This window comes from Streptococcus sp. S784/96/1, from assembly GCF_902729355.1.
Classification (GTDB): domain Bacteria; phylum Bacillota; class Bacilli; order Lactobacillales; family Streptococcaceae; genus Streptococcus; species Streptococcus caledonicus.
This window is the reverse complement of the sequence record NZ_CACVCC010000005.1, coordinates 57,672-107,659: the sequence shown is the minus strand read 5'-3', so window position 1 is coordinate 107,659 and position 49,988 is coordinate 57,672. Positions and strand designations below refer to the sequence as shown.

Here is a 49,988-nt window from a genome sequence, read left to right as displayed (position 1 = left end):
GGAGATGGAATAACGTTCTTTCAATTGTTCAACGACTTGATAAAGGTGGACTCTTCTCACTTTCTGAGGAGAGTCCTTAAGGTTTTTAAAATGTCATTCTCCATACGAAGAAAGGCATTCTGTTCCTCTATTGTCATTTCATCAAGATTGGTTGATTTTGGACGACCAGTTGATTTAGCACCTCTTAAATCTTGGTGGAGCAATTGTGGATTTTCGCGATATTTTCTAGTCCATGTGAGGACTTGATTGGTTGATTTCAAGCCATACTTTTTTACAATTGAGTCCATACCACCACTTTTCCCACTAAGATAGTCCTCGACTACTTGTATTTTGAATTCAGGTGGATACTTTGTAAATTTACTTCCTTTTTTAGCCATGAGAAAAGAACCTCCTTATAAGAACAGTATAGTACTTTTTATACTGTCCATTATAAGGGGTTCTTTTCAATGTCTGCTTTTCATCTTTGTATGTGATAGATTTCATCTAATCCCTCAAATAGATGCTAATGTCAATCTTGGTCCATTTGCCTTTTTGGGTTTTCTCTTGGATTTTGCCGATAAGGAGTTTTCCGGCATCCATAAGGCGGGCAAAGATGACGTTATCTTTTTTAGGGACATAGCCAATTTTCTGCCCTGCTTGGGTTTGAATCATAATGGCTTCCGCATCATAGGGATTATTGGGTTCTCTGAGAAAGACTAATTCCACTCCATTTTTCAAATCTGGCTCAATCATTTCAAAATTTTCAACATGCATAACACCTGCGACATAGGTATCAAAGAGAAAGATATCTCGTTCAAATGGCAGAGCAAAATCCACTTCACTACTTTTTTGGTGAAAAAGGCTGACCAGATCATTTCCTTTGTCTATCTTCTGTAAGTCCATCTAGCGTAACAACTCCTTGATTCTCTTGTCGTAGGTTTCTTTTGCTTTAATAAAATCAGCCTTAGCATTCCTTAACATTTCTTGACGCTCCGCTACCCATTTCTCATCCTGTAATAAGTCTTTATAGATATATGGATACTGCGACTTCATATTTTCAATCTGCTCTTCTAGTTGCTGAATTTGTACTCTCAACTGCTCAATCCGCTTTTTCAAGAGCGTATGGCTACCGAGAATATCACCATCTCCTCTATCCACTAGCAAATTATAAATCATCTGAACCGTCTCTAAATCAGCCGCCTCGTAGGCTGCCACAGCTGCATGAAAAAGTTTTAACTCCTCATCTGAAATGTCAGGATGCAAATCTGGGTGAAGGCACTTAATAATTTGACGATAGTATTGCTTTAAATCTTTGGTCTCGTCCTCTGTCAAAGCAGTGTATTGACTGCGCTCAATCGCCTTTGCAATCTCCTCAAACTGGAGTTTCAAACGCTCCATGTACTCTTTTAATTCCTCATCCAAAAGACGTTCAATCTCATCTAAATCAACCGTCTCTTGACGATTTTTCAAGGCCTGAAGTAATTCACATTTCCGCTTTGCCCGCAGATAATCACACTGCGCCTGAAAAGCCTCATACTCAAACCGACCAATCTTGAGCATAAAATCCATCTCAATATTTTTACAAACATGGAGCAATAGGTCGTCTCGCTCAGACAGCAAGGCAGCTAGTTGCACTTTTAACTCAGCTAACTCCTCCTCCAAGCTCCCCTGACTCGCCAAACGTATGATAGATTCCGACATAAATTACCTCGTGGGATGTTTATTTTAGATAGATAACGTCACAACAACTTTTTGAATGCTTATTTAACTATCCCATTTTCCTCGAAAATAAAGGAATGACGTTATCAAATCTTGTGTCAGTTTCACGGTAGGGGTCAAAAAATTGGTCATCAAAGCCAAATAATTGACTGATGTATTGTGTAGAAGCTTTCTGAGATCTTGTCAAATCAGGTAAGGTCAATAATTTATGCGATAAAATCACTTCCAAAATACTTCTGATTTTGCTTGGATGTTTTATCGGAATATCCGTATCTAAGGGCTCAACAATTTTATAACCTTTTTTAGAAATCTGTCTATAAAAATAAGCATTCTGCTGTGGTGTCAACAAACTTAATGTGTAAGCACGATATTCCAAAGCCTGAATGGAGACATGATACTTCTGCTTCAAAAGGACATACTGATCTGGATTACTCACTCGCTTACCTACCAAATCATGAAAATCTCGTAAAAACTCTTCTTCTGGCAACAAGAAATAGGAAGCAAACTGATTTGCCTCTCTTTCTTTTTCCTCTAAATCAGCTACTGAAAGCTCTTCAAAATCAATTTGTTGATGCAGTAACAAGTGACCCAACTCATGCGCCAAATCAAAGTTACGACGGACAGATGATTTTCCAACTCCGAGTATGATAAAGGGACGTCCATTCTTTGACCACGCACTATAAGCATCTGCTTGCCCATTGATCAATCGTTCTGAAATGTAGATTCCCGACTTTTCCAAATGATAGAGAAGATTACTATTGTCCGAAGCAATCGTTAGCGCCTTCCGAGCCATCATCGCTATCTCTTGAATTGCCAAACCATCTTGAAAAAGTTGATTGGTTTCCTCACACAAGTCATAAATAATCTGATGTGGAATCTGAACAAACTGCTCCAAATAATCAATCATCTGATTTAATTTCTCAAGGTAAATCGTCTGAATGCGGATGGTCTTTTTCGTCTCCAAATCCGCATTCCGAAAAGCAATCCGACTCAAATCAAATTGAGACGGCTGCTCTGCTTTATCAAAATAATCAATCGCTACATGGAAAAGTTGACCCAGAGCCATCAAATGCTTCATTTTAGGTGTTGTCTGCTGGTTCTCAAACTGCCAAATCGCCTGCTCACTCACCTGCAATTTCTCAGCCAACTCTGAGCGCGTCAACCCATGCAACAACCGCAACTCTTCCAAAATATGACCATTAAACATGGAAATTCCCTTTCTAAAGCAACTATCCTTGTTTTTGAATAGCTACACGTGGTAGAATACCAAATTCTTCAATATCGTTAATATCAGACAAGTCTGTAAATTTATGGTATTTGTCATCAGTGAAATCAATTGAACTTGAACTGATATATTCGGATAAATCTTGCAACTCCAATAATTTCCCATAACGTGCGTCTGGCATCACTACTTGAATCTTTGTCATTTGGTAACTTTTATCTACTTGATGTGTTATAATCAAAAAATTATCAAAAGTTGATTCGGTGTGAGTTAAGGCTTCAAATTGCTCATCTTGAATAAGCTCTAACTGAATCTTATCTAATTTGAGCTCACTAGAATGATTATCAATCTTAATTTGCTCCGCAATAAAGCGATTATTGATTTCAGCAAGATCAAATAAGTAACCGTCCTTTTCCTTTGCTACTTTTGGAAAATTTTGTTTCAAGCGAGCCTCGCCCTTGATAATGAGTAATACCTTACCCAAGCCTGTATTCTCACTCTCAAACTCGATATATTCCCAAGATTGACCTGCATGCTGAACGGTATCATTTGTTATAAATGGTAAGTTTGCTTTAGAAACAGCATCATCAATATAATTAGGCTTTGTCCATGCAAAACCTGCAGAGACTATCATCTCCTCCTTTGCCTTCAGCCGTACATCCAAATATGCCTTATACCCCTTCAAAATAGCATCTACAATTTGTTGTCCCTGCGATTCATCAAACACTGGATATCCCATATAGTACCTCGACTCCTTTTTCTTCTATTTTACCCATTTTTATAAAATTTCGCTACAAAAAACAATATTTTTTTAAAGTTACTAACTATTATGTTAATAAACCAGTTTTTTTTGATATGATAGTGTTATAACAAAGGAGAACACCATGTCGAAAAAAATTATCAACGTCGTTGCTGCTGCTATTTTGAAGGATGGGAAATACTTCTGTGCTCAGCGTCCAGAAGGAAAATCACTGGCTGGTTTTTGGGAATTTCCGGGTGGGAAATTAGAGGACGGAGAATCTCCTCAAGAAGCACTTATCCGTGAAATCAAAGAGGAATTCAATGCTGATATTGAAGCGTTGAACTACGTCAACGAAGCCTCTTATGACTATGACTTCGGAACTGTTGTTATGAAGACTTTTGAGGCAAAACTCTTATCTGAACAGTTAACTTTATTAGAGCACCAAGACTCCAAATGGTTAGAACCTAGCCTGCTCCACACTCTTGATTGGGCACCTGTTGATCGTCCTGCTGTTGACTTATTAAGCAAAAAATGAGATTCAAAAGAACCTCATTTTTTTGTAATATAGTCATATAAATCCTGTTTTACAGCAGTCTCCAATTTTAGCTGCATCCTTACAACCTTTTTATTTGATTCCGATTCAACATCATTTTGAGCAGTTCCTTCAATATATTTCACTTCTCCCATGAAATAGTGTTCTGATCCTTCATCCTTACTTTTATTAATAAAAAGGTAAAGTTTCATACCAGTACTTGCCGAATTGATAATCTCTTTAACTTGTTTGGAGTTCAGATCAGTATCCTTTCGAGTCATCCAGTTAAATATTTTTTCATTCGTAAAGAAGTCTTTATAGGGAATTTCTCCATTTTTTTCCTTGTGATAACCTACAAATATTGGACACTTATTGTATTTCAATTTATAACCATAGACGGTAGAACTCTCATCTTTTTCCCAGTTGAATAATTTACACATATCTTTTCTGGTATATTTTTCACCAATTTTGAGATTACCAGTTGTTCCCCGAGACTTATAAATTCCTACTTTAATAGCATCAATACATAGATCATAAAAAAGTTTTCTTTCAATAAGTTTAGAAAATAATCTATTTAAGGAATAAACATCATTTTCATCATCAATCAAAGGCATGTTTCCATATTTATTTCTATCGTTTTCTACAAAAAACGATAACTTTAATATCCTTTCCATAGTACTCAGTGTATGACAATCATTATTCATACCTTCTTTACCTAGTAGTTCCTTAAAATCCGACTTAGTTATTGTGCCATAATTAACTAGATACTCCAACAACAATACTTCTTGAGGTCGCTTACTTCCTAATAATTCTGTCGTCAGGAAATTTAAATACCCTCTTTCTTCTCTGGTTAAATCAATCACTGAATCAGAGAATTTATTTAGAACATCTGCATAATTCTTAAAAGAACTATTTTTAAAGAACGTCAGCGGATCAATGCCATTATAAGTCACAAAATCTTTCAAAAACGGTTGACGACCTAATTTATTCTGCAAATCCAAATAACTATCTCTCAGAATTTTCATGCTGGATAGACTGGTGTTCGTAATAGACTCAAAAATCTGTTTGCGGGCAACCTCTTCAAAATTGATCGTCGTCAAACCACTGATCAAATTCGCTTCACGGACTTCGCGACGGTAATTATCCTTGTTCATGGACTGATCACCAAACAGAGCCACTGGAATCAGATAGTTATTGCGATAATTCCCAATAAAATCAATAATGGTCACATAGTCTTTTGAATCATGCTTACGCAGACCACGGCCTAGTTGTTGAACGAAGATAATGCTGGACTCCGTATTCCGAAGCATGACCACCTGATTAACACTAGGAATGTCAATCCCTTCATTGAAAATATCAACCGTGAGTAGGTAATCTAGTTCACCCTTTTCAAGCTCTTGCACTGCCTTTTCACGGACTGTTTGACTATCATCACCTGTCAAGGCCTGTGTACGAAAACCTTTTTGATTTAAGAGAATAGACAATTCTCTTGCTTCATTCTTACTGGAACAGAACATCAAGCCACGCACAGACTCACCACTATGCCCATAGTAATTGATTTTTTCGAGAATATGGTTGACGCGTTCTTTGGAAACAAGATTTGAGAAATCTTCCTTCTCACTAATGAGCTCACCGTCGACCAAAATATCGGTCACTCCAAAATAGTGGAAAGGACAGAGCAAATCCGCATCCATAGCATCTTGCAGACGAATTTCATAGGCGATATTGTAATCAAATAACTCATAAATATTTTGCCCATCCGTCCGCTCAGGTGTCGCCGTCATTCCTAGAAGAAAGTCTGGAGTAAAGTAATTCATCACCTTCTTATAAGATTCTGCACCAGCCTTATGAACTTCGTCAATCAAAATGTAATTGAAAAAAACAGGCGCAAAGCGTTGCAAGTGCTCATCACGTGATAGGGTCTGAATGGTCGCAAAAATGTACTTCTTATTAGAAATATCGATACCTGACTTATAAAGACAAGCTTCGTCATCAGAAAAACCAAGCACACGTTGGAAACTTTCCAAAGACTTTCTCAAAATCTGCTCACGGTGCACAATAAAAAGCACACGCTCCGGATTGACCTGCCAAACATCAAAAGCTGACAAATAGGTTTTCCCAGTACCTGTCGCAGAGATCACAAGAGCTTTCTGAGCGCCATTATCACGCACTTGCTGTAAACCAGCCAACGCTTCTTTTTGCATTTTATTTGGCTCAATCTTGCCGACTTGGTAGTCTGCTTTTAGCTCTTCCTCAAAGGTCGTTACCTGAATAACAGACTTCCGTTTTCGTTTATAGGATTCAATAATCTCAGCTGTCAATGGTCTAGATAATTCCCAGACTCGGTCAAATTCTTGCTTAGTCTGATAAAGTAAGTCCCCATTATCCGTCGAATTGAGCTTGATATTCCACTCATAATTTTGTTTCAAGGCTGTCGCTGTTAAATTGGATGAGCCAGCAATCAGAACTTGTTTGTTTTCCTGCTCAAACAAATAATATTTGGAATGCAGCTGCAAGGATTCCTGAGAAATCCTTGCTTCCACATTTGGCAATTTCAATAAATCATACATAGCCAAAGGGTCATTGAAATCTAGGTATGGTGAAATCAAGATTTTCCCCTGAACACCACGTGCCGCCAAATCAGCCAACTGCGCCTTGATCATAGAAATCCCAGACTGGGTCACAAAAGCCACCGAGAAATAAAAGGCCGTACTCTTGAGCAATTCCTCCTGCAAATCCGTCAGAACAAAACGCTTCTCCTCAGCATTATTAATCAAAATCTTGGGCGCATAAGTGACATCCCGAAACCGTACCCGATCAATAAACCCAAACTGCATCGACTCTAACAACTGAGCCTCAAAAGCTGATCCCATAAAAAATAGTCCTATCTAGTTGATAGAACTATTATCTAATATATTGGTAGGGATGTAAAGAGCTGGTTTAGGACTATATACTGAAAATTGCTTTTATTTTTTTGAAGAAATAATTTTATTAATAAAGAAGTCTTCTTCGTGAAACTTTATATCTTTAAAAAACGGCCTTTTTTCTCCCTTAGACAAGTTTGAATTAATCATTTTTAAAATTTGTCTCTCTTCCCATTTATCAGCTCTATAGTAGTAATCTCGGATTTCTAATAGTTCTCCTCTTGTTAAACTACCATCCAATCCTTCAAGGATTGCCCTCCCAATATAATCTCCTGAATTCCTTTTTAAATTTCTAAAACTATTTAATAATATTTGTTTATTGTCAAACGGAGGTGTTGAGTAGAGTCTAGTCAAATAAACTTGAATATATTCAGGTGCATCTAAATTAGTCATCCAATATTCAAAATCATTGCATATCTTTTGAATTACTTCCTTTGAAATTCCTTCACATTTAAGTACAGTATCAACAAAATAGGGAATAAACTGGGGATACTTTTGCAGTATATTAGGTAATTCCCCAAGTCTCTCATACTCTTCGCGTGCGACAATTGTGCGAATAATGCTAGTCATCATTTTTTCATCAACAAGTACAGACTGAGTAGCTTTATTCAACATGTTTTCAAGATCATTCTCCTTTAATTTCTTGATTTCTTTATTTGAAAGTCTCCTAAATTTAGTGGGTATGAGACCAGAATAACCTTTTATTATTTTAGAAACTTTATCTTTTTCTTGAATACTCTTAGTTTCATTATCTTGTTCAAGATCCTGTCGGTGAGAATTACTTTCAATTTCTTCAATCGTAGATAGTTCTATCTTAAATTCTGAAATATCCCGCACTCTAGTTTTTTGAGTATTAAGGAATATTCCCTCTTTGCTTAAGCGAGCAGTTAAAAGTGCTAAATTATTGTGCGCCTCAATCGCATCTTTTGCAAAAATTCTATAATCATCTACAAATCTACAAAACTCTATCTTTTTTGATATTAAATAATTATCAACTTCAATGAGAGCAGACTCAGCTAAAATCCTAGAAGCATTTGAACCTACTGGCAATCCATATGAATCTCTGTTAGCCCAATACAGCAGAAGTTCATTTATTATATATATAATATCTTCATCAATTTTAGGATTCGATCTTAAAACTGACTCTACTCTATGGATATTTAACCTATCATAAAAATTTGCAATATCGCACTCTACTACGACTTTATATTCTTCTTTCCTACTCTTTTTAAGAATAGCATTTCTAAACGTAGAATAATTATATTTTTTATCAAATAATATACCAGACTTATTGCCATTAACAAATCTATAAGAGAATACTTTATTGAGAGATTTTTTTATTCTCATATTTTCTATTTGCTGAGCAATACTTAATACCAGGGTAAGATATACGATTTCATCATATATGTCTACAATAGCACATTTTCGATAATCTGAAAGGTTTTTCTTAGGTACCAAAACATGACCTAGTTTGTGAACCTTTAATTTTGAAAAGTTATTTTTTTCTTGGCTCCCACTGTTTCCTAAACTTTCAATTCCTAAAGCAGCCTGAATAGAACTACATACCAAGCTCACCATCTCATTTTTTATATCTTGATTTTTTAAAAAATCAATTTCAAAAGCATGGTTAAATATCTCAACATCCGTTGTGCCTTCATACAAAACATTTGCTATTGCTCGTCTACACGATTCTTTCAATTTTTCCTTACTAATTCCCATTTCACACCTTAGTTTTTATCTGTTCATCCCTAAATGCTTTATTATGCTCATAGTCTACTGAAAAAAAGAAAACATAATTTCCTTTTATTTAAGTAAAAAAACAATATCTAGATTCATTATACAAAAAAACGCTAGCATTTACTAACGTTTTCATAACCATTATTACCTTACTTCACCAACTTCTCCATCTCTTTGATACGCTCTACGGTCGCATCATATTTAGCTTGGTAGTCGGTTTGTTTGGCTTTTTCTTTTTCGACGACTTCTGGTTTGGCGTTGGCGACGAAGCGTTCGTTGCTGAGTTTTTTGCCGACCATGTCGAGTTCTTTCTGCCATTTAGCGAGTTCTTTGTTGAGGCGCTCGAGCTCTTCTTCCACGTTGAGCAAGTCGGCGAGTGGGAGGAAGATTTCAGCGCCTGTGATAACGGCTGACATGGCAAGTTCTGGGTTAGTGATACGTGATGAGATTTCAAGCGTTTCTGGGTTTGTGAAACGTTTGATGTAGTTGACATTGCTGTTGAAGAAGCTTTCCAAGTCGCTGTCGCTTGTTTTCACAAGGATGGTGATTGGTTTGCTTGGAGCAACGTTCACTTCTGCACGCGCATTTCGCACGGTACGAATCAGGTCTTTCAAGCTTTCCACGCCTTTGTGGGCAGCTTCATTTTCAAAGGCAGCATCAACTGTTGGGTAGTCCGCTATCACGATAGAGCCTTCAGCATATTGGCCAAAGATTTCTTCCGTCACGAACGGCATGATTGGGTGAAGAAGACGAAGGATTTTATCCAATGTGTAGAGGAGGACAGAGCGCGTGATAACCTTCTCGTCTTCGTTGTCGCTGTAAAGGACTTCCTTAGTCAATTCCACGTACCAGTTGGCGAACTCTTCCCAGATGAAGTTGTAGAGGATGTGACCTGCCACACCAAACTCAAACTTGTCAAAGTTCTCCGTCACCTTGCCGATGGTCTCATTGAGGTTGTGGAGAATCCATTTATCCGTCACGTTTCCAGCTTCACCAGCAGCAACTTTATCAACATTGGCTGTCGCATCAGCTAGCGTCAAGCCTTCATTATTCATGAGAATGTAGCGCGAAATGTTCCAGATTTTGTTAATGAAGTTCCATGAGGCATCCATTTTTTCGTATGAGAAACGGACATCCTGTCCTGGGGCAGAGCCGTTAGATAAGAACCAACGTAAGCTATCTGTACCATATTTCTCAATAACATCCATTGGGTCAATACCATTACCTAAGGACTTGGACATCTTGCGCCCTTCTTCGTCACGGATAAGTCCGTGGATAAGAGCATTCTTAAACGGGCTCTTACCAGTAAATTCAATTCCTTGGAAAATCATACGAGACACCCAGAATGGAATAATATCGTAGCCCGTTACCAAGGTTGAAGTTGGGTAATATCTCTTGAAATCTTCTGCTTCTGTATCAGGCCAACCCATTGTTGAGAATGGCCAAAGAGCAGAGCTGAACCATGTGTCAAGGACGTCTTCGTCCTGTTTCCAACCGTCACCTTCTGGAGCTTCCTCACCGACGTACATCTCACCTGCTTCATTGTACCAGGCAGGGATTTGGTGACCCCACCAAAGCTGACGAGAAATTACCCAGTCGTGAACATTTTCCATCCATTGAAGGAAAGTATCGTTGAAACGTGGTGGGTAGAATTCCACCTTGTCGTCTGTGTCTTGGTTGGCAATGGCATTTTTCGCCAATTGATCCATTTTAACGAACCACTGAGTTGATAAGCGAGGCTCAACCACCACACCTGTACGTTCTGAGTGACCAACCGAGTGAACACGTTTTTCGATTTCGACAAGGGCACCCAATTCTTCCAACTTCGCTACAACAGCTTTACGCGCTGCAAAACGGTCCATGCCTGCAAATTCGCCAGCCAGTTCGTTCATAGTACCGTCAGCGTTCATGACATTGACTTGTGGCAAGTTATGGCGCTGACCAACCTCAAAGTCGTTCGGGTCATGGGCAGGTGTGATTTTCACCACCCCTGTTCCGAATTCTGGATCGGCATGCTCGTCGGCAACGATTGGGATAAGCTTATTCACGATTGGAAGAACCACGTTTTTACCAATCAAATCCTTGTAACGAGGATCTTCTGGGTTTACGGCAACGGCAACGTCTCCAAACATGGTTTCTGGTCGCGTTGTTGCCACTTGAAGGGCGCGCGAGCCATCTTCCAACAGATAATTCATGTGGTAGAAGGCACCCTCAACGTCCTTGTGGATAACTTCGATGTCTGAAAGGGCTGTACGGGCTGCTGGGTCCCAGTTGATGATGAACTCACCGCGGTAGATCCAGTCTTTTTTGTAGAGGTCCACAAAGACCTTGCGCACGGCTTTTGACAGGCCTTCATCAAGGGTGAAACGCTCGCGTGAGTAATCGACAGAAAGCCCCATCTTGCCCCACTGCTCCTTGATAGTGGTCGCATACTCGTCCTTCCATTCCCAAACTTTGTCTAGGAATTTTTCACGACCGAGATCGTAGCGCGTGATGCCCTGCTCACGAAGGCGCTCCTCAACCTTAGCTTGCGTCGCGATACCCGCGTGGTCCATACCAGGCAACCAGAGCGTATCAAAGCCCTGCATGCGTTTTTGGCGGATAATGATATCTTGAAGAGTCGTGTCCCAAGCGTGGCCAAGGTGCAACTTACCAGTAACATTTGGCGGTGGAATCACGATAGAATAAGGCTTGGCCTTCTTGTCGCCTGACGGCTTGAAAACATCTTGGTCTAACCAAGTTTGATAACGCCCAGCCTCAACCTCGGCTGGATTGTATTTTGGTGATAGTTCTTTTGACATATGATGTCCTTCCTAATTTTCTTGTATTTCTTTTATGTTTTGTAAAATAAGCTGCGCTGTTTCCTGAGGAGAAAGCTCGGTATTATTAACTTTAACATACCGTCTCAGGCTTTCTGGTGATTTTTCTGGATTAAAGTTAGCAAAAGTCGCTGTCTCTAAAATATCTTTTTCAGACCACTCTATATGGCGCTTTATAGGTTTATGATAGAGACGATTTTCTGTTTTATTACGTCTTAAACGTTCTTGCAAATCCGTTTCTAACTCGACAAATAAAACTTCTCTATCCCACTGCTGAAAAATCGATTGGATTTCTTCTAAAAAAGCAATATCATCAGGATCATTGAAATCAATAACCACTGTAAAAATCATCTGTTGATTTGTTTTGGCAAAGGTTTTGAAAAACTCCACTCGAATCGTATTGATTAGTTCTCTAGCCTCAGTTGACATCGGTATAAATTTTGTAACAAAATCAATGGATTCATGATTATGGAAAAGGACTAAATCAGATTGTTTTTCAAGTTCTTGCCCAATTGTCATTTTTCCAGACGCTTGAGCTCCGATTAAGATTATATTCATATCACTTTCCTCTACCTCTCCCCTTCCCACTCGGCATAGAACTGATCGAGGTAATCTAGCATGAACTGGTGTCGTTGTTCTGCCAGTTTTTTTCCCGTCTCGGTATTCATCAGATCTTTGAGTTTGAGGAGTTTTTCATAGAAGTGCATGATGGCGGTGTCTTCACCCTTGCGGTAATCTTCTAGGGTTAGGTTCTCACGCGCTTGTTTATTGGGGTCGTGGATGAGTCTGCCTTTATTGCCTGAGTAGGCCATGGTTCTGGCAATACCGATAGCTCCGATGGCATCTAGCCTATCTGCGTCTTGAACCACTTGCCCTTCTAGCGACAGCACTGCCTGATTGTGCCCACCCTTGTAAGAAATACCTTGGATAATGGCTAAAATTTCTGCTTTCAGCTCACTTGGGAGCGACTGACTATCTAGGAAAGCGGTCAGTTTAGCTAAACCTTCTGCTTCGCTGGCATTTAATTTCTCATCTGCCACATCGTGGAGGAGCGCAGCCATTTCACAGATAAAAGGATCAGCACCATCTTCTTTGGCAATGGTCAAGGTGGTCTTGGTCACACGGACAATGTGCCACCAGTCATGACCACTCGCTTCACCATCAGAAAGATTTTTGACAAACTGACGAGTATTTTCTAAGATGAGTTTTTTATCCATGACTTGCCTCCCATTCTGACTTCAAAAGTCCAAAACGAAGATCTGCGCAGCGATTTCCCAAAGCATCACGGCGATCACGGATGGTCGCTTCAAGGGTAAAGCCTAGTTTCTCAGCAATTTTCCGACTTCCGCCATTGTAATCAAAGCAGGAAATTTCTACCTTGTGCAGATCAAGGAGGGTGAACGCTAACTCCACGAGAGCTTCCACCGCTTCGGTCATCAGACCTTGGCGCCAATAATCAGGGTGGAGGAGGTAGCCAATCTCGAGGACATCATCAGCATGACGGTGGTTAAAGTCCACAGAGCCAATCACACGGTCCTCACCTTTCAGGGTAATGCCGTAGCCAGATGGGAGGTTGTGGTCCGCCTCACGCTGAGGTAAGGTGGTTTCGAGATAGGTAATTTCATCCTCCAAGCTCGTGACGGGTGGAAATCCTGCCGGATAGGACACTTCTGCCAATTTAGCATAGGCAAAAATGTCTTCAACATCCGCTACTGTGCGCTGACGTAAAACCAAGCGGTCAGTCTCGACAACTGGCAGACGCTTGCCATCATAAGGTTCTAGAATTTTCAACACGAACTACCTCCTTGCCTTGTTTCATAAAATGACCTAATTTATCGCTCCGCGTGTCATCTAAATAACGATAGACACGCTCCTTACCATCTCCCATATACTCAATAGGATGAAAAGCTCTGCTATTGAACCGCCCCTTAGCATCCAAAAGGCTGTCATCCACCCAACGTTTGACAATCCGTGCGGTAATATTGACATAATTTTCGTGGGTCTGGATATTAGTCACGGCACACTCGATTGAAATCGGGCATTGGGTCAATAACGGAGCATCTATCTCGTTTGCAATCGTATAATCAAGTTTGGTCAAAGATAACTTATCTCTGGAGCTGTGAAAACCTGCCTGTTCAATCTGCAACATAAGATTTTCTGTCGGAACATTCACGGTAAATTGACCATATTTTTTGATTTGTTTAGTCGCATTGTTTCCTTTAAACAGCCCAATCACCATCATATCACTGAGGCTATAAGAGGAACTGGAGGTCGTGATATTGTAACCATGATCCTCATCCTTGTAGCCCAGAATAAAAACGGGATAGCCAAGATAACATTTTGTTGTTTCAAATACCTGCTTCATAACCACTTCTCCATATAAAAATCCCCATCTAGCTAACGCTAGACAGGGACGAAGTTCATTTCTGATTTCCGCGGTACCACCCAGATTCGGACTATTCCAGTCCGCAACTCATACTATTTCAGTAATCACATCAGTAACCAGTCTTGACATTTGTGCGGATTTCTCAGCAATACCGCTTTCTGTAACAAATGGGCTTCAAAACACCTCTGAGCATTCCTATTTTAACAGAAACTAATTATTTATTCAACTGATTTATGCCTTGAATGTGATACCAATTTCTTTTAATTTTTTTAGGGTCGCAGGACCAATGCCTTTAAGTTCCAACAATTCTTTTTCAGTCCAAGAAGCAAAATCCTTTGCTGTACAAATACCTTCCGCATAGAATGTCTCCACACGCGCAACTGCCAATCCTGTCAATTCATTTGTCAAGTCTTCTAAGCTTGCTTCAGATTTCTTTGTCACTTTTTCGACAACCGCCTTACCTTCCTCAACCTTTTCTTTTACTATTTCAACCACTTCATTAATTTTTTCTGTTGCGACAGCTGTCACATCTGAGGCTTGATGAGCTACTGTTTGTGCAGTCTCTGCTACGGTATTCCCCACCAATTTACCAGCTTTTCTCAAGGCTGCGAATTGTTTTTTCAATTGTTTTTTACGATTTACTTTTTTCTTTGCCATAATATCTTTCCTTTCCCTTTAATAATGTCTCTCTCCAAATAAGCCCTCAGGCAACTCATGAAATCCTTTACCTTCTTTATAATTAGCAAATTTCCCTTGAATAAAACGATAAGCATCAAGCTTGCTCTCATACCGAATATAAGCGTCTGCTGCACGACCATCCTTATCTTCTTCTAATACACGACGACTCTCTGTCATTGCCATTTCGTTAATCATAATCTGAGTGTTTATCCACTCTTCAAAATCTTTTAAGAACTCTTGTTCGTATGACATCTCTCTCTCCAAAATAAAAGAGTTGACCTTGGTCAACTCGCTATCTGCCACCACCGAGAATCGAACTCGGAACGGAGCATTACCATTGCTCTATTATACCATTTAACTATAGCGGCAACTATTTTATTATATGATATTCAATAACCTCTGTCAACCGCTTTTTCTAAAAAATCCCCCTCCTGATTACTTCACAAAAGGGGGATTGAGATAAAGAGATAGATTAGTTTAACTCAAAGGAAACTAGATAAAGAAAAATTAATCATCTTCGTCATTCTCATTAAATGATAGCAAATCATTGATATGATGAATATTAGTTGACCCAAACTCTACCAAATCAATGTCCTCTCCAAGAAGAACACCGTTTAAAAAACCAATAATCATTGGCATATTCATACCTGCATAGAGGTCGAATCCTTTGCCTTCCATGACCATACGTGAAGCCACGTTACATGGTGTTCCACCCATAAGATCAGCTAGGACAACAAACTCTTTGAGCTCTGCCATTTTTTCCTCAAGTTTAAGACGAAAGTCATCTGGACCTTCCTCAGGCAATAAGCCTACTGTATGGATAATATCTTGAGGTCCCATAATCATTTCCGTGCTTTTTTTCAGTTCCTCACAGAAAAGACCATGACTAATTAAAATTAACTGCTTTGCCATATTACCCTTTCATTCCCATAACAAACCAACCAAACGCAGAGCAAGCAACAGCAAGAACAATGATAACCAAGATTGCTTTTGTAGAAGTCATCCCTTTACGACCAAGCAACCAATAGATAAATCCTGTAAAAAGTGCTGGAACAAGACGTGGGAAAATCATATTAAGTAAGTTTTGAACATCTATGCCGGCTCCAACAGGTAGATTAAGCGATACTTCAAAGTTAATCATACTTGCAATTAAGGCTCCCACCATAAAGACTCCCATCACTGATGCCGCATCAACAATTGCGGTTAACTGATCACGCATTGTTGTTACAAGTTTGGTACCTTGTTTATATGCAATTTCAAGTTGTTTCCAGCGGAAGATATTGATAGCTATACCGGCAACTAATACCCAGAGTAAAATTCCTAGGGGACTTCCTTCTTTGGCCATACCCGCTGCTAAAGACCCCATAATCGTTGGAACCAATGAGGCAAAAAGTGAATCACCAATCGGAGCAAATGGGCCCATAAGACCAATTTTCACACCATTAACCGCTTCTTTTGAAGCGACTCCTTCTGATTCCTCTAACGCTAAGTCGATACCTGAAATGATTGTGTGGAAGAAATTAGATGTGTTAAAGAATTGTGTATGATTTTTCATCATTTCTTTTAATTCAGGTGTTCCGTCTCCATAAATTTTACGCAATTGCGGCAAGATATGATAGAGATAGCTTGAACCTTGCATCCGTTCATAATTCCAGCCCCATTGGAAGGTAAAAAGACTACGTTTATTGATTTGATTAAAATCATCTTTTGTTAATTTGTAATTAGATTTCGTCATCTTCAATTTCCCCACTTTCTGAAACTGTTTGTACTACTACCTCTGGTTTATTTTGACTATTTTTATAATGAAGTGTTGCAAGACCAGCACCAATAATAGCAATTCCCATCATTGGAAGTCCTTTAAATGGCGCACCATTAAAAACTACATCTTTGAAAAGTTTAGCATCTACACCGATAATACCTGTCAAGGTCCCTGCAACAGTTTGCAAATTATTATAGATAACAGTAAGCATTGCGGTAATCCCAAAGCCCATTGCCAAATAATGAAGATTGCGTTTGATTGGAAGATAATGAAGAAGGATAGCAAACCCAAGACCTGGAAGCATACGTCCCGCCAAGGTCAAACCATTAGCAACCCATTGATATTCTTTGATGAAATCAACAATAGTTTCAACAGCACCTCCTCCAAAAGCAAGTGCTAAAAATACTGGTAAGGCACGAGAAAGCGCCCATGGAACCGCACCTAGAAGATAGTTACGTTCAATAGCTTTATAATCAAAATTGTCAATATTTTTATCAATACGATGCGCAAAATAAGTTGTTGAGAAACGTCCTGCAATATCTGTATAAACCATAAGGGCTGCTACAGGTACTGCAATTGAAGTTATTGCAAGCTCGGGATTCAAACCTTGCGATACTGAGAAGGCAGTTGCAAGAACCGCACCAGAAGTTGCATCAATACGAGAAGCACCACCAAATGTCCCTACACCAAGTACCATCAATTGTAGACTAGCACCAATCAAAAGACCTGTTGTCATATCTCCCATAATCAAACCAGATATAAATCCAGCGAAAACAGGAGAACCTGCTGAAGTACAAATGGTTAACTCATCTAAAATCTGATAAGCAGAGTAGAGAGTTAGTAATAGAATTTGCCACCATTGAATCATGATGTATTCCTCCTAATATAATTTTATGTTTTATTTCTAAAATTAGCGAACCTTATCCAACAATGGCATAAAGTCTTGGGGTGAGTCGCCTGGTACCATCTGAGAAATGAGTTTAACACCTTTTGAGTGAATAGTATCAAAATCTGCGATATCTTGATTAACAACATTGATAGAACGTGTTACAGCACGTGTTTCATCACTTTGTGACATATTCCCTACATTCAATTCTGGGAATTGAACACCAGCTTCTAACAAGCCTAAAAAACGATCCGGTTTACGAGCTACAATCAAGAGACGTTGTGAATCATATTTGCCATCTAAGATATTAGCTGCTGCTTTTTCAACTGTTAAGATTGATAATTTTACTCCAGGAGGAGTTGCTAATTTCAAAGCTGTTTTTTCTAAATCACTATTCACAACATCGTTATCCACTACCATAATACGACTGATATTCAATTTCGTTGTCCAAAGATTTGCGACTTGGCCGTGAATAAGACGACCATCAATACGCGTTGCAATAATTGCCATAATAAAATCCTCTCACTATTTAATATTTTTTATTTTAGGTCTATCTGTAAAGGTAATTCTTTCTTTGTACCGTCCTTCTGTCTCAAAAACAACAATGCTATTTTCTCCTTTCTTTAAATATCCTTTAGGAAGGTAGAGAGTGAGGATTGGCCCCTTTTCCCAAAATCTTCCTATATTCATATTATTTACAAAGACGACTCCCTTACCAAATCCTGTCATGTCAAGATAGGTATCTGCCAGCTCATCTATCTTCAGCTGATAGTGATAAAAAGAAGGTTGTCCGCTCTTCCATTCTTTAGAAAAATCAAGATTTGAAACAGAATCAAGCGGTAAACTATAGTGCTTCCAATTACCGATAAAATGTAAATCCACTATCGCTCCACGCCCTAAACCTTTACGTTGTGTTGCTGCCTCAAGTTTGTGACCATAATTGACACGTCCCATATTCTCTACTAGAATTTTAAGATTCGTGTACTTCTGAGTCATCTCTAAGGCAATGTCCTCACCAATTTCATCCTGATATTGGGTAGCAACATGATAATCATTTTCATAAACCTGAATGCGATCCCTTGCATCAATAACACGGAGACGTTCAGCATCATCTTTATCTCGCTCAAGTTCTGTTTGGTACAAAACATATCCTGTGTTTTGCCCTAATTCTTCCATTGACAAAGGATAAGGATTGATTTTTAAAACGCTTACATTTTTAAGATTACCAAAAAGCCCTGTCTTTTGACTCAATGTCACCGAAGGATAGGTTTTTATTTTTTTGGTCAAAGGCATAGCAGTTATCAATTCAGGAAAACGTGTTTTCAAACGTTTTTGAATTTCAAAAAACTTTTGAGTAGGATTTCCAGCTTCATCCAAAACAGCATCATAATCATAGGAAGTTACTTGAGGTAAATCTTTCTGACCTCTAGCTGAGCAACCATTCATAAAGCCAAAATTGGTTCCACCGTGAAACATATAGAGGTTAATTGACCCAAGCTCAATACATTCCATCACCGACTCAGCTAATTCTTCAGGTTCTCTCGTAACGACTTCTTCTCCCCAACGATTAAACCAACCATCCCAAAACTCCATACACATGAGTGGGTAGGTGCGATTGTGCTCATCAAAGAAATCCTGCATTTGTTTGAAATTGCTAGCAGCTTTTGAACCAAAATTGCCTGTGACTAAGACGTCATCTTCAATCAAACTTCCAGCTCGTAAAGTGGCACGCCACGGCCCATCCGAAGTAAAGAAAGGCCCTTCTAAACCATGCTTTTCCATTAACGATTTGATGGCTCTCAAGTAATCCTTTTCTTCCCCGTATGACCCATACTCATTTTCAATCTGGAACATCAGGATATTTCCACCATGACTAAGCTGATGTTTTGCCAAAATAGGTAACAACTTAGCATAGTAACAATCAACATAATGGACAAATTTTGGATCACTTGTCCGAACCCTGACATTTTCAGTCAATAACCAAGCTGGTAAGCCCCCCCATTCCCATTCGGCACAAATATACGGCGAGGGTCTAACAATAGCGTAGAGCCCAAGTTTCTGAGCAATCGTTAGAAATCTCTCAATATCTAAACTTTCTGCTACAGTAAAGGAATCTTTAGTCGGTTGATGCAAATTCCAAGGAACATAGGTTTCAACAGTATTAAAGCCTAATGCTTTCAAATTATACAAAGAATGGTACCAATCATCTGGATGAATTCTAAAATAATGAATCGCTCCAGATAATATTTTGAAAGGTTTTTGATTGAGAAAAAAATTCTTATCGTTACTAATCTCAAATTTCAGTAGAATCACCTCTTTTGGAATCGTTTTCTTATTTAACAATATATTAACATAAACAACTGGTTATATCAAGTGTTTTTTACTATTTTTTATTTTTCTATTTTTTAATAGCATCCGTTTTTTAATTACATTTTGAAGAAAATTTTAGTATAATATCAACACTAGAATGATAAGATGTTACAATGAAACGATAGAAAGGAAAAAGTATGAAAATCCCTAAATATCAACGTATTCAAAATGATTTAAAAAACCAAATTGTTACTGGTAAGTTCGAAAACGGCGATAAGTTCTATACTGAAAGTGAGCTTGTACAACTATATGATGTTAGTTCTATTACCGTTATTAGAGCTCTAAATGAGTTGGTAAAAGATGGCTATCTAATTCGCAAGCAAGGAAAAGGAACCTTCGTCTCTCGTTCACGTAAAGGGAAACTCGTCGAATTTTCAGATGTCGAACTTTTTCCACTAAAAAATGACCACGTTAAAGTTCTCTCTGTTGAAAAAGGAAACGATCCAAAATACTTGAAAGAATTAAAACTTACTAACAATGACTTTTACTATCGCGTTGCTCGTCTAAGAAGTGCAGGTGAGAAGCCTTATATCTATCAGTTATCCTATATTCCGGAACGTTTTATCTTAACTCCAGATGCTAAAAAGGACTACTATCAATCGATTCATCAACGATTCAAACTGGATTTTGATATTCACATGTCTTCTGAACCCTATACAGAAGCACATGAAGTTACTTTTTCTACACCAGAAGAAGTCCGTGAACTCCTTAATCTAGAGAAACAAGAACCTACCATTTTTCAAGTTCGTAGAACTGAGCAAACTAATTCAGACATCATCCTTGAATATGCTGAAAACTACAAGCATTGGAATTTTTATAAATTTGAAATAACTGCCAATCGTTAAATTGGTATATCATATATACTGTAATGAAGAGGTTGGGTCAAAAATATCTCAACCTTCTTTTTTGATAGTAATAACAGATTGACACAGTGGTTGATTGGAGGTCTGTAACAGGACACTTCTTTCATTTTCAAGTGTCCACCTAAAATAGTCCAGTGGACTATTTTAGTACCACCCAATCGTTAGCGGCCATCCTATACGAATGTGATGAACTTCGTTGTCCCACTCTCTTTTTTGTCTTTCTTTTAACGTCTACATACAGCTATAGGTCCTGAATGTCAAATAATGTCATCAGTATGACAGACGTTCTGTCCAAGCTGTTGCCGTCTCAAAAATAACTTGGTTCAAACTGTCGATATTAGCACGTCCTTCTGTACGAAGCCATTCACGAGCAGCAACCTCTCCGCCTTCAATATAAGCCTTAACAGAACCAGCCCAAGTTGCACGTCCGCAAAGAACACCATTAAATGTTGAACCTGCTTCCTTAGCCAAACGTAATGTTTCTTGGAAAAGCTGTGCAGATACTCCAGCACTTAGGAAAATAAACGGTAAATGAGTTGCTTGACTTTGTTCCAAGAAAAGAGTCTTTGCTTCTTCGCGTGTATAAACTATTTCACCAGTTCCGAATCCTTCGACATAGTTCATGTTAACTGGCACTTCTACTTTTAACACATCAATATTAAAGCGTGGATTTGAGAAAATTTCCATGGCACCAATAACTTTATCTGGTTTAACTTTTGCATATTCTACGCTATTTGCATCCGCGATAGTTTCATCATAGGCTAAAATTTCCAGATAAAATGGAAGGTCTTCTGCCACACATTCGGAACCGATACGTTCAATATAGGCCTGCTTTTGTTGGTTTAATTCCTCTGTACTATCCACATCATAGTAAAGTAAGAATTTAACAGCATCTGCTCCCTGTTCCTTAATACGTTTAGCCGACCAAACATCTAGACAGTCTGGCAAACGTTTTGTACTGGTCGTATCATATCCCGTTTTTTCATAAGCAAGTAGCAAGCCAGCATCTTCGTGTAAGTTTTTAATAGCTGGTAAGCCATATTCTGGATCAAGTAACATTGATGATGCGAATGGAGTTAATTCTTCTGCTACCAATGATTTGAGTTCTTCCATCTGAGTAACTGTTGGTTCCTCAGTTTGATGTTGTGCCATGAGACGTTTTAAGGCTCCGCGTTGGTCAAAAGCTAGCGCTGAGATAACCCCTTCCTTGGTTGACAACTTTTCCATACAAGCTTTTTTATTCTCTGTTAGTGTCCACATAATAGATAATGTCCTTTCTTTGTATTAGACTTAAGATTGATAATCATGGATGATAACACCCTTAACCACACGGTTTACAGTACCAGAAGCAGATGGGGTATCTGGAGTATTATTTACTTTGATTGAGGCTAAAAGTGAAATAGTTTGGGCAACTAAAATCATTCCAAGAGCAAGATAACCTTCTGGAAGAATAATATCTGATAACAATTCAAAAGTATCTCCTGAAAATTTTAATTCCCCTTTTTGGGCCACAGCCAATGTTTTAAGAGCAATCTGATCATCATAGACTTCCTCTAACAAATCAATATCATACTGACGTGTGTAAGAATCATTGTGAACAAAATCAAGGACGATTGTCTTTTCATTCACAAAAGATTTTGGTCCATGGCGAAAGCCCATTGATGAATCAAATATCGTAGCAATTTTTCCTGCTGTTAATTCTAGAATTTTCAATTGTGCCTCACGTGTCAGCGCGGCCATTGAACCAGAACCTAGATAAACCACACGGTTAAATTCTAAATTAATAAGTTTCTGTAATTCTTCTTCACGGCTAATAATATCTTGCCCTATTTGATAAAGATAAGACACGTATTTTTCTTTATTTTCTAGAGACTCAGCATCATCAAAAATAAGGAGTGATGTTAGAAGCATGCAGGTGAAACTACCTGTCATAGCAAATCCAGCGTCATTAGAGCGACTAGGCATTAGTAAAAGAAGATTTTTTTCATCGCCTGCCGCACGTTTAGCTAAAAGTCCTTCTGCTGCACAAGTAATAGTTAGATGATAAGCATTAGGTACAATTTGATTAGTAAGAGCTACTGCTGCCACACTTTCTGGACTATTTCCTGATCGAGCAAAAGATACCAACAGTACCGTCTCATCTGCAAAAAGATGATCGTAGGGAGCTGAAACAAGCTCAGTTGTTCCAATACTTTCAAAAATAAATCGGCTACGGTCCGCAGTCCGTTTAAGATAAGGTAAAATTGTATCACCTACGTATTGTGATGTTCCTGCTCCAGTAAAGATAACTTTAACGGGTTTTTCCTTACTTGAGCCTACTACCTTATCAAGAAAAGATGCAATATCAGTAACTTTATCTTTAAAAAGTTTTAAAGCCTCTTGCCAGATTTCGGGTTGCTGTTTGATTTCTCTGGTTGTAATCTCTGCACCCAAATCAAGCAACTCTTCTTTTGTTTTAAAAAACATAACTTCCTCCTCTATTAAGTTATTTTGTTTGCGCTTTCATTTTTTTGTAAAAATCAAATAGACTAAGTCTTGCTGACTAGAGTTATTTCATTTTTTAGGCTGAAATAGTCCACTGGACTTCCTCGCTATTTAGTTGACAAACTCGGGTTAAAACTGTCCACTGGACAGTTTTAATCCCTAAAATGGCTGACTTTATATCTGAACTGGTCGGCACGTGCAATACTAAAGGTGAATTCTATGATTTTATTTTTAGCATTATAGGTTTTACGGACAAGGTGCAGTACAGGGGCACCCTTTTTGATTTCTAGTAATTTGGCTTCATGATTTAAAGCAATGCTGGCAAAAAATTCTTCTTCGGCAACGCGGATACGCTCACCATAATCTTCCTCTACGATTTGATAAAGTGGCTTTTGGGAAAGAATTTCCTTATTTAATCCGACAAATTGAATTACTGGTAAATAGCTACGTTCTAACATCATGGGTATATCGTCTGCCAACCGTAAGCGCTCGAGTTCATAAACTTCAGCTCCGAGTTCAATCTTTAATTCCCGGGCAATATGTTCTGTTGCTTTCACAATTGAAAAAGATAAAGTTTTAGTAACTGGTTGCTTCCCCAGTTTTTTCATTTCATCTGTGAAGCTATAAACATTTCCTAGGTCCACAGCAGGTTCTTTTATCTCTGAGACGTAGGTCCCTTTCCCCTGCATCTTATAAACTAATCCACGTTTTTCAAGTTCTTGTAAAGCTTGACGAACGGTTATACGACTAACTTGATACGTTTCAGTCAGCTCACGTTCAGACAATAATTTGTCGTTCGGTGACATTGAATTTCGAATGTCTAACTCTAATGTATCGACCAATTGTAGATACAAGGGTTTCTCTTTCTTTAATGAAAACATAAGTGCTCCTTCAACTTGTTATAACCACATATAAATTATAATATATTAACTATATATGGTCAAGCCTTTTGATAAACTATTTTAATAACTAATAAGTTTAGTTTAAGTTCTAAACTTCTAAAATATGGACATAAATACACTCCTCTCTTTATAAACTCTATGTTCTTTTTCACCTAGTTATTCTTCATATATCAAAGCCAGCCACTTTAAGGATGTATCAAGCCTTATTTTTTAACTAAATAAAAAAATCTAGCTATGAACTAGATTCCTTATTATCAAGCTCTTGAAAAGATACTACCGGTCTAACTTCCTTATCATGATTCCCACACAGTTTTTCCATCCAAATCATGTTATACCATCGTTTAAATTTATACCCTGATTGATGGAAAGTTCCTACAAGTTGATAACCTTGCTTTTCATGGAAGACTTGACTAGTATTGGTTAGGTACTCATCCTCAACATCAGTCTGCGCAATACAGGCATTAAGATTAAGAATACCCATCTCTTTTAAATAGTTTTCTAAGGTCCTATAAAGTTTAGACCCCACTCCTTTGCCACGCGCAGCTTTGTCCAAATAAATCGTAACCTCTGCAGACCAGGCATAGGCGGCGCGAGGATGAAAGGCTGACGCATAGGCGTAACCGAGAATCCGCCCTCCTTCTTCAGCCACTAGATAGGGATAAAAAGCTTGTATTGACTGCATGCGCTCTTGAAAATCAATCAGAGATGGAACTTCATATTCAAAGGTAACCGCTGTATCTGTAACATAATAGGCATAAATATCAAGAAGCTTATGCACATCGGTAGATTCTGCCGTTCGAATAACTAGAGACATCCTAAACTGCTCCCAAAAATATATTCTGAATCAATCCTACTGAGAGATAAATCACTAGCAAAATAGCAATAAGCCAGATCACCCAAGTTTTAGTATCTGCTTTCTGTAAACTCAATTGAAATAACGTATTCACAACTAAAGGAATTAGACTATAATAAGCAGAAATCGTCACTGGCCAGTAAAGATTGTTTATCAATGTCTCTGATAAATCAGCAGACGTTTTCATATAATAAATTCCCATCAATAGGCCGATACTGACAATGAAAAGAGAGCAAAATAATTTTCGATAAGGCATCTTTTGAGGAGCTGTAAACCAGACCCCAATACTATAAAGCGTAAACCAACAGATTAACATAAATGGGTGCATTGGAAGCATATGATGTCTCCTTATAAGTTAGGATAACTCTATTATAAATACTATCACTCTATAAATCAATATTTAATCAAAACTCTTTGTAAAACTAATACTAAACCAAAATTAAAATTAGAATTTTAGAATCTCTAATATTATTGACTAACTTACGAACTTAGCGAGGATAAAACATTCCTTTCCTCATGGTACTATTCTTAGCAAGAAGAAATGCTTGCTAAGAACGGATTTTTTGGAGAGCTACAGAAATTGAGAATCAATTTCGTAATAGTTCCCCCGAAAGGATAACTATGTTGGACGCTGCCAGTCATCGACAAGTATAGGCAATCATCTACTACGATAGAGAGCCCCAAATCTAGCAAGGAAAACCCGACGAAGATTTTAAGGGGGCAAAAAGTCTAAAAATAGTAAATGTCTTAGAATAACATCATCAAAAAGATTGATTCTAGGCCATTTTATCTTGTCCAATTTTCAATAGCAAAGCTAAAATTTGAGTTTTTGCCTACTACCTCCGAAGGTCTCCCAAACCTTTTTAGTATCCGCACATTTAAAAAAGTAATTTTTGAATTTGGTTTAGTCTAAATTCATCTAAGTTAGAGAGTACATATTCAAGACAAACTATCAATCCAATAATATAGTAATTTGAATTAAGAATATGACATAGATGAATCATTTTGATCCGAGCTAATATTATTAGTTATTCTATTCTGTGTCCTAATCTAGTTTCAATTTACTATAAAAGAGTTAGAAACTGTCATTTAAAACATTGGTTCTAACTCTTTATCACAAATAATTATTTTCCCTAATCTGTCAATTCACCTATTCAACCGTTACTGATTTAGCAAGATTACGTGGTTTATCGACATCAAGTCCACGTTGAAGAGTCGCATAATAAGCTACCAATTGAGTTGGCACTACCATAGCAATCGATGATAAATATGGATGAACTGTTCTTACCTTAATATCATCCTCTTCACGTGCCGTCGCCTCATCAACAACTGTTAAGACACTAGCGCCACGTGCTGCCACTTCTTGGATATTGCCACGTGTATGAGCAGCAAGAGTTTTATTATTTGAGATAAGCGCAATGACTGGCACGCCATCTTCAATCAACGAAATTGTTCCGTGCTTCAATTCTCCAGCAGCAAATCCTTCGCATTGGATATAGGAAATTTCTTTCAATTTCAGTGATGCTTCCATAGCAACATAATAATCTATTCCACGTCCAATATAGAAGGCATTGCGTGATGTTGCCAAAAGGTCTGCCACTTTAGCTTCAATCATGTCTTTTTCAGAAAGGCTAGCTTCAATAGACTGCGCAACAATTGAAAGTTCATGAACCAAATCAAAGTCAGCTGCTTTGCTGTTTCCATTAGCATCACCGACCGCTTTTGCCAAAACGGCAAGAGTCGCAATCTGAGCAGTGTAGGCTTTTGTTGAAGCTACCGCAATTTCGGGACCTGCATGAAGCAGCATAGTGTAATTGGCTTCACGAGAGAGAGTTGAACCTGGAACATTTGTCACCGTTAAGCTAGGAATACCCATTTTATTAGCACGGACAAGTACCTGACGGCTATCTGCGGTCTCTCCTGATTGACTAATGAAGATGAATAGAGGTTTTTGGCTCAGTAATGGCTGATTGTAGCCCCACTCTGAGGCAATGCCGAGTTCAACAGGAGTGTCTGTCAATTGCTCAAGAAAATCTTTTGAGGCAAAACCAGCATGGTAAGAAGTTCCTGCCGCAATGATATAAATACGATCAGCATCTTGAACAGCCTTGATAATATCAGCATCAACAGTTATTTTACCCGCATCATCTGTGTAAGCTGAAATCAATTTGCGCATCACCGTTGGCTGCTCATCAATTTCTTTCAACATGTAGTAAGGGTAAGTCCCTTTACCAATATCAGAAAGATCAAGTTCAGCTGTGTAGCTACCACGTTCAATCGCATTTCCAGCATAATCTTGTACTTGAACACTATCAGCTTTTACAATAACCAATTCTTTATCATGAATTTCCATGTATTCTGATGTTTCACGAATCATAGCCATAGCGTCTGAGCAGACCATATTATAGCCGTCACCTAGACCAATAAGGAGTGGTGATTTATTTTTAGCCACATAGATAGTGTCAGCATCTTTTGCATCCATGAGCGCAAAAGCATAGGACCCTTCAATAATAGATAGGGCTTTACGGAAAGCCTCAAGAACTGACAAACCATCTTCTTCGGCGAATTTGCCAATGAGGTGAACTGTGATTTCAGTATCTGTTTGCCCTTTAAGATTGTGACCTGCTAGATAATCCGATTTAATCTCGGCAAAGTTTTCAATGACCCCATTGTGAACAAGGGTAAAACGAGCTGTTTCAGATTGATGCGGGTGAGCATTGATTTCACTTGGCTTCCCGTGAGTCGCCCAACGGGTATGTCCAATACCAGCAGTCCCTGCAATATCAATGCCTAATTTAGTGCGTAGGTCAGCAATACGACCAACTGATTTCACTAAATTAGTCTTTTGCCCATTGACCACATAAATTCCTGCTGAATCATAGCCACGGTATTCTAACTTTTCAAGTCCTTGCATCAAGATGTCTGTAGCATTTTTATTTCCTACAACACCAACAATTCCACACATATTATGTTCCTCTTTATAAAATTGGTATAGTCTAATTCATATCTTAAAAATACGACTATTACAGTATAAGTTAATAGATATATTTTGTCAAATATAAAATTGGTATAGTTTAATATAAAATAAAGAATTTAATACTTCTCTCTTCACTTGATTTTATGCTACTTAATAATCTTATGGCCATTAGAAATCAAATTCACTAGTGGATTCCCCATTAGAGAGTGCTTACAAGGGACTTTCATCTCAGACATACGGTATGTCTACGTACCAAAAAAAGGCTAGAAACGTCTGTCATTTCCAACCTTTTTTGTAAATAGCTATTAGTAACTTAGTGAGCAACAATTTCTTGTGCGATTTCATGACCAGTCATACCTGCCGGATAATAAGTTGGCCAATTTTCAAGCTCGTTCAACAAGTCTTCTTGACTGCTTCCGCCAAAGTAAATGTGGAAGTGACCTGCTTCAGTTGGAGAAATACTATGGTCACTGAATTGGACATACTTGAAGTTACCAGCATTAGCATCGTCAGTTTCAAAGAGGAAACGAACTCCACGATTTCCTTTTTTGTAGTTCAAAATCTTGTAACCAACATATTTGTACGTGAAGGTTTGACTCTTACCGTTTTGAGTAAACGTCATAGTCTTTTTATCACCATCAATAGTTATAGCTTCAACATCAGTCTTATAACCAATAGTATAGTAGTCCTTATACTCTTGGGCTGTCATCTCTCCTTGAGATTTTTTAGCTTTATAATCCCAAATTTCATCAAAAGTATCATCTACCAAGTATGGGTAAACAGACTGCCATTCTCCCGACCAGTCTGTCAAAAGACGATCCTTGATAGCAGAGTCCTCAAAATAACCAGCATAAACTGTTTTCTCAGGAGCTTTTTCTGGTTGGATGGCTTTACCTTCTTTTTCTGTAGTCAATTGTAAAGCTTCTAAATTGGCTTCCATAACGGAGAAGTAATCTTCACCAGCGTCCATTTGCTTTTTAGTTAAACTTTCCAACGGATTTAAAACAGCTGTTTTTACGCCAGCTTCTTTTGCTAGTGTTTCAGAAACGACCGCAGACGCATTTTCTTCAAAGTAAATATAATTAATACCTTGGTCTTTAACATAAGATGTTAATTCAGCTAAACGTTGCGCTGTTGGTTCACTTTCAGCAGAGACACCTGTAATCGAAATTTGGTTTAAACCATAATCTAGCGCTAAATAATTAAATGCTGCGTGCTGTGTAACAAATGATTTTTGTTTAGCTGTTGATAAAACATCGCTATATTTCGCATCAAGTGCTTTTAATTTTTCAATATAAGCGTCAGCATTTTTTTCAAAAACTTTAGCCTTATCAGGATAAGCTTCACTCAAATCTTTACTGATATTCTCAACCAAACGAAGTGCCCGGTATGGAGACACCCAAACATGAGGATCAAATTCGTGATGATGACCTTCTTCACCATGCGCATGGTCATGATCGTGATCATCACCACCTGCCATAAGAAGCATGTCTCCTGTCATCTTAATCACTTTAACTTGCTCAGTATCAATAGCCTTAGTCAAGTTAGGAGCCCAAGTCTCCATGTTGTCATCAGCATAGACAAAAACATCCGCCTCTTGGATAGTAGTCAGATTTTTAGTTGAAGGTTCAAAGCCATGAACTTCAGTTCCAGCTTTAATCAACAACTCAACATCTCCTTCATCACCTAGTACCGCTTTGGTAAATTCATACACAGGATAAAACGTAGCTACAGCCTGAATTTTATCTGATGATTTCTCAGATTTGCCTTGCATGGTAAAAAAAGCTGTTACTCCGACTATAATTGCAGCTAGTCCAAGTAACAAACCCATTTTCTTAGTGTTCATATGTTCTCCTTTTCTTAACTAGTTTAATGTTTACTGGTTAAGTATATCAGATTATATTTTTTTTGCAAGACTTTTTTCTTAAATTTTTCAAATCTCCTTTCCAAAAAAAATTGGTATGATTTTAGAGTCTTGATTTCCTTTCGCTATCTCATTTCTAAGCTTAGACAGAATCCAAATAAACATCAAACTTCAAAAATCATACGTTGTTGAAAATAAATAAAAAGCATAGAATCATCATTTAGGTAACGTCATTCTGTGCCTTTTACTGTATTCTGGAGTTTCTCTAGTCTTACAGTACTATTATAATCAAGTATTACCTAGGGATAACTCGACTAAACAAAAACGTGCTAGACAAAAATTTAAACCCTATTTTCCTTTCCAAGCGAAATCTCCCCTGACAATGTTGTTTGCTATGTCGAGTATCCTGAAAAACTTTTCAGATTTAAAATAAGGTAAGTATTGATTTGAATTGAATCTCGGAAAGAGCTTTTGCTTGATTTTATTCAAACAGTCCGGTGGATTAGGTCAAGGCTAAAGGATAAAATTAAACTTATCAATCAAAAAATGAGAAAAGATAAGAGAAAAATAGCGTTAAAAGATTTTTCTTTATTCTAAAAGACTGAGTGAATCAATTTCAAATATCATCAGCTATTTTATTAATTTTACGAAGCCGATGATTGACACCACTTTTGGTAAGAGGACTTTTAAGGCTGTCTGCCAATTCTTGGATGGAATAATCAGGATTGTTAACACGAAGCATTGCTATTTCTTGAAGTTCAACTGGTAAATTCTCAAGTCCGATTGTTCCCATAATTTTGACAATGTTATTAATCGTTTTAACACTGGCATTAACAGTTCTAGCAATATTAGCTGCTTCAGCATTACTAGCTCGATTAATGTCATTACGAGCCTCTCGCATCACCTTAACTTGTTCGAAAACTTGTTTTGCTGTCATTGCACCGATAACAATGAGAAAATCCATAATGTCTTCTGCCTTTTGTAAATAAGTCACTGCTCCGCTTTTACGCTCAATTACCTTGGCATCTAACATAAATTTTTGCATGAGGGATGCAAGATCCTCTGCGTGATCAAGATAAACAGAGGCAATTTCTAGCTGGTATTTCCCAGATTCTGGATTTCTAATAGTTCCTGTCGCTAAAAACGCCCCGCGTAAATAGCTTCGTCCAGCTTCATCATTGTCTAAAATGGAATGCTCAATCCCTGTTTCAAAGCCAAAAATGGAATCTGCAACCTGTAAATCAGACAACATGTCATTAACATTATCCGCAACCACAACCGTATAGACACGATTTTTTCTGAGATTGGCTTTTTGATGATGTCTAATTTCAGGGGTTGCTTGATAAAGCTTTTCTAAAAGACTATAAAGATGACGGGCCATTTTAGCATTCTCTGTAGTAATAGAAAGTGTTAAACCCTGTCCAGTTAACCCTAGACTTCCAGACATTTTAATCAGAGCAGACAATTCGTATTTATCTAAGAGATTTTGGCTAAGGAGTTCTTCTTTTGTTTTTGTGGTAAAACTCATTCTTTCACCCCTCTTAATAAGGTGAGGAGTTCCTCCACTACTAAGTTACCATCGTGGAAAGCTCCGCCATTTTCCAAACGTAAAAAATTTGAAGAAATCACGCGCTTCGAGAATTCTGAAAGTCCTTTAAAGTCGTGCTCAACCTGAACCAAATACTCGTCAAAATGATTGCGGTTCATGTAACTTTGAGGGACAGGCTCAATATTGACAAGAACCGTATCAATAACATCTGTCCCTAGGTGGCGATTCAAAACAGCCACATGATCCGCATCTGTAAAATGCTCTGTCTCACCATACTGGGTCATGATGTTGCAGACATAGACAACTTGAGCCTTTGTCGCAAGAAGCGCTTCACGAATTTCTCGAATAACTAAATTTGGCAAAATAGAAGTAAAGAGCGACCCAGGTCCAAGGACAATCATATCACTTTCCATAATCGTCTCAACCACCTTGCGACTAGCCGTTGGCTCCTCATCATTGTAAGTATTGGTGACAAAAACATGGTCAATCATTCCTTGATAATCTGCAATATGACTTTCACCAACGACTTCGTGCCCATCTTGAAAAACAGCATGGAGCGTCAATGCTTGCTCACTAGAGGGGTAGATTTTTCCTGTGGTGTGGAAAAATTTGGTCAAGATTTGCATAGCATTGTAGGTTGAACCTTGCATTTCTGAAATACCGGCAATGATTAGATTACCCAACGGATGTCCTGATAAGGGACCGTCTGAATCTTTAAACCGATATTGGAAAATCTGCTCGTAGAACTTTGGCATATCAGACATAGCAACTAAAACATTTCTCAAATCTCCTGGGGGAGTCAGCTGCATTGCTGTGCGTAATTCTCCCGAAGAACCACCATCATCAGCCACCGTTACAATCGCTCTTAGATCCACCTCTTCACGGCGGAGACTATTCAAGATGACAGGAATCCCTGTTCCACCCCCAATAACAGTTATAATTGGCTTTCTCATGAGCGGTTCACCGTTTCCTTACGGCGGTCTTTATCACGGTGACTTTCATTAACACTCCACTCCTCTTCTAAATCTTGAGCTAGGCGGTGGGCAAAGGCTGTGCTTCGATGTTGACCTCCGGTACAACCCACTGCAATTGTGAGGACTGATTTTCCTTCTTTTTGGTACCCAGGTAAAATGGAGGTCATTAAACTAAACCATTTATCGTAGAAATCATTACTCTCATCGAAGCTCATTACGTAGTCATAGACTTCCTTATCTAGCCCTGTCTTTTCACGGAGTTCTAGAACATAGTGAGGATTTGGTAAAAAACGAACATCAAAAACTAAGTCTGCATCAAGTGGTAAACCGTATTTAAATCCAAATGATACCACTTCAATTCTAAAACCAGCTTGATTGTCCTGAGATGAGAACTGTTCTGATATCGTTTGACGCAGTTGACGAGGCGTTAAGTCACTGGTATCAACTACATTTTGGCTCATACTCTTGAGAGGAGACAAGAGTTCACGCTCTAACTTGATACCATCTAACACACGTCCATCTGCAGCCAAGGGATGACTACGACGTGTTTCCTTGTAACGCGAAACTAACTCACCGTCTGTGGCATCTAAAAATAAAATCTTGAAATCCAAGTCATCTGCATTTTCCAAATTATCCAAAATACCACTAATTTCTGAAAAGAAAGAACGACTGCGCATATCAATCACCAGCGCAACCTTATCATTATCCTCGGTGTGCGTCACCAACTCTAAAAATTTAGGTAAAAGAGTAGGCGGCATATTGTCAATTGTAAAATACCCTAAATCTTCAAATGATTGAATAGCAACAGTCTTTCCTGCGCCACTCATACCAGTTACAATTACAAGGTTAATTTTTTTTGTCATTGTAAATTCTCCTAAGCGTTAACATCACAAGAAAAATGGCATCGCAAAACTCTTACAGAAAACGCTATTAACTTTCTATTTTAATAATGACTTAATCTTTCTAAAGCCACGAAATGCTCATCTGATAAGTCGCTAAAGCTTCTTTAGAATCCATATGAGGTAATAACTCATAAGACAAGGTTAAAACATCTTGACCTAGTTCAAATCGATGAGTTTTTGTCACCATTTTTTGTGTTCCCATAGGTGTTGGAATAGAGCAAAGTGCTAAATCATCTGCCACAAAACGCATGAGGGACTGTGGTTTTGAAAAACGTGTCATGAGAAGCTCATCTGACTTAAATTTTAAAATAACTTTTTCAGTTTCTTCGTTTTGGTAAACCAAATAATGATAGTCACCCTTGAGAGTCAACTCCCCCTCATATTCTTCATGAATGAGCTCCATCTCATTTCCCATCTGTATTTTATTTTTTATCATAATTTTCATCATTAAATGACACAAGTCCTTTCTTATTGTGTGTGTTTTAGAAACGTTATGCCATGTTCACCTGTTGTAATTTGTCATGAACAATCCTTCCCATACTGTAACAATGTTATTTTTCAAGATGTTCAATAATGAGGACTACGCCACATGCAATATCTTGACTAAAGTTTCTGTACAAGAAATCAATAGTTTAATGCAATCAACTACCACGCTTCTCTTATTTTTAATTTCAGACTTAATGGGCATTTAAGAGAAATACTTTTACCCGCCTCTGTCCTCATATTTTACCAATTTCTGACAAAAAGCACAATTTTTGCTACAATAATTTTGTATTAACTCAAGGGAGCCCAAGCATGGATAAGATTTTTAGAGACCCTGTTCATAACGACATTCACATCACTAATCCAATCATTTATGATTTAACAAATACTGCTGAGTTTCAGCGCCTCCGTCGGATCAAACAAGTACCTACGACTAGTTTTACTTTTCACGGAGCAGAGCATAGTCGCTTCTCTCATTGTTTGGGGGTTTATGATATCGCGAGACGGGTAACAGAATATTTTGAGGTTCATTATTCAGGTGTTTGGAACCAAGACGAGTCTCTTTTGACAATGGCTGCTGCACTTTTACACGACATCGGCCACGGAGCTTATTCTCATACATTTGAAATGCTTTTTAAAACAGATCACGAAGCTCTGGGACAGGAATTGATTACCAGTCCCCAGACAGAAATCAATACGATTTTGCGCCGTGTATCTCCTGACTTTCCAGATAAAGTAGCTAGTGTCATCAATCATACCTACCCTAACAAACAAGTCGTGCAACTGATTTCCAGCCAGATTGACTGTGATCGTATGGATTATTTGCTTAGAGATTCTTATTATACGGGGACTAATTATGGACAGTTTGATTTAACTAGAATTTTAACCAGTATGAGACCTAATACGGATGGAATTGTTTTTGATATTACTGGGATGCATGCTGTTGAAGACTATCTTGTCAGTCGTTATCAAATGTACATGCAGGTCTATTTCCATCCTGCCAGCCGTGCCATTGAAGTCCTTTTACAAAATCTGTTAAAACGGGCGCGTCGTCTTTATCACCAAGATTCTAGTTTTTTTACAAAAACTTCACCTTTACTTGTTCCTTTTTTTGAGGAAACCGCCACACTTTCTGATTACCTTCTTCTCGATGACGGCGTGCTCAATACTTACTTCCAAGCTTGGATGACCAGCGAGGATAAAATTTTAAATGACCTTGCCAGCCGATTCATTAGGCGCCAATTATTTGCTTCGGTGACTTTTGACAAAGCTAGCGCAGAGCAACTTGATTTACTGAGGGAATTAGTCACAGCTGTTGGTTTTGATGCCGAGTACTATACTGCAGAGCACCACAATTTCGATTTACCTTACGATATTTACCGCCCAGAAAGTAAAAAACCTCGAACACAAATTGAAATTCTCCAAAAAAATGGGAAACTTGCCGAGCTTTCTAGCCTATCACCACTTGTTTCCGCACTTTCTGGGTCAACATTTGGTGACCAACGTTTCTATTTTCCAAAAGATATGATGATAAAAGACGACCTTTTTGTTGCTGACAAGGAAGTTTTTCTCTCCTGTATTTCAGACGGACATTTTTCAAGTTTAAAAATTTCAGATTAATTTTAAGGTACCTTAAGAAGGCAAGGAGAGTTACGGTTTCAAAGCTTTGCCCCCTGTGCTATCTAATTTTTAAACTAAAGTTTTGACTGTCTCTTCCCGTTTTTCTATCATCGCAAACGACTTAATGAATTCCTAAACTGTGTTCAATTGGATATCGAAAATAAGGATTGGATTGCTCCCAGTCCTTTTACAAATGACAAATACCCACATTTTTAGTAGAATAATAAATTGATAAAACATGTGAAATAGAAGTAGGAAAAGGAAAACTTATGACCATAAAATTAGTTGCTGTTGATATTGATGGAACATTGATTACTGATGACCGTAAAATCACTTCAGAAGTGTTTGAAGCTATTCAAGATGCTAAAGAGCAGGGTGTAAAAGTCGTTATCACAACAGGACGCCCTATTGCTGGTGTTCAAGACTTGCTAACTGAACTTAATCTCAAAGATGAAGGTGACTATGTCATCACTTTTAACGGTGCCCTCGTCCAAGATACTGCCACAAGACAAGATATCGTGAAAGATGCATTAGTTTACGAAGATTATCTAGAAATTGAATTTCTCAGTCGTCAACTAGGGGTTCATATGCATGCTATTACCAAAGAAGGCATCTACACTGCTAACCGTAACATTGGGAAATACACCATTCATGAAGCGACACTTGTTGGAATGCCTGTCTTTTACCGTACTCCCGAGGAAATGACTGATAAAGAAATTGTCAAAATCATGATGATTGATGAGCCTAGCATTCTTGATGAAGCTATTGCTAATATTCCACCAGCTTTTTACGACAAGTATACCATTGTCAAATCTAAACCGTTTTATCTTGAAATTATCAATAAAACTGCCAGCAAGGGCTCTGCTATTGTTCACCTCGCCGAAAAATTGGGAATTTCGATGAAAGAAACAATGGCCATAGGCGACGAGGAGAACGATCGTGCTATGCTTGAAGTTGTTGGTACACCTGTCGTCATGGAAAACGGAGTAGACAGCATCAAATCTCTTGCTAGACACATCACCAAATCAAATAATGAAAGCGGAGTAGCTTACGCTATTCGTGAGTGGGTGCTCAAATAATGTTGACATATCAAATTGGGATTTCTACGCAAGAACATGATGACTTTGTCAAATCAAATCATCAAGTAAATTTATTGCAAAGTTCAAACTGGGCAAAAATCAAAGATAACTGGAGCAATGAACGTATTGGTTTTTATCAAGACGGAAAACTAGTCGCCTCAGCAAGCATCCTCATCAAGCCATTACCACTAGGATTCACAATGCTCTACATTCCTCGTGGTCCTATCATGGATTACACCGATAAAGAACTTGTCAGTTTTGTTTTAAAATCACTGAAATCTTTTGGCAAAAAAAGGCGGGCACTCTTTATCAAGTTTGACCCTAATATCCATCTCCAAGCCTTTCAAGATATTGAGAATCGTAACGATAATAGTGATAGTTTAGCTATTATACAGCATCTGCAAAATCTAGGGGTTGAATGGGTAGGACGAACTCAAGATATTGGTGAGACCATCCAGCCACGCTTTCAGGCTAACGTTTACGCTAAAGATTTCTCTCTAGATAGTCTTCCAAAACGAACAAAACAAGAAATTAGAACTGCATGTAATAAAGGCCTCGAAGTCGTATTTGGTGGTAGCGAATTGCTCCCTACATTTGCCGAACTAATGAAGATGACTGAGAACCGTAAAAAAATTCATTTGCGTAACCTTCCCTACTATCAAAAATTAGTCAATACTTACCCAGATGATTCTTTCGTTACCTTGGTTCAGATTGATGTCTTCAAAAAAATAGACCTTCTAAAAAAACAACTCAAGAAAGCCCAAGCAGAATTTGAAAAATTCAGCGAAAAAACCTCTCCAGGAAAACTCAAAGAAAACCAAGAAAGTCAAAAACGACTAGAAAAAGAACTTGATTTCTTCCAGACTTTCTATGATAAGGGGCAAGAAACCATTCCATTAGCAGCGACGCTTTCAATCAATTTCAGCAACACCTCTGAAAATCTATATGCTGGTATGGATGATACCTTTAAACAATTCAATGCTCCCGTTCTCACTTGGTACGAAACCATGAACCATGCCTTTGAATTGGGGATGGCTAGTCAAAATATGGGGGGAATTGAAAATCAACTTGAGGGTGGCCTCTATCATTTTAAATCAAAGTTCAATCCTACTATTGAAGAATTTATTGGAGAATTTAACCTCCCTGTTAATGCTCTTTTATATCGTTTATCAAATCTTGCCTACAAGCTTCGAAAACAATTACGTCGCAAAGCATAGTAAAAAATAAGCCTTCACTTATTAGTGAGGCTTATTTTGCTATATCACATCAAGTCAATTCTAGCCAGACAACGACACGCCAGATAAAACTACGGTCATATATCAGGTTTGGTATGCTAAAAAGAATCGCCAGACCGTTTTATCAAGAAATTCTTTTTTTACTCAAGCTTCTTTGTCTGAGAACTGACTCATATAAAGGTCATGGTAAAAACCTTTATCAGCAAGTAAACTATCATGATTTCCTTGTTCGATGATTTGGCCATCTTTAAGGACTAAAATTTTATCTGCCTCTTGAATGGTTGATAGGCGATGGGCAATAACAAAACTTGTTCGTCCTTGCATCAAACGTTTCATAGCTTTTTGAATGAGTAATTCTAAGCGCGTATCAACTGATGATGTTGCCTCATCCAAAATTAAGATTTTCGGGTCAGCTAAAAGCGCACGCGCAATGGTCAGCAATTGTTTTTGCCCGAGGGAAATATTAGAAGATTCTTGGTTCATTTCCATATTGTAGCCACCTGGTAAGGTACGAATAAAATGATCCACATTAGCTGCTTTAGCCGCTTCAATAATTTCCTCGTCAGTTGCTTCAAGATTTCCAAAACGAAGATTTTCTTTAATCGTTCCTTCGTAGAGCCAAGCATCTTGGAGAACCATACCAAATTGTTTACGGTATTCTTGACGTGATAGGTTACGAATATCGTGTCCATCCACAGTAATGGACCCATCTGTCACATCATAGAAACGCATTAAAAGATTGATAAGAGTAGTTTTGCCCGCCCCAGTCGGTCCTACAATGGCCACCATCTCACCTGGATTAACTTCTAGATTAAAATCACGAATGAGGGGTTTACTGTCAACATACTGGAAATTAACGTTTTTAAAGCTAACTTGCCCTGTCAGATCCTGATTGAATCGTTCAGAGACATTTGACAACTCATCAACTTCATCTAGTACTTCAAAAATACGTTCTAAAGAAGATTTTGCTGATTGGAGAATACCAGCTAATTGAGTTAAGGTCTGGATAGGTTGTCCAAGTTGGAAGGTATATTGAACAAAAGCTTGGATGTTACCAATAGCCATTTTTCCTGCCATAACTTGAAGTCCACCAAGAACCGCTACAATAAGATAAGCCATATCTGAGATAGCATGAAGGACAGGCATCATAATTCCAGACATGAAACTAGCTTTGAAACCAACATCCTGTAATTCATCAGTGATTCTAGCAAATTCCTCTGCGGATACCTTTTCGCGACCGTAAAGTTTTAAAACGTTAAAGCCAGTCAGATTTTCTTGAACAAAGCCATTCATATCACCTAAAACTTTAGCCTGACGTTTAAAATACGGCTGTGATTTTTTTAGAATAGCTTGCGCTGTTACGTAAGTCAAGGGAATACTGAGAATAACCACGATAGCTAACTGAGCATTTAGATAAAGCACCATTACCACAACAAGCGTAAGGGAAATCATGGCATTGACAATCTGCAAGAAAGACTGTTGCAAAGCATTCGATACCGTCTCAACATCTGATGTGAATCGCCCTAGCATATCTCCAAATTGGTGCTTATCAAAATAAGAAACAGGAATACGATTGATTTTTTCACTCAGGTCATTACGAAGATCGCGGATGCTGTTTTGCACTGTACGAGTAATGTAATAGTTCGAACCATAGGCACCAATTTCATAGAAGAAGGCACGAATGGCGTAGATAACCAAAACCCAGAAAATATAGGTTGTGTTAATGGCCGCACCTTCCACACCTGATGCCATGTCTAGCAGATTTTGTGTCAATTCTGTGATAACGAGACCTAAGACAAAAGGCTCTAACACATTCATCACCGCAGCTGTGATTTTAAGGAAAATAGCTAAGAAGAGGGAGCCCTTATATACCTTCAAATAGTGCCAGAGGCGTAAGAAGACTGATTGATTTTTTGTTTTCATTTTTCTAAACCTCCTCCGTCAATGCTTGATTATTAAGCTGTGAATTGGCAATTTCACGGTAGATATCATTGGTTTTCATAAGCTCATCATGGGTTCCACGACCAACAATTTCACCTTCATCAAGGACGATAATCTGATCAGCATCCATAATGGTTCCAACCCGTTGTGCCACGATAAGCACTGTTGCATTTTCCGTTACTTCTTTCAAACGGCGACGCAGCTCTGAATCGGTTTTATAATCTAGAGCTGAGAATGAATCATCAAAGATATAAATATCTGGCTTTTTAACCACTGCACGTGCAATAGACAAGCGCTGCTTTTGTCCTCCAGATAGGTTACTACCACCCTCAGCCAAATGTGTCCCATAGCCTTCTTCTCGGCTCTCGATAAATTCTTTAGCTTGAGAGACACTCGTCGCCTCATCAAGCTCAGAAACCGTGGCATCTTGCTTACCATATTTTAAGTTTTCTTCAATGGTTCCAGTAAATAACAGAGCTTTTTGAGGAATGAAACCTACCTTCTGACGAAGAGCTTTAAGGTTATACTCCTTAACATTAACGCCATCTACTAAAATTTTTCCAAGGGTAACATCATAGAATCGAGGAATGAGATTCACCAAACTTGATTTTCCAGAACCAGTTGAACCAATAAAGGCAATGGTTTCACCTGGTTTTGTTTTGAAGGAAATGTTGTGAAGAACAGGACTTTCTGTCTCCCCTGGATAAGCAAAGGTCACATTGTCAAACTCCAAATAACCTTTTGTAGCTGTTTCAGTAACACCATTTGGATTTTCTGAAATTGAAATCGGCATATCCATCACTTCTTGAATACGACTTGCTGACACCGCCATACGAGGATACATGGTAAAGAGATTGGCAAACATCAAGAATGAAAAGAGAGCATGGAAAGCATACTCAATAAAAGCAACCAAGTCACCAATTTGGAGCTCTGCCTTCGCCAAAGGAGCTAAGGCAAACCAAACAATAGCCACAATCATAGCAATGATGATCTGAACAAAGAGGGGCTCAGTCAAACCGGTCAGAGTGAAAAGCTTTTTAGAAATATTCGCATACTCTTCATTTTGACCTGCAAAACGCTCTTCTTGGAAGTCTTCTCGTGAAAAAGCACGAATCACACGCAAACCCATCAAGTTTTCACGAACGTACTGGTTAATCTTATCTAACGTTTGTTGCTGTTGCTTAGAAAGAGGACGGGTTTTAATAGCGACATAGGTCACAACTGCTACTAAAAATGGTAAGAAAATAGCTACTGTCCAAGCTAGGCTAGGACTAGTCAGCAAAATCATGACAACTGAGAAAATCATCATCATGGGAGTTACAACACCCATTCGTAGTGACATCTCAGCAAACTGCATTAAGACGTAGGCATCACTAGTCATACGCGTTACTAAAGACGACACACCAATTTTTTCATATTCACTATGAGAATAACTCTGCAATTTCGCATACATATCCGTACGCAATTCCTTAATCATCGTCGTAGTGAGTTTTCCAGCCGCATAAGCTAAAATCACACGACCAACAATACCAAGTACAATAATCACAAACATGACGATTGCCCAATAAGTCAAACGATCAGGATCATTTTTAGTAATCCCCTCATCAATCATACGAGCAAGAATGGTTGGCATTCCTAAGTTTACCACAACAAAGAGAAATCCACCTAATAAATCAAGAGCAAGCCATTTGTGCTTTGATTTTAAATAAGACCAAATTAACTGCATTCTTATATTACCTGTCAAACATTGAACCGATAAGTGCAAAATCATAAACTGATTTTAACTACTAAGTCCCCTATCAGTTACTCACTTACACTTCCAAAGTTCATATTTTATTCCTTTCCTTAAATTAATCCCCTAAAAAATCGTTTATTGCTAATACCAATCTAAAATCAAAAAATTACTTTTTTGTTTCTTTTTAATAAAATGTGGACGATCCACATTAGTATAAGTGCTAATAACCAATCACTAAATAAAATCTAAATGTCTATATGAGAAAATCTAAAATTCTAATTTTGATTTTCTAATAAGTACCCGTTGTGCTAGTTATTTTCTTTTTTAGCACTTTTCCCTATGTGGTGCGGGGGCGCTTCAAAGGTCTAGGAGACCTTTGAAGGTGGGAAATGAAGCTGGCGAAGTCAGCATCAAAACCTCCTACGGAGTTCCATTCCTTTTTGGCAAGCCTAAGTCTCCTTCGCTCTCTGGTTTCTAAGCTTAGGCTATTTCTAACGTAAAATGTGCCAGTTTGGGTAATGACTAGCCTCAAGATTCGGAGCGAGAATCTTGAGTATCAAAGGCGAAGCGTTACTCTCTGTCAAGTCTGAGAGGGTTACCCAAGCACTACCTACCGAATCATTAACATCTCCACCATCAATGGTTTCAGTAATTGCAATAGCAGAGCTATTATCAAGTTCTACATCATAAACCGCAAAAATATGGTGGGTCACATTTTCTTCTCCCTCAGGCTGTACAAAGGTGTCAAAAATCCGATTATTCACAGCAGATAACACCTGAAAACCAGTCTCTTCTAACATCTCACGTTTTAGAGTATCCAGTAAACTCTCTCCACTATCTTGGCTTCCTCCTGGTAAATCATATCGCCCCGTATAGGGACCTCGATTTTTACGCACACAGAGTAACTTTCCCTCACGAATACAAATGCCATAAACACCAAAATGTTTTAAATGTACCATTTATTTTTCTCCTACAAACTTTTTAACATCCAAATATCCATTGCCGTGTGTCCTGCTTCATTTGGGAGAGGCTTTTCTAAGCGTTCAAATCCAAAATGTTCATAGACTGCAACAGCTGATGATAATTCATTGGCGGTTTCGAGATATAGTTTCTGGTAGCCTTCTTTTTTCGCTTCTGCAAAGATTATTTTGAGAAGTTGACTAGAGATGCCCTTTCCTCTTTGATTTGAAGAGACGTATAATTTTTGAAGCTCTGCGATGTTCTCAGAAATCGGAGCAAAACCTCCTGAACCAACGATTTCTCCAGATTCTTCTGCCACAAAATAAGCTGAACGGTCAAGATGAGCATAGTAGGCACTAAGATTATCCAGCTGTGGATCACAATAAGCCGTTCCAGGTTTATCAAGACCAAATTCTTCAAGAGAGGTACGGATAAGAGTTGCTACCTCGGCATTATCCTTCAATTCAATAGACCGTAATAGCATAATCTATCCCTCCAAGTCGCTTAAATACTCATACCGCTCATATTTTTCAAGCAGTTGATCATTCTTCTCATCCAGTTCCTTTTGCAAATCACTAAGCCTTGTAAAATCACTGCCACAGGTCTGCATCTCCTCTGATATCTCAGCGATACGATTTTCTAAATGCTCAATCTCTGTTTCAATGCCAGCCCACTCCTGCTTCTCAAAGTAGGACATCCTCTTCTTCTCATCTTTTGGTTTCTCTTCTTTTACCGCTTCTTTCTTTTGAGAAATGGCAGAGCTATCATGTTCAAAAGCCTTCTCGTCAAGATAATCTGTGTAATTTCCAAAAAATTCTCTAATAGAACCATCTTCAAAGACCAAAATCTTATTGGCCACCTTATCTAAGAAATAACGGTCATGGCTAACGGTGATAACAGGACCTGCAAAACCAGCCAAAAAACCTTCTAAAACTGTTAAGGTAGCAATGTCAAGGTCATTTGTCGGCTCATCCAAAAGAAGAACATTTGGTTTTTCAATCAAGATTTTCAGCAAATAAAGACGTTTTTTCTCACCACCAGACAGCTTAGCAATCTGTGTCCCATGCGTTGATCGTGGGAACAAAAACTGCTCTAACAATTCCGAAACGCTAGTTGTACCAACCGTAGTCTTAACTTCATCTGCAACTTCTTGCAGATAAGAAATAACACGTTTACTCTCATCCATATCCTTGAGATTCTGAGAAAAATAGCCAACGCGAATCGTTTCACCGATGTCTAATTTTCCAGAGGTTGGCTGCAAATCACCGTTAATCAAATTAAGAAGCGTCGATTTCCCAACCCCATTATCACCAACAATCCCAATACGGTCACGGTTTTGGATGATGAGGTTAAAGTCAGTTAAAATCGGTTTATTCGGATATGAGAAACTCACATTTTCAAAGTTAACCACTTTTTTCCCAATACGACTCGTTTCAAAAGTAATTTCCAAATCTTCAGCAGTCGTTCCTTGATGCACTTCTTTTTTCAAGTCATGAAAACGATTGATGCGAGCCTGTTGTTTAGTCGCACGCGCCTGTGGTTGACGTCTCATCCACTCTAATTCTTGTTTATAGAGTTGCTTTTTCTTGTGAATAGAAGCCGCATCTCGTTCATCTTGCTCTGCCCTCAGACGGACATAGTCTTGGTAATTGCCCTGATATTCCGTCAAATGACTATCAGCCAATTCAAAGATTCGCGTCGCCACATTATCCAAGAAATAACGGTCATGGGTGATAAAGAGAACAGTCTTCTTACTATTTTTCAAAAAATTAGTCAACCAAGCAATGGTGTCAATATCTAGATGGTTAGTCGGTTCGTCCAATAATAATAAATCCGCATTACCTAGAAGCACCTGCGCTAATTGCACACGGCGTCGCAATCCACCAGAAAGGTCCCCTACTTTAGCGGTCAAGTCGGTGAGCCCTAATTTTGACAGAACAGTCTTAACTTCACTTTCAATCGTCCAAGCATCTAGGCTATCCATTTCTGCCATAACCTTTTCTATACGCGCTTGATTTTCCTCCGAATAAGCCAACATCAACTGTTCATATTCACGAATCAGCGCCATTTCACGCAGATCCGATGATAAAACCGTCTCTAGAACCGTTTTGCTATCATCAAAGTCAGGTTCTTGGGTCAAATAAGAAATTTTATAATCATTTGCCTTGATAAAAGGTGACACATCACCATCATAGCCAATACGGTCTGAAATCACATCTAACAAAGTAGTCTTTCCAGTTCCATTGACGCCAATAATCCCAACACGATCTAAGTCATGAAGGATGAAAGAAATCTCTTTAAAAACGGTTTTAGCACCGACAGATTTCGTTAATTTTTCTACAATAAAATCAGACATATTGCCATTCCTATCTTTTTAATGTCATTTTATTACGCTCTATCAAAAACTCAGATAGAACCAAGCTCAACAAGCATTCTAATACCGTTAGATGTTAATTGCGACGAGTATTAGCCGGGATGACTTCTTCTCCTCGTTGATAAAAGGAGCTCACGCCCCTTTTGTTAATCCTTTAATAAATGAAAAAATATCATCTTTTTCATTAGCTAAATCTCCACAAACAATTGCTTTTTCCACAGCGTTCAAAAATCGCCCCATTTCTGGACCAGGCTTTAACCCTAATTCTTTAATAAGTATTCCACCATTGACGACGATTTCATGTTTATCATGGATAACCAATTCCTTATCCAAGTGCTCAATCAATTCAAAATCAACAGGCATTCCTTGTGCCTGACGAAGTTCCTCAGTAAGTAAAATAGCTTCTCTCCCAAAAGCATAGATTTCTTCCTTAGTCAATTCCTTTTCAAGACGATAGTTAAAAATAGTCACAATTCTCTCGACATCTTTTTGGAAATTGACAGAAGTTTTCCATGTTTTTAAAAAAGCTTTGGGGTTCTTAATTTTTAAGGCCAATAGCAGAGCTGCCCAGGCCTGTTCTGAATTAGTAAATCGAAAGTCTTCAGCAATAGAGTCTAAAAAGCTCTGCCATTTTTCAATAGTACCTACTAAATCAGGAAGGTAGTTATAAGCCTCTGTAGCTTGTAGAGCTTTAATTCCTTTCCTCCAAAAGGGAGCCATCAATAGCTTATCAAACTCAATAAAGGAACGTTCCACTGAAATTTTTTCTAACAAGGGAGCATGATCCTTCATTGCTTCAAATGTCACTTCTTCAATATCAAAATCAAGAGTCGCTGCAAAACGTAACCCTCGCATAATCCGCAAGGCATCCTCATTAAAACGCTCTTCCGCCTGACCAACAGCTCTTAACAACTTGTTATCAAGGTCTGTTAAACCATCAAAAAGGTCAATGACTTCACCTGTTTCATCCAAAGCAAACGCATTGACTGTAAAATCACGACGTTTTAGGTCTTCCTCTAAAGACCGAACAAAAGAAACACTTGAAGGACGGCGGTAATCAACATAGACATCTTCAGTACGAAAAGTTGTTATTTCATACTCACCACCATTTTCAAGTACTAAAACGGTTCCATGTTCAATTCCAATATCAACTGTACGCTCAAAAATCCGCTTCGTTTCTTCAGGATACGATGAGGTAGCTATATCAACATCATGAATGTCACGACCTAGTAAGACATCACGTACACTCCCACCCACAAAATAGGCTTCAAATCCCGCTTCTTTAATTTTAGTTAATAAGGGTAAAGCCTTCTGAAAGTCAGAAGGCATTGTTTCTAATTTCATGACAATAAGTTTTCCAATCCGTAAACCAATTCTTTGCGCTTAACAACTTCTTTAATCCCTAGATTAACACCACTCATGAAAGAACTACGATCATAAGAATCATGGCGAAGCGTCAATCCTTCACCTTGTGCTCCAAAAATAACTTCTTGGTGAGCAACAAGTCCTGGCAATCTCACACTGTGAATGCGGAAACCATTAAACTCAGCTCCTCTAGCACCTGTAATTAACTCTTCTTCATCTTCTGCCCCTTGCTTCTTAAAAGCACGAGCCTCACGAATGAGTTCAGCCGTTTTTATAGCTGTTCCAGAAGGTGCATCTTTTTTCTTATCATGATGAAGTTCAATGATTTCAAGGTCTGGAAAATATTTGCTGGCCTTAGTCGCAAATTCCATGAGAAGAATAGCTCCTATCGCAAAATTAGGCGCAATTAACCCACCTAGCTGTTTTTCAGAAGATAAGGCTTTGAGCTCTGCAATTTGATCAGCGGTAAAACCAGTAGTCCCAACAACAGGAGCAAAGCCATTTTCAAGGGCAAAACGAGTGTTCCCATAAGCTACCTTTGGCATGGTAAAATCAACCCAAACGTCTGCTTCAAAGCCAACTAAAGCTTCTTTCGCAGTGAAAACAGGAACCCCATCAATTTCTTTCTCTGTCGCAAAAGGATCAAGAAGGCCTGCTAGTTCAAGCTGGTCATCACTTTTCACCATATCAACAGCTGTTGACCCCATTTTACCCTTAAAACCAGCAATAACAACCTTAATTGTCATAAGAAACTCCTTTTCGTAAAAATTTGTTTACTCTTCTATTACTTTAGTCAAAGCGCAAAGTAACACCTAGAGCAATCGCTCCCTCTCCCAAATGCGTTCCAATCACAGAACCAAATGTGGCAACAGAAAGATTGGTTAATCCATCCAACGTTAGTTGTTCATACAACGCTTCTGCCTTTTCAGCAGCATTACCATGAATAATGATAACGTCGTAATTTCCATCTTCTGATAGTTTCGATAGGATATCAATCAAACGCTTAACTGCCTTCTTTTCTGTCCTAACCTTTTCGTAAACAACGATTTTCCCTGTTTCATCAAAATAGAGAATAGGTTTAATAGACAGAAGGTTACCGAGAATCGCTGAGCTGTTTGATAAACGCCCGCCCTTGACCAAATGATTCAAATCATCCACCATGATATAAGCAGACGTCTTCTCGATTTGTTGGTGCAAACGGTCCATAATGGTTTCAAAACTCAATCCAGCTTCCGCCCAATTAAGCGCGTTCATCACCATCATTCCCAGTGGTGCAGAAGTAATCTGGGTATCTGGAAAAGCAATTGTCAAACCTGAGTGTTCTTCCATAAGGTACTGAATATTAGCCCAAAAACCAGAAATTCCACTAGATAGAAACAATCCTATAACGTGTGTGTAATTTTCACCAGCAAGTTTAAATAATAATTCGTCTAATTGAGCAACTGAAGGTTGACTGGTCATTGGTAAACTGTCAGCAACCGCCATTTTTTCATAGAACTCTGAAGCAGTTAGGTTGACACCTTCTACAAATGATTCCCCGTCAATAGTGACAGGAATATCTAAAACAAAAAGATTATCAGGTCTTTTAAACGCATCAGAAAAAAAGACTGACGAATCTGTAACTACAGCTAATTTCATTTTAAAACTCCAAATTGATACCCGGTCTATCCAATGCGATTTCTGTGACTTCATAAGTCAAACGTTTAAGCATATCCAATAGTGGGGCTGCTAAATATTGTACCTCTTCTTGAGAAAGTTCACTCGGCTCTTGTACAATACGGTTTTGAATACGATTTCCTTGTGAAATGATACCTGAAATAACAAATTCTTCTTTAACAATCATATAGTGTAAACGAGCAATTAAAACTGTTTCGTTAATTTCTGTGTCACGTTTTACCAATTGAAAATTGACTTCAGCTTTTGTTTTTGGAGTACCATTTTCTTTTTCCCACTCCAAATTGCGGGCATCGTAGTGAAATTGATTGACAAATTCTTTTTCGCGAATGATTTCCATTGTTGACTCCTTGACATTATTACTTCTATTATACCATGAATACTTTGAAAATTAAAGCTTAGAATTTTTTCTGGGGTGTTTATCCACAATTTCTGGATGTGCTTCAAGTAATGCTTTGCCTTTTTCAGTCAAAGCATAGCCTCTTACTTCAAATAAGCTAGATAATTCATCTTCTGTGTATTGCTCTGCCATTTTTTCATCTAAATCGCTACGCTTAAATTTAGAGAGTCCCGCTACTCCTTTAGCTTTTAAAAACTCTTTGAGATCACCGGCAGGTAAATGGCCTAGAGATTCAAAAGCAGTCTCAATGCGGACATACCCGGCTTCGGTAAGCATATCCAATTCCTTATCAGCATCAATCCCATAGGTCGTGTAGAAATATTTATGGCGAAATGAAGTCGTTAAAAATGTTCCAAAGGAAATTCTCCATAAGAGAATGATATGCCCTGGTAAGAATCCTTCGACAGTTCTCTCCATTTGGCGCTTAGCAATCGGCTTTTTATACAATTCTTCTTCGTATTGAGGTGCTATATAAGGCATCTCAGCGTGCTCTTTATAAATGTCTTTAAATAATTTTTCCATAAGGAAAATTATAACAAAAAGTTGACAAGTTTTCTCTTGAGAGAGATTAAAAACTTCTTACTCTAATTATTCAGATTGGATCCATTGAGCCGCTCAAAGATACTTAGTAAAAACTCGGTTGACCTCTAAGTATTCTCTTGACTTAGTCCTGCTCTAAGATGTTAAAATGATAGCGTATTCAAGAAAGGAGAAATTCTCATGAAAACTCTTAATGTCAAAGAGGGACCTCAAAATGTTTCTAATATTGTCCTAGGCTGTATGCGCATGCCTGCTTTATCTGTCGAAGATGCTGCAAAAATGATTACAACTGCTGTGGAAAACGGTGTCAACTTTTTCGACCATGCCACTTGCTACGGTGATGATGGGGAAGCAGAGCGTCGTTTTGGCGATGCCTTCCAACTAACTGGTATCAAACGCGAAGATATTATTTTGCAATCTAAGGTTGGTTTACAGTTTGACCGTAATGAATTTGACTGGACTAAGGAAAATATTTTATCAAACGTTGACCGCATTTTAGAACGCTTGCAAACAGATTACCTAGATGGCCTTCTCTTGCACCGTCCTGACTTGATTTTTGAGCCAGAACAAGTCGCTGAAGCTTTTGATGAGCTTTATACTTCTGGAAAAGTTCGTCATTTTGGTGTCAGCAATGTCCCAACGCTTCAAATGGAACTCTTGAAAAAACATGTGAAACAACCACTTGTTTTTAATCAATTACAACTATCCATTGAACAATCTCAACTCATTGATCAATCACTCTATGTTAATAACAAAACAACTGACATGTCCATTGATCGTGATAATGGCACATTAGATTACTGTCGTCTCAACGACATTACCATTCAAGCTTGGTCGCCACTACAAATTGGTATGTTCGGTGGTACCTTTATTGATAACCCTGACTTCCCAGAGCTCAATGATAAATTACAAGAACTCGGTGATAAATACGGTGTTACGAAAGCCGCAATTGCTCTTGCTTGGATTTTACGCCACCCTGCTAAAATGCAGGTTATCGTAGGAACAATGAATCCTCAACATTTAATTGAAGCCTGCGCAGCAAGTGATATCGAACTTACTCACAACGAATGGTACCAACTCTACCTTGCATCCGGAAAATTCTTGCCATAAAATACTTAAACGCCTGACCGACGGTCAAGCGTTTTTTTGATATAATGCATCGTAGTATCGTCTAAAATCCAGCATCCTATTTATTCTTAATAATCCGTTCAAAGCGCTTCTGGTACTGTTCATCGTAATCATTTTTATCCGCATGTTTAGCTGAAGCCGTTTTGGGAATCCCGAGTTTCACAAGACGCTCATCAAATTCTTCCAGCTCCTGATAAGTATCAACAAATCTATTAACGTCATCATTTACATTTGGCTGAGACAAAACCACCCTCTTTCCGTCCAACCAAATGGCATAGTAAAAATTACCATAACGATTATTAGTAGATAATTGCCAATGCGAATCACCGTACC

Annotated in this window: 47 protein-coding genes and 1 tRNA gene (1 of these 48 only partly in view); 6 read left to right on the top strand and 42 right to left on the bottom strand. The window is 38.3% G+C overall.

All coding sequences use genetic code 11. From position 1 onward, the window contains the following. Positions 1-56: 56 nt before the first annotated feature. The 5 genes from GZ996_RS02995 to GZ996_RS02975 all read right to left on the bottom strand — a co-directional run bounded on the left by GZ996_RS02995 (position 57) and on the right by GZ996_RS02975 (position 3,659). Complete coding sequence (locus GZ996_RS02995; RefSeq protein WP_162011302.1) at positions 57-377, bottom strand: transposase; 321 nt, start codon at positions 375-377, stop codon at positions 57-59. Between the two features lie 106 nt (positions 378-483). Continuing rightward, entirely contained in the window at positions 484-882 is a 399-nt protein-coding gene (locus GZ996_RS02990; protein ID WP_162011301.1) for an HIRAN domain-containing protein, read from the bottom strand. Next, a complete protein-coding gene (locus GZ996_RS02985; RefSeq protein WP_162011300.1) occupies positions 883-1,680 on the bottom strand; it encodes a hypothetical protein in 798 nt (265 codons plus the stop codon). It abuts the gene before it with no gap. 67 nt (positions 1,681-1,747) lie between these two features. After that, positions 1,748-2,905, bottom strand: coding sequence for a spr1629 family repressor/antitoxin (locus GZ996_RS02980; RefSeq protein ID WP_162011299.1), 1,158 nt, complete (start codon positions 2,903-2,905; stop codon positions 1,748-1,750). 22 nt (positions 2,906-2,927) lie between these two features. Next, positions 2,928-3,659: a spr1630 family ClpXP-sensitive toxin gene (locus tag GZ996_RS02975; protein WP_018377627.1), complete on the bottom strand. Its 732-nt coding sequence runs from the start codon at positions 3,657-3,659 to the stop codon at positions 2,928-2,930. A gap of 145 nt (positions 3,660-3,804) precedes the next feature. On the opposite strand from GZ996_RS02975, the gene GZ996_RS02970 reads away from it, so the two are divergent. Continuing rightward, entirely contained in the window at positions 3,805-4,197 is a 393-nt protein-coding gene (locus tag GZ996_RS02970; RefSeq protein ID WP_018377626.1) for a (deoxy)nucleoside triphosphate pyrophosphohydrolase, read from the top strand. A gap of 14 nt (positions 4,198-4,211) precedes the next feature. Here GZ996_RS02970 and GZ996_RS02965 read toward each other — a convergent pair whose 3' ends face one another. The 15 genes from GZ996_RS02965 to GZ996_RS02895 all read right to left on the bottom strand — a co-directional run bounded on the left by GZ996_RS02965 (position 4,212) and on the right by GZ996_RS02895 (position 19,696). Continuing rightward, positions 4,212-7,067, bottom strand: a complete 2,856-nt coding sequence (locus tag GZ996_RS02965) for a DUF3427 domain-containing protein (RefSeq protein ID WP_162011298.1) — start codon at positions 7,065-7,067, stop codon at positions 4,212-4,214. A 93-nt stretch (positions 7,068-7,160) separates the two neighbouring features. Next, the gene (locus GZ996_RS02960; RefSeq protein WP_162011297.1) at positions 7,161-8,837 is read right to left on the bottom strand and encodes an RNA-directed DNA polymerase; all 1,677 of its coding nucleotides are present in this window, start codon (positions 8,835-8,837) and stop codon (positions 7,161-7,163) included. A 167-nt stretch (positions 8,838-9,004) separates the two neighbouring features. After that, positions 9,005-11,656, bottom strand: a complete 2,652-nt coding sequence (locus GZ996_RS02955) for a valine--tRNA ligase (protein WP_162011296.1) — start codon at positions 11,654-11,656, stop codon at positions 9,005-9,007. A gap of 12 nt (positions 11,657-11,668) precedes the next feature. Then, positions 11,669-12,232, bottom strand: coding sequence for an ATP-binding protein (locus GZ996_RS02950; protein ID WP_161978631.1), 564 nt, complete (start codon positions 12,230-12,232; stop codon positions 11,669-11,671). An 11-nt stretch (positions 12,233-12,243) separates the two neighbouring features. After that, positions 12,244-12,891, bottom strand: coding sequence for an HD domain-containing protein (locus tag GZ996_RS02945; protein ID WP_162011295.1), 648 nt, complete (start codon positions 12,889-12,891; stop codon positions 12,244-12,246). Beyond that, positions 12,884-13,468, bottom strand: coding sequence for a GNAT family N-acetyltransferase (locus GZ996_RS02940; protein WP_156806129.1), 585 nt, complete (start codon positions 13,466-13,468; stop codon positions 12,884-12,886). Before GZ996_RS02940 ends, GZ996_RS02945 begins: the two co-directional genes overlap by 8 nt. After that, on the bottom strand, positions 13,443-14,039 hold the full coding sequence (locus GZ996_RS02935) for a flavin reductase family protein (RefSeq protein WP_162011294.1): 597 nt from the start codon (positions 14,037-14,039) through the stop codon (positions 13,443-13,445). The genes GZ996_RS02940 and GZ996_RS02935 overlap by 26 nt, the downstream gene beginning before the upstream one ends. Positions 14,040-14,291: 252 nt before the next feature. Further along, entirely contained in the window at positions 14,292-14,717 is a 426-nt protein-coding gene (locus GZ996_RS02930; RefSeq protein ID WP_156806127.1) for a helix-hairpin-helix domain-containing protein, read from the bottom strand. An 18-nt stretch (positions 14,718-14,735) separates the two neighbouring features. After that, positions 14,736-14,990, bottom strand: a complete 255-nt coding sequence (locus tag GZ996_RS02925) for a DUF1912 family protein (protein WP_156806126.1) — start codon at positions 14,988-14,990, stop codon at positions 14,736-14,738. Between the two features lie 45 nt (positions 14,991-15,035). Beyond that, positions 15,036-15,106 (bottom strand) — tRNA-Thr (locus GZ996_RS02920). Positions 15,107-15,245: 139 nt separating this feature from the next. Further along, a complete protein-coding gene (locus GZ996_RS02915) occupies positions 15,246-15,650 on the bottom strand; it encodes a PTS sugar transporter subunit IIA (RefSeq protein WP_156806125.1) in 405 nt (134 codons plus the stop codon). A 1-nt stretch (position 15,651) separates the two neighbouring features. After that, complete coding sequence (locus GZ996_RS02910) at positions 15,652-16,473, bottom strand: PTS system mannose/fructose/sorbose family transporter subunit IID (protein ID WP_156806124.1); 822 nt, start codon at positions 16,471-16,473, stop codon at positions 15,652-15,654. Continuing rightward, positions 16,460-17,365, bottom strand: a complete 906-nt coding sequence (locus GZ996_RS02905) for a PTS mannose/fructose/sorbose/N-acetylgalactosamine transporter subunit IIC (RefSeq protein WP_156806123.1) — start codon at positions 17,363-17,365, stop codon at positions 16,460-16,462. The genes GZ996_RS02910 and GZ996_RS02905 overlap by 14 nt, the downstream gene beginning before the upstream one ends. Before the next feature lie 42 nt (positions 17,366-17,407). Beyond that, on the bottom strand, positions 17,408-17,893 hold the full coding sequence (locus GZ996_RS02900; RefSeq protein WP_156806122.1) for a PTS system mannose/fructose/N-acetylgalactosamine-transporter subunit IIB: 486 nt from the start codon (positions 17,891-17,893) through the stop codon (positions 17,408-17,410). A gap of 15 nt (positions 17,894-17,908) precedes the next feature. Next, on the bottom strand, positions 17,909-19,696 hold the full coding sequence (locus tag GZ996_RS02895) for a glycoside hydrolase family 35 protein (RefSeq protein WP_162011303.1): 1,788 nt from the start codon (positions 19,694-19,696) through the stop codon (positions 17,909-17,911). A 194-nt stretch (positions 19,697-19,890) separates the two neighbouring features. On the opposite strand from GZ996_RS02895, the gene GZ996_RS02890 reads away from it, so the two are divergent. Then, positions 19,891-20,598 (top strand): GntR family transcriptional regulator, encoded by a 708-nt coding sequence (locus tag GZ996_RS02890; RefSeq protein WP_156806121.1) that lies wholly within the window; start codon positions 19,891-19,893, stop codon positions 20,596-20,598. A 288-nt stretch (positions 20,599-20,886) separates the two neighbouring features. Here the strand turns inward: GZ996_RS02890 and lacD are convergent, their stop codons facing one another. The 11 genes from lacD to GZ996_RS02835 all read right to left on the bottom strand — a co-directional run bounded on the left by lacD (position 20,887) and on the right by GZ996_RS02835 (position 33,557). Next, positions 20,887-21,876, bottom strand: coding sequence for a tagatose-bisphosphate aldolase (gene lacD, locus GZ996_RS02885; protein WP_162011293.1), 990 nt, complete (start codon positions 21,874-21,876; stop codon positions 20,887-20,889). Positions 21,877-21,906: 30 nt separating this feature from the next. Next, a complete protein-coding gene (locus tag GZ996_RS02880; protein WP_156806119.1) occupies positions 21,907-23,082 on the bottom strand; it encodes an SIS domain-containing protein in 1,176 nt (391 codons plus the stop codon). A 170-nt stretch (positions 23,083-23,252) separates the two neighbouring features. Beyond that, entirely contained in the window at positions 23,253-23,981 is a 729-nt protein-coding gene (locus GZ996_RS02875) for a GntR family transcriptional regulator (RefSeq protein WP_156806118.1), read from the bottom strand. 253 nt (positions 23,982-24,234) lie between these two features. Then, positions 24,235-24,816, bottom strand: coding sequence for a GNAT family N-acetyltransferase (locus GZ996_RS02870; protein ID WP_156806117.1), 582 nt, complete (start codon positions 24,814-24,816; stop codon positions 24,235-24,237). 1 nt (position 24,817) lies between these two features. Further along, complete coding sequence (locus GZ996_RS02865) at positions 24,818-25,192, bottom strand: hypothetical protein (RefSeq protein ID WP_161978637.1); 375 nt, start codon at positions 25,190-25,192, stop codon at positions 24,818-24,820. Positions 25,193-26,005: 813 nt separating this feature from the next. Further along, entirely contained in the window at positions 26,006-27,820 is a 1,815-nt protein-coding gene (gene glmS / locus GZ996_RS02860; protein WP_162011292.1) for a glutamine--fructose-6-phosphate transaminase (isomerizing), read from the bottom strand. Between the two features lie 325 nt (positions 27,821-28,145). Continuing rightward, entirely contained in the window at positions 28,146-29,678 is a 1,533-nt protein-coding gene (locus tag GZ996_RS02855; RefSeq protein ID WP_162011291.1) for a zinc ABC transporter substrate-binding protein AdcA, read from the bottom strand. Positions 29,679-30,312: 634 nt separating this feature from the next. Then, a complete protein-coding gene (gene whiA / locus GZ996_RS02850) occupies positions 30,313-31,224 on the bottom strand; it encodes a DNA-binding protein WhiA (protein WP_161978640.1) in 912 nt (303 codons plus the stop codon). Next, complete coding sequence (locus tag GZ996_RS02845; RefSeq protein WP_162011290.1) at positions 31,221-32,198, bottom strand: YvcK family protein; 978 nt, start codon at positions 32,196-32,198, stop codon at positions 31,221-31,223. Before GZ996_RS02845 ends, whiA begins: the two co-directional genes overlap by 4 nt. Then, positions 32,195-33,082 carry an RNase adapter RapZ gene (rapZ, locus tag GZ996_RS02840; protein WP_161980852.1) on the bottom strand — a complete coding sequence of 296 codons (888 nt, stop codon included), beginning with the start codon at positions 33,080-33,082 and terminating at the stop codon, positions 32,195-32,197. Before rapZ ends, GZ996_RS02845 begins: the two co-directional genes overlap by 4 nt. Positions 33,083-33,182: 100 nt before the next feature. Further along, positions 33,183-33,557: a DUF1934 family protein gene (locus GZ996_RS02835; RefSeq protein WP_380433601.1), complete on the bottom strand. Its 375-nt coding sequence runs from the start codon at positions 33,555-33,557 to the stop codon at positions 33,183-33,185. A 359-nt stretch (positions 33,558-33,916) separates the two neighbouring features. Between GZ996_RS02835 and GZ996_RS02830 the strand changes: the two genes are divergently transcribed. From GZ996_RS02830 to GZ996_RS02820, 3 genes are all read left to right on the top strand, one after another. Continuing rightward, positions 33,917-35,224, top strand: coding sequence for an HD domain-containing protein (locus GZ996_RS02830; protein ID WP_156806109.1), 1,308 nt, complete (start codon positions 33,917-33,919; stop codon positions 35,222-35,224). A gap of 269 nt (positions 35,225-35,493) precedes the next feature. After that, positions 35,494-36,303: a sugar-phosphatase gene (yidA, locus tag GZ996_RS02825; RefSeq protein WP_156806108.1), complete on the top strand. Its 810-nt coding sequence runs from the start codon at positions 35,494-35,496 to the stop codon at positions 36,301-36,303. Beyond that, positions 36,303-37,520 (top strand): aminoacyltransferase, encoded by a 1,218-nt coding sequence (locus tag GZ996_RS02820; RefSeq protein WP_161980854.1) that lies wholly within the window; start codon positions 36,303-36,305, stop codon positions 37,518-37,520. Before yidA ends, GZ996_RS02820 begins: the two co-directional genes overlap by 1 nt. A 162-nt stretch (positions 37,521-37,682) precedes the next feature. Here the strand turns inward: GZ996_RS02820 and GZ996_RS02815 are convergent, their stop codons facing one another. The 10 genes from GZ996_RS02815 to GZ996_RS02770 form a co-directional block, all read right to left on the bottom strand. Beyond that, the gene (locus tag GZ996_RS02815; RefSeq protein ID WP_162011289.1) at positions 37,683-39,461 is read right to left on the bottom strand and encodes an ABC transporter ATP-binding protein; all 1,779 of its coding nucleotides are present in this window, start codon (positions 39,459-39,461) and stop codon (positions 37,683-37,685) included. A gap of 4 nt (positions 39,462-39,465) precedes the next feature. Next, the gene (locus GZ996_RS02810) at positions 39,466-41,205 is read right to left on the bottom strand and encodes an ABC transporter ATP-binding protein (RefSeq protein WP_162011288.1); all 1,740 of its coding nucleotides are present in this window, start codon (positions 41,203-41,205) and stop codon (positions 39,466-39,468) included. A 500-nt stretch (positions 41,206-41,705) separates the two neighbouring features. Then, positions 41,706-42,173 carry an NUDIX hydrolase gene (locus tag GZ996_RS02805; RefSeq protein WP_161980857.1) on the bottom strand — a complete coding sequence of 156 codons (468 nt, stop codon included), beginning with the start codon at positions 42,171-42,173 and terminating at the stop codon, positions 41,706-41,708. A gap of 11 nt (positions 42,174-42,184) precedes the next feature. Further along, positions 42,185-42,658 (bottom strand): GNAT family N-acetyltransferase, encoded by a 474-nt coding sequence (locus tag GZ996_RS02800; RefSeq protein ID WP_162011287.1) that lies wholly within the window; start codon positions 42,656-42,658, stop codon positions 42,185-42,187. A gap of 3 nt (positions 42,659-42,661) precedes the next feature. Then, the gene (locus tag GZ996_RS02795) at positions 42,662-44,530 is read right to left on the bottom strand and encodes an ABC-F family ATP-binding cassette domain-containing protein (protein ID WP_162011286.1); all 1,869 of its coding nucleotides are present in this window, start codon (positions 44,528-44,530) and stop codon (positions 42,662-42,664) included. Positions 44,531-44,680: 150 nt separating this feature from the next. Beyond that, positions 44,681-45,892, bottom strand: coding sequence for a CCA tRNA nucleotidyltransferase (locus GZ996_RS02790; protein ID WP_162011285.1), 1,212 nt, complete (start codon positions 45,890-45,892; stop codon positions 44,681-44,683). After that, positions 45,889-46,659, bottom strand: a complete 771-nt coding sequence (gene dapB, locus GZ996_RS02785; RefSeq protein WP_162011284.1) for a 4-hydroxy-tetrahydrodipicolinate reductase — start codon at positions 46,657-46,659, stop codon at positions 45,889-45,891. Before dapB ends, GZ996_RS02790 begins: the two co-directional genes overlap by 4 nt. 43 nt (positions 46,660-46,702) lie before the next feature. Continuing rightward, positions 46,703-47,551, bottom strand: a complete 849-nt coding sequence (locus GZ996_RS02780) for a DegV family protein (RefSeq protein WP_161980506.1) — start codon at positions 47,549-47,551, stop codon at positions 46,703-46,705. Position 47,552: 1 nt separating this feature from the next. Then, positions 47,553-47,927 (bottom strand): DUF1149 family protein, encoded by a 375-nt coding sequence (locus tag GZ996_RS02775; RefSeq protein ID WP_161978649.1) that lies wholly within the window; start codon positions 47,925-47,927, stop codon positions 47,553-47,555. A 51-nt stretch (positions 47,928-47,978) separates the two neighbouring features. Next, the gene (locus tag GZ996_RS02770; protein ID WP_162011283.1) at positions 47,979-48,509 is read right to left on the bottom strand and encodes a hypothetical protein; all 531 of its coding nucleotides are present in this window, start codon (positions 48,507-48,509) and stop codon (positions 47,979-47,981) included. A gap of 198 nt (positions 48,510-48,707) precedes the next feature. On the opposite strand from GZ996_RS02770, the gene GZ996_RS02765 reads away from it, so the two are divergent. Beyond that, positions 48,708-49,637, top strand: a complete 930-nt coding sequence (locus tag GZ996_RS02765) for an aldo/keto reductase (protein ID WP_162011282.1) — start codon at positions 48,708-48,710, stop codon at positions 49,635-49,637. A 76-nt stretch (positions 49,638-49,713) separates the two neighbouring features. Here the strand turns inward: GZ996_RS02765 and GZ996_RS02760 are convergent, their stop codons facing one another. Beyond that, on the bottom strand, positions 49,714-49,988 hold the 3' portion of the coding sequence (locus tag GZ996_RS02760; RefSeq protein ID WP_162011281.1) for a MerR family transcriptional regulator. It continues 1,000 nt past the right edge of the window; the window shows 275 of its 1,275 coding nt (coding positions 1,001-1,275); its start codon lies beyond the right edge, outside the window — the gene reads right to left on this strand; it ends in the stop codon at positions 49,714-49,716.

What these genes read in the sequence shown, in the direction of transcription:
- GZ996_RS02835 (WP_380433601.1), bottom strand. Translation starts at nt 33,557, where the DNA reads ATGATAAAAAATAAAATACAGATGGGAAATGAGATGGAGCTCATTCAT.
- GZ996_RS02945 (WP_162011295.1), bottom strand. Translation starts at nt 12,891, where the DNA reads ATGGATAAAAAACTCATCTTAGAAAATACTCGTCAGTTTGTCAAAAAT.
- GZ996_RS02845 (WP_162011290.1), bottom strand. Translation starts at nt 32,198, where the DNA reads ATGAGAAAGCCAATTATAACTGTTATTGGGGGTGGAACAGGGATTCCT.
- GZ996_RS02925 (WP_156806126.1), bottom strand. Translation starts at nt 14,990, where the DNA reads ATGTCATACGAACAAGAGTTCTTAAAAGATTTTGAAGAGTGGATAAAC.
- GZ996_RS02815 (WP_162011289.1), bottom strand. Translation starts at nt 39,461, where the DNA reads ATGAAAACAAAAAATCAATCAGTCTTCTTACGCCTCTGGCACTATTTG.
- GZ996_RS02915 (WP_156806125.1), bottom strand. Translation starts at nt 15,650, where the DNA reads ATGGCAAAGCAGTTAATTTTAATTAGTCATGGTCTTTTCTGTGAGGAA.
- GZ996_RS02905 (WP_156806123.1), bottom strand. Translation starts at nt 17,365, where the DNA reads ATGATTCAATGGTGGCAAATTCTATTACTAACTCTCTACTCTGCTTAT.
- GZ996_RS02775 (WP_161978649.1), bottom strand. Translation starts at nt 47,927, where the DNA reads ATGGAAATCATTCGCGAAAAAGAATTTGTCAATCAATTTCACTACGAT.
- GZ996_RS02780 (WP_161980506.1), bottom strand. Translation starts at nt 47,551, where the DNA reads ATGAAATTAGCTGTAGTTACAGATTCGTCAGTCTTTTTTTCTGATGCG.
- GZ996_RS02995 (WP_162011302.1), bottom strand. Translation starts at nt 377, where the DNA reads ATGGCTAAAAAAGGAAGTAAATTTACAAAGTATCCACCTGAATTCAAA.
- GZ996_RS02875 (WP_156806118.1), bottom strand. Translation starts at nt 23,981, where the DNA reads ATGTTTTCATTAAAGAAAGAGAAACCCTTGTATCTACAATTGGTCGAT.
- GZ996_RS02985 (WP_162011300.1), bottom strand. Translation starts at nt 1,680, where the DNA reads ATGTCGGAATCTATCATACGTTTGGCGAGTCAGGGGAGCTTGGAGGAG.
- GZ996_RS02975 (WP_018377627.1), bottom strand. Translation starts at nt 3,659, where the DNA reads ATGGGATATCCAGTGTTTGATGAATCGCAGGGACAACAAATTGTAGAT.
- yidA (WP_156806108.1), top strand. Translation starts at nt 35,494, where the DNA reads ATGACCATAAAATTAGTTGCTGTTGATATTGATGGAACATTGATTACT.
- GZ996_RS02990 (WP_162011301.1), bottom strand. Translation starts at nt 882, where the DNA reads ATGGACTTACAGAAGATAGACAAAGGAAATGATCTGGTCAGCCTTTTT.
- GZ996_RS02910 (WP_156806124.1), bottom strand. Translation starts at nt 16,473, where the DNA reads ATGACGAAATCTAATTACAAATTAACAAAAGATGATTTTAATCAAATC.
- GZ996_RS02980 (WP_162011299.1), bottom strand. Translation starts at nt 2,905, where the DNA reads ATGTTTAATGGTCATATTTTGGAAGAGTTGCGGTTGTTGCATGGGTTG.
- lacD (WP_162011293.1), bottom strand. Translation starts at nt 21,876, where the DNA reads ATGTGGACACTAACAGAGAATAAAAAAGCTTGTATGGAAAAGTTGTCA.
- GZ996_RS02900 (WP_156806122.1), bottom strand. Translation starts at nt 17,893, where the DNA reads ATGGCAATTATTGCAACGCGTATTGATGGTCGTCTTATTCACGGCCAA.
- GZ996_RS02970 (WP_018377626.1), top strand. Translation starts at nt 3,805, where the DNA reads ATGTCGAAAAAAATTATCAACGTCGTTGCTGCTGCTATTTTGAAGGAT.
- glmS (WP_162011292.1), bottom strand. Translation starts at nt 27,820, where the DNA reads ATGTGTGGAATTGTTGGTGTTGTAGGAAATAAAAATGCTACAGACATC.
- GZ996_RS02810 (WP_162011288.1), bottom strand. Translation starts at nt 41,205, where the DNA reads ATGCAGTTAATTTGGTCTTATTTAAAATCAAAGCACAAATGGCTTGCT.
- GZ996_RS02805 (WP_161980857.1), bottom strand. Translation starts at nt 42,173, where the DNA reads ATGGTACATTTAAAACATTTTGGTGTTTATGGCATTTGTATTCGTGAG.
- GZ996_RS02870 (WP_156806117.1), bottom strand. Translation starts at nt 24,816, where the DNA reads ATGTCTCTAGTTATTCGAACGGCAGAATCTACCGATGTGCATAAGCTT.
- rapZ (WP_161980852.1), bottom strand. Translation starts at nt 33,082, where the DNA reads ATGACAAAAAAAATTAACCTTGTAATTGTAACTGGTATGAGTGGCGCA.
- GZ996_RS02955 (WP_162011296.1), bottom strand. Translation starts at nt 11,656, where the DNA reads ATGTCAAAAGAACTATCACCAAAATACAATCCAGCCGAGGTTGAGGCT.
- GZ996_RS02880 (WP_156806119.1), bottom strand. Translation starts at nt 23,082, where the DNA reads ATGTTTTTTAAAACAAAAGAAGAGTTGCTTGATTTGGGTGCAGAGATT.
- GZ996_RS02930 (WP_156806127.1), bottom strand. Translation starts at nt 14,717, where the DNA reads ATGGCAAAGAAAAAAGTAAATCGTAAAAAACAATTGAAAAAACAATTC.
- GZ996_RS02820 (WP_161980854.1), top strand. Translation starts at nt 36,303, where the DNA reads ATGTTGACATATCAAATTGGGATTTCTACGCAAGAACATGATGACTTT.
- GZ996_RS02950 (WP_161978631.1), bottom strand. Translation starts at nt 12,232, where the DNA reads ATGAATATAATCTTAATCGGAGCTCAAGCGTCTGGAAAAATGACAATT.
- GZ996_RS02795 (WP_162011286.1), bottom strand. Translation starts at nt 44,530, where the DNA reads ATGTCTGATTTTATTGTAGAAAAATTAACGAAATCTGTCGGTGCTAAA.
- GZ996_RS02865 (WP_161978637.1), bottom strand. Translation starts at nt 25,192, where the DNA reads ATGCTTCCAATGCACCCATTTATGTTAATCTGTTGGTTTACGCTTTAT.
- GZ996_RS02770 (WP_162011283.1), bottom strand. Translation starts at nt 48,509, where the DNA reads ATGGAAAAATTATTTAAAGACATTTATAAAGAGCACGCTGAGATGCCT.
- GZ996_RS02935 (WP_162011294.1), bottom strand. Translation starts at nt 14,039, where the DNA reads ATGAAGCAGGTATTTGAAACAACAAAATGTTATCTTGGCTATCCCGTT.
- dapB (WP_162011284.1), bottom strand. Translation starts at nt 46,659, where the DNA reads ATGACAATTAAGGTTGTTATTGCTGGTTTTAAGGGTAAAATGGGGTCA.
- GZ996_RS02890 (WP_156806121.1), top strand. Translation starts at nt 19,891, where the DNA reads ATGAAAATCCCTAAATATCAACGTATTCAAAATGATTTAAAAAACCAA.
- whiA (WP_161978640.1), bottom strand. Translation starts at nt 31,224, where the DNA reads ATGAGTTTTACCACAAAAACAAAAGAAGAACTCCTTAGCCAAAATCTC.
- GZ996_RS02790 (WP_162011285.1), bottom strand. Translation starts at nt 45,892, where the DNA reads ATGAAATTAGAAACAATGCCTTCTGACTTTCAGAAGGCTTTACCCTTA.
- GZ996_RS02830 (WP_156806109.1), top strand. Translation starts at nt 33,917, where the DNA reads ATGGATAAGATTTTTAGAGACCCTGTTCATAACGACATTCACATCACT.
- GZ996_RS02960 (WP_162011297.1), bottom strand. Translation starts at nt 8,837, where the DNA reads ATGGGAATTAGTAAGGAAAAATTGAAAGAATCGTGTAGACGAGCAATA.
- GZ996_RS02765 (WP_162011282.1), top strand. Translation starts at nt 48,708, where the DNA reads ATGAAAACTCTTAATGTCAAAGAGGGACCTCAAAATGTTTCTAATATT.
- GZ996_RS02965 (WP_162011298.1), bottom strand. Translation starts at nt 7,067, where the DNA reads ATGGGATCAGCTTTTGAGGCTCAGTTGTTAGAGTCGATGCAGTTTGGG.
- GZ996_RS02800 (WP_162011287.1), bottom strand. Translation starts at nt 42,658, where the DNA reads ATGCTATTACGGTCTATTGAATTGAAGGATAATGCCGAGGTAGCAACT.
- GZ996_RS02855 (WP_162011291.1), bottom strand. Translation starts at nt 29,678, where the DNA reads ATGAACACTAAGAAAATGGGTTTGTTACTTGGACTAGCTGCAATTATA.